Annotated in this window: 55 protein-coding genes (2 of these 55 only partly in view); 17 read left to right on the forward strand and 38 right to left on the reverse strand. The window is 64.4% G+C overall.

Annotated features, from left to right (window positions below):
- From NLM15_RS29800 to thiD, 4 genes are all read right to left on the reverse strand, one after another.
- Positions 1-66 carry the 5' end (the start) of a threonine/serine dehydratase gene (locus NLM15_RS29800; protein WP_254121347.1) on the reverse strand. The gene continues 918 nt to the left of window position 1, outside the view, so 66 of the gene's 984 nt are visible here — the first part of the coding sequence; it begins with the start codon at positions 64-66; its stop codon lies beyond the left edge, outside the window.
- A gap of 62 nt (positions 67-128) precedes the next feature.
- Complete coding sequence (locus NLM15_RS29805) at positions 129-1172, reverse strand: glycosyltransferase family 1 protein (RefSeq protein ID WP_254121348.1); 1044 nt, start codon at positions 1170-1172, stop codon at positions 129-131.
- Between the two features lie 13 nt (positions 1173-1185).
- Complete coding sequence (locus NLM15_RS29810; RefSeq protein WP_254121349.1) at positions 1186-1998, reverse strand: UDP-2,3-diacylglucosamine diphosphatase; 813 nt, start codon at positions 1996-1998, stop codon at positions 1186-1188.
- Positions 1999-2228: 230 nt separating this feature from the next.
- Positions 2229-3029: a bifunctional hydroxymethylpyrimidine kinase/phosphomethylpyrimidine kinase gene (thiD, locus tag NLM15_RS29815; RefSeq protein WP_254121350.1), complete on the reverse strand. Its 801-nt coding sequence runs from the start codon at positions 3027-3029 to the stop codon at positions 2229-2231.
- 129 nt (positions 3030-3158) lie between these two features.
- On the opposite strand from thiD, the gene NLM15_RS29820 reads away from it, so the two are divergent.
- Positions 3159-3404, forward strand: coding sequence for an Lrp/AsnC family transcriptional regulator (locus NLM15_RS29820; protein ID WP_014493934.1), 246 nt, complete (start codon positions 3159-3161; stop codon positions 3402-3404).
- Between the two features lie 48 nt (positions 3405-3452).
- Here NLM15_RS29820 and NLM15_RS29825 read toward each other — a convergent pair whose 3' ends face one another.
- Positions 3453-4382 (reverse strand): cytochrome c, encoded by a 930-nt coding sequence (locus NLM15_RS29825; RefSeq protein WP_254121351.1) that lies wholly within the window; start codon positions 4380-4382, stop codon positions 3453-3455.
- A gap of 153 nt (positions 4383-4535) precedes the next feature.
- Here NLM15_RS29825 and NLM15_RS29830 point away from each other — a divergent pair, with 153 nt between their 5' ends.
- Positions 4536-4952 carry a CHRD domain-containing protein gene (locus tag NLM15_RS29830; protein ID WP_254121352.1) on the forward strand — a complete coding sequence of 139 codons (417 nt, stop codon included), beginning with the start codon at positions 4536-4538 and terminating at the stop codon, positions 4950-4952.
- Positions 4953-5043: 91 nt separating this feature from the next.
- On the opposite strand, the gene NLM15_RS29835 is transcribed toward NLM15_RS29830, so the two are convergent.
- Positions 5044-5541, reverse strand: coding sequence for a tetratricopeptide repeat protein (locus NLM15_RS29835; RefSeq protein WP_254121353.1), 498 nt, complete (start codon positions 5539-5541; stop codon positions 5044-5046).
- A 107-nt stretch (positions 5542-5648) separates the two neighbouring features.
- Complete coding sequence (locus tag NLM15_RS29840; protein WP_254121354.1) at positions 5649-6611, reverse strand: winged helix-turn-helix domain-containing protein; 963 nt, start codon at positions 6609-6611, stop codon at positions 5649-5651.
- 166 nt (positions 6612-6777) lie between these two features.
- Between NLM15_RS29840 and NLM15_RS29845 the strand changes: the two genes are divergently transcribed.
- Positions 6778-7089, forward strand: a complete 312-nt coding sequence (locus tag NLM15_RS29845; RefSeq protein WP_254121355.1) for a DUF1127 domain-containing protein — start codon at positions 6778-6780, stop codon at positions 7087-7089.
- An 88-nt stretch (positions 7090-7177) separates the two neighbouring features.
- On the opposite strand, the gene NLM15_RS29850 is transcribed toward NLM15_RS29845, so the two are convergent.
- The 10 genes from NLM15_RS29850 to NLM15_RS29895 all read right to left on the reverse strand — a co-directional run bounded on the left by NLM15_RS29850 (position 7178) and on the right by NLM15_RS29895 (position 19708).
- Positions 7178-8461, reverse strand: coding sequence for a cystathionine gamma-synthase family protein (locus tag NLM15_RS29850; RefSeq protein ID WP_254121356.1), 1284 nt, complete (start codon positions 8459-8461; stop codon positions 7178-7180).
- Between the two features lie 396 nt (positions 8462-8857).
- Complete coding sequence (locus tag NLM15_RS29855; RefSeq protein WP_254121357.1) at positions 8858-9304, reverse strand: cytochrome c; 447 nt, start codon at positions 9302-9304, stop codon at positions 8858-8860.
- A 181-nt stretch (positions 9305-9485) separates the two neighbouring features.
- Entirely contained in the window at positions 9486-11795 is a 2310-nt protein-coding gene (locus NLM15_RS29860) for a xanthine dehydrogenase family protein molybdopterin-binding subunit (RefSeq protein WP_254121358.1), read from the reverse strand.
- A gap of 259 nt (positions 11796-12054) precedes the next feature.
- Entirely contained in the window at positions 12055-12441 is a 387-nt protein-coding gene (locus NLM15_RS29865) for a DUF1127 domain-containing protein (protein WP_254121359.1), read from the reverse strand.
- Between the two features lie 268 nt (positions 12442-12709).
- Positions 12710-13099, reverse strand: coding sequence for a hypothetical protein (locus NLM15_RS29870; RefSeq protein WP_254121360.1), 390 nt, complete (start codon positions 13097-13099; stop codon positions 12710-12712).
- 3 nt (positions 13100-13102) lie between these two features.
- Positions 13103-14629, reverse strand: a complete 1527-nt coding sequence (gene murJ, locus NLM15_RS29875; RefSeq protein WP_254121361.1) for a murein biosynthesis integral membrane protein MurJ — start codon at positions 14627-14629, stop codon at positions 13103-13105.
- A gap of 279 nt (positions 14630-14908) precedes the next feature.
- Positions 14909-16060 carry a DegT/DnrJ/EryC1/StrS aminotransferase family protein gene (locus tag NLM15_RS29880; protein ID WP_254121362.1) on the reverse strand — a complete coding sequence of 384 codons (1152 nt, stop codon included), beginning with the start codon at positions 16058-16060 and terminating at the stop codon, positions 14909-14911.
- Positions 16061-16111: 51 nt separating this feature from the next.
- Positions 16112-17116, reverse strand: coding sequence for a Gfo/Idh/MocA family protein (locus NLM15_RS29885; protein ID WP_254121363.1), 1005 nt, complete (start codon positions 17114-17116; stop codon positions 16112-16114).
- Positions 17117-17298: 182 nt separating this feature from the next.
- A complete protein-coding gene (locus NLM15_RS29890; RefSeq protein WP_254121364.1) occupies positions 17299-18711 on the reverse strand; it encodes a mannose-1-phosphate guanylyltransferase/mannose-6-phosphate isomerase in 1413 nt (470 codons plus the stop codon).
- 7 nt (positions 18712-18718) lie between these two features.
- Positions 18719-19708 (reverse strand): SDR family NAD(P)-dependent oxidoreductase, encoded by a 990-nt coding sequence (locus tag NLM15_RS29895; protein ID WP_254121365.1) that lies wholly within the window; start codon positions 19706-19708, stop codon positions 18719-18721.
- A 178-nt stretch (positions 19709-19886) separates the two neighbouring features.
- Here NLM15_RS29895 and NLM15_RS29900 point away from each other — a divergent pair, with 178 nt between their 5' ends.
- Positions 19887-20846, forward strand: coding sequence for a lysylphosphatidylglycerol synthase transmembrane domain-containing protein (locus NLM15_RS29900; protein WP_254121366.1), 960 nt, complete (start codon positions 19887-19889; stop codon positions 20844-20846).
- Entirely contained in the window at positions 20843-21862 is a 1020-nt protein-coding gene (locus NLM15_RS29905) for a glycosyltransferase family 4 protein (RefSeq protein WP_254121367.1), read from the forward strand. Before NLM15_RS29900 ends, NLM15_RS29905 begins: the two co-directional genes overlap by 4 nt.
- Here NLM15_RS29905 and NLM15_RS29910 read toward each other — a convergent pair.
- From NLM15_RS29910 to rfaD, 6 genes are all read right to left on the reverse strand, one after another.
- Positions 21850-22797, reverse strand: coding sequence for an NAD-dependent epimerase/dehydratase family protein (locus tag NLM15_RS29910; RefSeq protein WP_254121368.1), 948 nt, complete (start codon positions 22795-22797; stop codon positions 21850-21852). The genes NLM15_RS29905 and NLM15_RS29910 overlap by 13 nt on opposite strands.
- Positions 22794-24014, reverse strand: a complete 1221-nt coding sequence (locus tag NLM15_RS29915; RefSeq protein ID WP_254121369.1) for a glycosyltransferase family 4 protein — start codon at positions 24012-24014, stop codon at positions 22794-22796. Before NLM15_RS29915 ends, NLM15_RS29910 begins: the two co-directional genes overlap by 4 nt.
- Before the next feature lie 2 nt (positions 24015-24016).
- Positions 24017-25930, reverse strand: a complete 1914-nt coding sequence (locus NLM15_RS29920; protein WP_254124490.1) for an SDR family NAD(P)-dependent oxidoreductase — start codon at positions 25928-25930, stop codon at positions 24017-24019.
- Between the two features lie 99 nt (positions 25931-26029).
- The gene (locus NLM15_RS29925) at positions 26030-27313 is read right to left on the reverse strand and encodes an O-antigen ligase (protein WP_254121370.1); all 1284 of its coding nucleotides are present in this window, start codon (positions 27311-27313) and stop codon (positions 26030-26032) included.
- On the reverse strand, positions 27310-28794 hold the full coding sequence (gene rfaE1, locus NLM15_RS29930; RefSeq protein WP_254121371.1) for a D-glycero-beta-D-manno-heptose-7-phosphate kinase: 1485 nt from the start codon (positions 28792-28794) through the stop codon (positions 27310-27312). The genes NLM15_RS29925 and rfaE1 overlap by 4 nt, the downstream gene beginning before the upstream one ends.
- Before the next feature lie 12 nt (positions 28795-28806).
- Complete coding sequence (gene rfaD, locus NLM15_RS29935) at positions 28807-29787, reverse strand: ADP-glyceromanno-heptose 6-epimerase (protein WP_254121372.1); 981 nt, start codon at positions 29785-29787, stop codon at positions 28807-28809.
- 159 nt (positions 29788-29946) lie between these two features.
- Between rfaD and waaF the strand changes: the two genes are divergently transcribed.
- From waaF to NLM15_RS29950, 3 genes are all read left to right on the forward strand, one after another.
- A complete protein-coding gene (waaF, locus tag NLM15_RS29940) occupies positions 29947-31014 on the forward strand; it encodes a lipopolysaccharide heptosyltransferase II (RefSeq protein ID WP_254121373.1) in 1068 nt (355 codons plus the stop codon).
- A gap of 297 nt (positions 31015-31311) precedes the next feature.
- On the forward strand, positions 31312-31611 hold the full coding sequence (locus tag NLM15_RS29945) for a hypothetical protein (RefSeq protein ID WP_254121374.1): 300 nt from the start codon (positions 31312-31314) through the stop codon (positions 31609-31611).
- Positions 31612-31999: 388 nt separating this feature from the next.
- Positions 32000-32398 (forward strand): hypothetical protein, encoded by a 399-nt coding sequence (locus NLM15_RS29950; RefSeq protein WP_254121375.1) that lies wholly within the window; start codon positions 32000-32002, stop codon positions 32396-32398.
- Between the two features lie 191 nt (positions 32399-32589).
- On the opposite strand, the gene NLM15_RS29955 is transcribed toward NLM15_RS29950, so the two are convergent.
- The gene (locus NLM15_RS29955) at positions 32590-33627 is read right to left on the reverse strand and encodes a glycosyltransferase family 4 protein (protein WP_254121376.1); all 1038 of its coding nucleotides are present in this window, start codon (positions 33625-33627) and stop codon (positions 32590-32592) included.
- A gap of 126 nt (positions 33628-33753) precedes the next feature.
- Between NLM15_RS29955 and galE the strand changes: the two genes are divergently transcribed.
- The 3 genes from galE to NLM15_RS29970 all read left to right on the forward strand — a co-directional run bounded on the left by galE (position 33754) and on the right by NLM15_RS29970 (position 37424).
- Positions 33754-34767 (forward strand): UDP-glucose 4-epimerase GalE, encoded by a 1014-nt coding sequence (galE, locus tag NLM15_RS29960; RefSeq protein ID WP_254121377.1) that lies wholly within the window; start codon positions 33754-33756, stop codon positions 34765-34767.
- 118 nt (positions 34768-34885) lie between these two features.
- Positions 34886-36688, forward strand: a complete 1803-nt coding sequence (locus tag NLM15_RS29965; protein WP_254121378.1) for an ABC transporter ATP-binding protein — start codon at positions 34886-34888, stop codon at positions 36686-36688.
- Between the two features lie 34 nt (positions 36689-36722).
- Positions 36723-37424, forward strand: coding sequence for a fumarylacetoacetate hydrolase family protein (locus NLM15_RS29970; RefSeq protein ID WP_254121379.1), 702 nt, complete (start codon positions 36723-36725; stop codon positions 37422-37424).
- 85 nt (positions 37425-37509) lie between these two features.
- On the opposite strand, the gene NLM15_RS29975 is transcribed toward NLM15_RS29970, so the two are convergent.
- On the reverse strand, positions 37510-37968 hold the full coding sequence (locus NLM15_RS29975) for a nuclear transport factor 2 family protein (protein ID WP_254121380.1): 459 nt from the start codon (positions 37966-37968) through the stop codon (positions 37510-37512).
- Positions 37969-38098: 130 nt separating this feature from the next.
- On the opposite strand from NLM15_RS29975, the gene NLM15_RS29980 reads away from it, so the two are divergent.
- Both NLM15_RS29980 and NLM15_RS29985 read left to right on the forward strand, forming a co-directional pair.
- On the forward strand, positions 38099-38641 hold the full coding sequence (locus NLM15_RS29980) for a Spy/CpxP family protein refolding chaperone (protein ID WP_254121381.1): 543 nt from the start codon (positions 38099-38101) through the stop codon (positions 38639-38641).
- Between the two features lie 3 nt (positions 38642-38644).
- The gene (locus tag NLM15_RS29985; protein ID WP_254121382.1) at positions 38645-39370 is read left to right on the forward strand and encodes a sulfite exporter TauE/SafE family protein; all 726 of its coding nucleotides are present in this window, start codon (positions 38645-38647) and stop codon (positions 39368-39370) included.
- Positions 39371-39417: 47 nt separating this feature from the next.
- Here the strand turns inward: NLM15_RS29985 and NLM15_RS29990 are convergent, their stop codons facing one another.
- From NLM15_RS29990 to NLM15_RS30000, 3 genes are all read right to left on the reverse strand, one after another.
- A complete protein-coding gene (locus NLM15_RS29990) occupies positions 39418-40347 on the reverse strand; it encodes an aspartyl/asparaginyl beta-hydroxylase domain-containing protein (RefSeq protein WP_254121383.1) in 930 nt (309 codons plus the stop codon).
- A 140-nt stretch (positions 40348-40487) separates the two neighbouring features.
- Positions 40488-40643, reverse strand: a complete 156-nt coding sequence (locus tag NLM15_RS29995) for a hypothetical protein (protein ID WP_198034869.1) — start codon at positions 40641-40643, stop codon at positions 40488-40490.
- A 153-nt stretch (positions 40644-40796) separates the two neighbouring features.
- Complete coding sequence (locus NLM15_RS30000) at positions 40797-41720, reverse strand: LysR family transcriptional regulator (RefSeq protein WP_254121384.1); 924 nt, start codon at positions 41718-41720, stop codon at positions 40797-40799.
- A 206-nt stretch (positions 41721-41926) separates the two neighbouring features.
- Here NLM15_RS30000 and NLM15_RS30005 point away from each other — a divergent pair, with 206 nt between their 5' ends.
- From NLM15_RS30005 to NLM15_RS30015, 3 genes are read left to right on the forward strand one after another with little or no spacing between them, the layout of a single operon-like run.
- Positions 41927-42637, forward strand: coding sequence for an SDR family NAD(P)-dependent oxidoreductase (locus NLM15_RS30005; RefSeq protein ID WP_254121385.1), 711 nt, complete (start codon positions 41927-41929; stop codon positions 42635-42637).
- A 15-nt stretch (positions 42638-42652) separates the two neighbouring features.
- A complete protein-coding gene (locus NLM15_RS30010) occupies positions 42653-42889 on the forward strand; it encodes a 4-oxalocrotonate tautomerase family protein (RefSeq protein ID WP_254121386.1) in 237 nt (78 codons plus the stop codon).
- 30 nt (positions 42890-42919) lie between these two features.
- On the forward strand, positions 42920-44152 hold the full coding sequence (locus NLM15_RS30015; RefSeq protein ID WP_254121387.1) for an MFS transporter: 1233 nt from the start codon (positions 42920-42922) through the stop codon (positions 44150-44152).
- 21 nt (positions 44153-44173) lie between these two features.
- Here the strand turns inward: NLM15_RS30015 and NLM15_RS30020 are convergent, their stop codons facing one another.
- The 5 genes from NLM15_RS30020 to NLM15_RS30040 all read right to left on the reverse strand — a co-directional run bounded on the left by NLM15_RS30020 (position 44174) and on the right by NLM15_RS30040 (position 50437).
- Complete coding sequence (locus tag NLM15_RS30020) at positions 44174-45640, reverse strand: NAD(P)/FAD-dependent oxidoreductase (RefSeq protein WP_254121388.1); 1467 nt, start codon at positions 45638-45640, stop codon at positions 44174-44176.
- 50 nt (positions 45641-45690) lie between these two features.
- Positions 45691-46110 carry a nuclear transport factor 2 family protein gene (locus tag NLM15_RS30025; protein ID WP_254121389.1) on the reverse strand — a complete coding sequence of 140 codons (420 nt, stop codon included), beginning with the start codon at positions 46108-46110 and terminating at the stop codon, positions 45691-45693.
- A 164-nt stretch (positions 46111-46274) separates the two neighbouring features.
- Positions 46275-47696, reverse strand: a complete 1422-nt coding sequence (ahcY, locus tag NLM15_RS30030) for an adenosylhomocysteinase (protein ID WP_254121390.1) — start codon at positions 47694-47696, stop codon at positions 46275-46277.
- Between the two features lie 126 nt (positions 47697-47822).
- A complete protein-coding gene (gene metK / locus NLM15_RS30035; RefSeq protein ID WP_014493886.1) occupies positions 47823-49019 on the reverse strand; it encodes a methionine adenosyltransferase in 1197 nt (398 codons plus the stop codon).
- Between the two features lie 62 nt (positions 49020-49081).
- Positions 49082-50437: a hypothetical protein gene (locus NLM15_RS30040; protein WP_254124492.1), complete on the reverse strand. Its 1356-nt coding sequence runs from the start codon at positions 50435-50437 to the stop codon at positions 49082-49084.
- A gap of 159 nt (positions 50438-50596) precedes the next feature.
- On the opposite strand from NLM15_RS30040, the gene NLM15_RS30045 reads away from it, so the two are divergent.
- Complete coding sequence (locus NLM15_RS30045) at positions 50597-52303, forward strand: caspase family protein (protein ID WP_254121391.1); 1707 nt, start codon at positions 50597-50599, stop codon at positions 52301-52303.
- A gap of 115 nt (positions 52304-52418) precedes the next feature.
- Here NLM15_RS30045 and NLM15_RS30050 read toward each other — a convergent pair whose 3' ends face one another.
- The 5 genes in view from NLM15_RS30050 to NLM15_RS30070 are tightly spaced (at most 19 nt apart) and all read right to left on the reverse strand, a layout consistent with a single transcriptional unit that may run on beyond the window.
- Positions 52419-53537 (reverse strand): cobalamin-independent methionine synthase II family protein, encoded by a 1119-nt coding sequence (locus NLM15_RS30050; protein WP_254121392.1) that lies wholly within the window; start codon positions 53535-53537, stop codon positions 52419-52421.
- Between the two features lie 19 nt (positions 53538-53556).
- Complete coding sequence (locus NLM15_RS30055; RefSeq protein ID WP_254121393.1) at positions 53557-54273, reverse strand: ABC transporter ATP-binding protein; 717 nt, start codon at positions 54271-54273, stop codon at positions 53557-53559.
- Positions 54266-55021 carry an ABC transporter ATP-binding protein gene (locus NLM15_RS30060; protein ID WP_254121394.1) on the reverse strand — a complete coding sequence of 252 codons (756 nt, stop codon included), beginning with the start codon at positions 55019-55021 and terminating at the stop codon, positions 54266-54268. Before NLM15_RS30060 ends, NLM15_RS30055 begins: the two co-directional genes overlap by 8 nt.
- Positions 55018-56046 (reverse strand): branched-chain amino acid ABC transporter permease, encoded by a 1029-nt coding sequence (locus NLM15_RS30065; protein ID WP_254121395.1) that lies wholly within the window; start codon positions 56044-56046, stop codon positions 55018-55020. Before NLM15_RS30065 ends, NLM15_RS30060 begins: the two co-directional genes overlap by 4 nt.
- An 8-nt stretch (positions 56047-56054) precedes the next feature.
- Positions 56055-56162 carry the 3' portion of a branched-chain amino acid ABC transporter permease gene (locus tag NLM15_RS30070; protein ID WP_018643262.1) on the reverse strand. The gene runs 762 nt beyond the window's last position, so 108 of the gene's 870 nt are visible here — the last part of the coding sequence; its start codon lies beyond the right edge, outside the window — the gene reads right to left on this strand; it ends in the stop codon at positions 56055-56057.

Here is a 56162-nt window from a genome sequence, read left to right on the forward strand (position 1 = left end):
GGGCGCGATCACGCGCGCTGCGGCATCGATATCGGCAGGGCCGATCGGGAGGAGCTGTTCGGTCATGGCCGAAGTTTATCGCGGCAGCCTCGGCGCGGGCAAGACACCTCCGCGAGAGGATTTCCCCTTTACGCGACGAAGCGTGGCTGTTCCGCCCCATTCCGGCCCGGCAGCACTGCGCCGACGGCCTCAATGCTGTCCACAAATACCCGGGCCGAGGCCTCCCAGGTGTAGCTGGCGGCGAATTCGACGCAGTCCTGCCGGGAGACGCCGAGCGCCGCAAAGCAGGCATTGCGCAGATCGTGATCGAGCGCGCCGACCGGCGCATCGCCGATCACGTCACGGGGTCCCTTCACCGGGAAGGCCGCCACCGGCAGGCCGCTGGCGAGCGCTTCCAGCAGGACCAGGCCGAACGTGTCGGTCTTGCTGGGGAATACGAACACGTCGGCAGCTGCATAGATCTCCGCCAGCGCCTCGCCGTGCTTCTCGCCGAGGAAGATCGCATCGGGATAGGCCTGTTCGAGCCCGGCGCGCGCCGGGCCGTCGCCGACGATCACCTTGGTACCGGGCAGATCGAGGTCGAGGAACGCCTCGAGATTCTTCTCCACCGCGACGCGGCCGACCGAAAGGAATACCGGCGCCGGCAGGCAGAGGTCGATGGCGCGAGGATGGAACAGCTCGGTGTCGACGCCGCGCGGCCACAGCACGACATTGTCAAAGCCGCGCTCGCCAAGCTCGCGGGCCAGCGCAGGCGTCGCCGCCATCACGGCGCGGCTGGGGCTGTGGAAACGGCGCAGCGCCCGCCAGATCAGGGAGCCCGGAACCGGCACACGGGCGCGGACATATTCGGGAAAGCGGGTGTGGAAGCTGGTCGTGAACGGCAGCTTGCGCTGGCGGCAGTAGCGGCGGACCATCAGGCCGATCGGCCCTTCCGTCGCGATGTGGATGCTGTCCGGGCGCGCCTCCTCGATCAGCCTCGCGATTCGCGCCGGACGCGGCATGGCGAGCCGCACGTCGCGATAGCTCGGCATCGCAAAGGTGCGGAACGATTGTGGCGTCAGGAACGTGAACTCGACACCGAGCCCCTTGGCGGCGTCAGCGAGCTTGGTCAGCGTCCGAACCACACCGTTGACTTGCGGGTGCCAGGCGTCGGTCGCGACCAGGATGCGCATCAAGCTGCCCTTGTTATGCAGCCTTGGCTGCGACCTGCGGGACCTGCGCCGGCTTCTGCGCGTGATCCGCCCAGGTGATGATCTCGAAATGACCGTCGTCGTGCTCGACCAGCGCCGTACAGCTCTCGACCCAGTCGCCGCAATTCATGTAGCGGATGCCGCCCTCGTCGCGGATCACGGCGTAGTGGATGTGGCCGCAGATCACGCCGTCGGCGTCGTGGCGCCGCGCCTCGGCGGCGAGCGCCTGCTCGAACGCGCCGATATAGTTGACCGCATTCTTGACCTTCTGCTTGGCCCATTGCGACAGCGACCAATAGGGTACGCCGAACATGCGCCGGAAGAAGTTGACGAAGCGATTCATCTGGATCGCGAAATCGTAGGCCTTGTCGCCGAGATGGGCGAGCCAGCGCGCGTTCTGCACCACGAGGTCGAAGATGTCGCCGTGGATGACGAGGTAGCGCTTGCCGTCCACGCCGGTGTGGACGGTGTTCTCGACGACGTCGATGCCGCCGAAATGCGTGCCGTAGTAGTTGCGCAGGAACTCGTCGTGATTGCCGGGGATGTAGATGACCTTGGCGCCCTTGCGCGCCTTGCGCAGCAGCTTCTGGACGAGGTCGTTATGCGATTGCGGCCAGTGCCAGCTCGATTTCAGCGCCCAGCCATCCACGATGTCGCCGACGAGATAGATCGTGTCGGCGTCGTGGTAGCGCAGGAAGTCGAGCAGAAGGTCGGCTTGAGAACCGCGGGCTCCGAGATGAACGTCGGAGATGAACAACGTGCGAAAGCGCCGTTCCGGGCTCTCGTCACTCGCATCGTAACTTCCCATGCGCCAGCCTGTAACAAATGTCCCGTGACAGGGGGATGACAGATTGAACCTTTGAGGCACCCTTAGATACGAATCAGACCTTGCCTCGCCCTCCCCGCGAATATCAGTCGCATGCGACAATCAGGCGACATGGCGCCGCAGCGGCCTCCGCAAGAAGGACGGAACTGGATGGCTGAATGGGTTAACGGCGGCGCTCCCGCGCACCGCTGACGGCGCGTTCGTGGCCGGCGTCAGTAAAACTTGTGGAAATGGTGGACTGGCCCGTGGCCGTGACCGACGCTGAAACGGTCGGCGGCCGCGATGGCCGCGCTGATCCAGGCCTTGGCGTTGCGCACGGCGCGCTCGAGATCCTCGCCCCTGGCAAGCCCCGCGGCGACGGCCGAGGACAGCGAGCACCCCGTGCCATGGGTGTTGCGGGTAGCGACGCGCGGCGCAGCGAGCGCGATCGCTTTTCCCGAATCCACGAGATAGTCGGTGCTCTCGGCGCCCTCGCCGTGCCCGCCCTTGATGAGCACCGCGCCGCAGCCGAGCGCCAGCAGGCGTCGTCCCTGAGCTTCGATCTCGGCCTCGCTCGCCGCGACGGGCTCGTCGAGAAGAGCGGCGGCCTCAGGCAGATTGGGCGTGATCACCGACGCCAGCGGCATCAGTTTTGTGCGCAGCGCCTCGACGGCCTCGGCCGCGAGCAGGCGATCGCCGGAGGTTGCGACCATCACGGGATCGAGCACGATATGCCGCGGCTTCCAGCGCGACAGAGCGGCTGCGATCGCATCGATGCTGGCGACCTGGGCCACCATGCCGATCTTCACCGCGCCGACCTCGAGATCGGAGAACACCGCGTCGATCTGCGCGGTGACGAACTCGGCGGGCACCGCGTGGATGCCGGTGACGCCGCGCGTGTTCTGCGCGGTCAGCGCCGTGATAGCGGACGCGCCATAAACGCCGAGCGCGGCAAAGGTCTTGAGGTCGGCCTGGATGCCGGCGCCGCCGCTCGAATCGGAGCCGGCGATGGTAAGCGCCACGGGCGTCGTCATGGGGTGATTTTCCGCTTCCTGGGGACCATGGCCCGTCCTAGCGCGCACCCCGCCGGCTCGCAAGTTCGCTTGCTAATTCCGGCCGGTTTTGGCCTATTAGCCGCCAGATACGCCTTCGGAGTGACTGCAATGGTTCCTTTTTTCGTCCAGATCAAATGCAAGCTCGGCCAGTCCTATACGGTCGCCAATGCGCTTGCCGAAGCCGAGATCGCCTCCGAAATCTACTCCACGGCTGGCCATTACGATTTGCTGGTGAAGTTCTACGTCGACAAGGACACCGACATCGGCCACTTCATCAACGAAAAGGTGCAGGTGCTGCCGGGCATCCAGGACACCCTCACCATCATCACCTTCAAGGCCTTTGGCGCGAGCTGACCGCCCGCAATTGACGCGCCTCGCAGGTATGCGAGGCGGATCGCCAAATCAGGTGCCGCTTTCCTTGCGCTTCGGCCGTGCCGGCCCGTCCACCGGCGGCAGCGACTTGATGTACTCGGCCATCGCCGCGAGATCCTCGTCCGGCAAATGCGAGGTGTTCTTGATCACGCGCGTCATCGCGCCGCCGACGCTGTCGCCATCGGGCAATTCGCCGGTCTTCAGGAAATAGGCGATGTCCTTCGCGCTCCACTCGCCGAGACGCTTCTGCGTGATGTTGGGCACCCAACCCTCGCCTTCCGGATTGGGCCCGCCGGCAAAGCGCTGGCCCGAGATGATGCCGCCAAGCGCATTGCGCGGGCTGTGGCATTCGGCGCAATGGCCAAAGCTGTTGACGAGATAGGCGCCGCGATTCCATTGCGGCGACTTCGTGCCGTCGGCGACGAACGGCTTTCCATCCAGAAACAGGAATTTCCAGATGCCGATGTTGCGCCGGATGTCGAACGGAAAGCGCACGTCGTGGTCACGCACCTTGCCTGCGACGGGCGGCAGCGTTTTCAGATAGGCGAAGAGGTCGAGCACGTCCTCGCGCCTGGCGTGCTGATAGGACGTGTAGGGAAAGGCCGGAAAGTAATGCTCTCCGTCCGGCGAGACCCCATGCATGACCGCGTTGACGAAATCGGCGTCGGTCCATTTGCCGATGCCGTAGGTCGGATCGGAGGAGATGTTCGGCGCGTAGAACGTTCCGAACGGGGACTTGATCGCGACGCCGCCGCCGAGCCTGGTACGGTCGGGTTGGTCGGGAGTGGCATGGCACGAGGCGCAGCCGCCGGCATTGAAGATCACTTCGCCATTGGCGAGGTTCGGGACGTGAGCAGGCGCGGTGCCGGCGGCCGCCACCACCGGTGCACTGAGCCACCAATAGGCGCCGGCAGCGATGACCGCGGCAAGCAGCGCGACGAGAATTGTTCGTTGCAACATGCAGATCCATTCATTGCTTGCCGCGAACTTATGACCGATGTCCACGCAGCTCCAGCCACGAAGAATTTAGCCCGCCCCGGCCGGAAACGGGAATAAACTGAAACGGCCACTGTTGGAAGTTTGGCAGGCCAGCGAGGCCTCAGGGAGAATGTCATGAAGAAGACCGTCATCGCCATGGTCGCGCTCGGCGCCGCCGCTTTTGCAGCCCCCGCCGGTGCCGAAAAGCTGAAAGCAACGCTCGACGGCAAGTCCGAGGTGCCCGCAACCACGACCAACGGCACCGGAACCGCCGATCTGGACTATGATGCCGCCAGCAAGAAGCTGTCCTGGAAGCTCAGCTATTCCGGTCTGTCCGGCCCGGCAACCGCCGCCCATTTCCACGGGCCCGCCGAGGCCGGCAAGAACGCCGGCGTCGCGGTCGCGATCCCGAATGCGACGTCCAGCCCGGTCGAGGGCTCGGCGACGCTGACCGACGCACAGGCCGCCGATCTGCTCGCGGGCAAGCTCTACGTCAACATCCACACCGCGGCCCATCCGGGCGGCGAGATCCGCGGCCAGGTGACGAAGTAGGCTCCAAGGCTGAGGCGGACGCGAAGGCTGGGCGCTGGAGGGAGCGTCCGGCCTTTTCGATTCCGCACGCCGCCAGGTGGCCCGCACACGCTCATTCCGGCATGCCGGCAACCCGGAGCGCTTGCGTCAGCTTTTCGGCATCTTCCCGTCGGGTGTATCGCCACGTGTACGCATTGATACGCTTGTTGGGACATAGCTTCATCGTGTCGGCGCAAGTCCGCCGCGCTTCCTCGACGTGGCCTGATGCGGCGTGACATGCCGCCAGAATGAATTGCGCAGGCGGAAAGATCGGTATCAGCCTGATGGCGGCTTCCGCGCAAGCCAAGGCGTCTTCGTTGCGGTCAGCAAGAAAATGACCAAAAGCCAAGCCCGTCTGGGCGTTGGCGCTCCCGTGCGGATGAAGCGGGTTCAAACGCAATGCAATGCTGAATTGCTCGATTGCGGCGTCACCACGACCAAGCCAAAGTTGGCTCCAACCGTTCCAATGTCTTGCGATAACGAGATTGGGATCCAGCTTTATCGCGCGCACGAGAAGGGCATCGCCTTCCTCGACCTCGCCTGCCATCTGGGAGAGCGCGTGTCCGGCCATCGCAAGCACCGACGGATCATTCGGGTCTAGCTCGACCGCTCGCCTCGCCAGCCGCTGGGCTTCACTGCATTCGCGGGCCGCATCAGTGACCCAGTCGAAAACGTTCCTCAGGATGTAGCAACGGGCGCCGAGCGCGTATGGGCCGCGAATTCGGGATCGATCTCGCGTGCGGTCTTTGCGAGCTCGATAGCCTCGATGCTTGCCTCCTCGGTAAATTTGAAGAAGGCGGCGAACGCCCTGAGATAATAATCGTAGGCCTGCAGGTTGTCGGTGGGTTTGCGCTGGGCGCGCTCGATTTCGGCGCGCTCCAGTCGCGGGGAGATTGCGCCGATGACGCTGCTCGTCAGCCGATCCTGCAGGTCGAAAATATCTTCGATCTCACTGTCAAACCGGTCCGTCCAGAGATGCAGGCCGGTCGCCGCGTCGATCAACTGACCGGCTATTCGGACTCGATTGCCGGCCTTGCGCACACTGCCTTCGAGCACGTAGCGAACGCCCAGCTCCTGACCGATCTGTTTGACGTCGATCGCCCTGCCCTTGTAGGCCAGAGTCGAATGTCTCGCGATGACGAAAAGAGACTTCGAACGCGATAGGCCCAAAATGATGTCCTCAACCATGCCATCGGCAAAATAGTCCTGCTCCGGATCGGAGCACAGGTTGGCGAATGGAAGGACCGCGATCGAGGGTTTGTCGGGAAGCGAGAGCGCAGGTTTCGGCGTCTCGGCCCCGCCGTCGGCGACTGCTCCGCCGTCGGCGGTAAGCGTTTCACGGACCTGACCGACGAAGCGGAAGCCTCTGCGGGGCAGAGTTCTTATCAGCCGCTGCTCTTCGCCGGAATCCCCGATCGCGCAGCGCGCACTGTTGAGGCGGGTCGTCAGCGCGGCGTCGGACACGCAGCGCCCCTGCCAAATGGCATCGATAAGTTCGTCCTTGCCTACGACGCGCTCCCGGTTGCGGATCAGGTAATCGAGGAGATCGAACGCCTGTGGCGCAACGGAGATCCGATCCGCTCCGCGATGCAGCTCTCGCCGACCGGCGTCGAATGCATACTCCTCAAAGAGATAGCGCAAGGTGCGAATCCCTTGGGTAGGTCCCCCCGGCGACCGGGTGGAAGTTCGGCCTGTTGGACATGCAAGAATAAGCCGCCGGTAGGGAAAATGTAAGCTGCCGGTCAAGCGCGCCCGTCGGTCTTGGGGCACCTTTGTAAGGTGGAAAGCACCTTCCGGAGGCACCGAAATGACCATGATCCACGGTACAATGTGGCTGGAACGGAGGTCGACATCAACACGACACGTCCCCAGCCTGATCCGTCAATACTGGGATGCCTTTCAGGCACGTCGCGAGCGCCGGCGATTGCGCGCCACGTTGTCAGGTTTGAATGACCGGGAGCTGATGGACATCGGCACCACCCGCGGCGAGATCGACTACGTTGCCTCGAACCCCGATGTCGATCCGCGAGACATCGTGAACTATTCGCGAGGGGCGCAAGTGCGGAGCCAAACGAGATCCATCACCGATCAATCGGTCCCCGCCGGACCAACCGTTTAGCGCTGTGGCTCGTCGCGCCAAAGACGGCACGTCAGAGCCAGGTACAGGGCATTGATGGGCGCGCTTCGGCAGTTTCCGGCCTGCCCCCTCAAGCCGCGTTCAGCGCCTGCGCGAGGTCCGCGATCAGGTCCGACGGGTTTTCGATGCCGATCGACAACCGGATCGTGGAATCGAGGACGCCGATTTTCCGGCGGATGTCGGCGGGAACGCCGGAATGGGTCATGGTTGCAGGCAGGCTCGCGAGCGATTCCGTTCCACCGAGACTCACCGCCAGCTTGAGGATTTGCAGCGCGTTGAGGAATTTCACGGCCGCTTCCTTGCCGCCGGCGATGTCGAACGAGAACGTGGATCCCGCCCCGAGGCATTGCCGCGCGAACACAAGTCCGGCCGGCGACGCCTCCTCGTGATGACCGAGATAGTGAACCTTGGCCACCTTGGGGTGATCGCGCAAATAGTCCGCCACGAGGCGCGCGTTCGCATCGGCCTTTTCCATGCGCAGGCTCAGCGTCTCGAGCGACCGGTTGATCATCCAGCAGGAATGCGGATCGAGCTGGGTGCCGATGGCGCCCCTCAGCGCCTTGATGCCTTTCATCAGCGCCTTCGAGCCGAGCGCGGCGCCCGCGATCAGGTCGGAATGACCGCCGACATATTTGGTGAGCGAGTACAGGGAAATATCCGCGCCATGCTCGATCGGCCGCTGAAACACCGGTCCCAGCAGCGTATTGTCGCAGGCGATGATCGGAACGTGTCCCTGAGTCTTCCCGATGGCCTCGGCGACACGGCGGATCATCGCGATATCGACCAGGCCGTTGGTCGGGTTGGCCGGGGTTTCGATCAGAATCATCGAAACCCGCCCCTTGCCCACGGCCTCCTCCGAGGCCTGCCTGACCAGGGCTTCATCGACGCCGTCGGCAAAGCCGACCGCGCCGATCGACAGACGCGCAAGCGTGTTCGTCAGCAGGGTTTCCGTCCCGCCATAGAGCGGCTGGGAGTGCAGAATGACATCGCCGGGGCGGACGAAGGCCAGGATCGTGGTTGCGATGGCCGCCATGCCGGACGAGAACAGCGCACAGCTCTCGGTGCGCTCGTAGATCGCGAGCCTGTCCTCGACGATTTCGCTGTTGGGGTGATTGAAGCGCGAATAGACCAGGCCCGCGCCCATCCCCTCCGGCGGTTCGCGACGGCCGGCGACGAAATCGAAAAAGTCCTGCCCGTCGTCCGCGGTCTTGAACACGAAGGTCGAGGTCAGGAACACCGGAGGCTTGATGGCGCCTTCCGATAGTTGCGGATCATAGCCATAGGTCAGCATCAGCGTCTCGGGATGCAGCATGTGGTTGCCGATGTGCGTCTTCGACGGGAACGGTTTTGCCATGGCCTGTCTCGCTGTTTTGATTCAGTGCTCGCGGCGCTGGAGCTTTCGCGATGATGGAGCAATCAGAATCGGATGCGTTCCGATAGCTCACATCAACGTCGCCGCAGTTGGCGTAAAGATAGCTGCTCCAGCAGCGATCCGTCAGGGCTTGCGAACAGAATTTCCTGCGGGCCGACTCATTGCTGGTCACGAGGTCCGTAGCCCGGATGAGCGAAGCGACATCCGGGATAGGTTTCGCAACTCGTACAGGTGTCCCGGATTTCGCTTCGCTCATCCGGGCTACGAGACTGGACGCCGAGGCAACAAAAAAGGCGGCCGCTTTCGCAGGCCGCCTTTTCGTTTCTATCGGTCCTGTAGCCCGGATGGCGCGCAAGCGTAATCCGGGCTACGAATCCCTCAGCTGTTCTTCACACGGAAGGTCTCGTGGCAGCCGCCGCATTCCTTGCCGACGGCGGGGAAATTCGCCTTGAGCGAATCGATGTCCTTGATCTTGCCCTTGGCCTCGCCGACGACCTTGGCGAAGCTTGCGATCTTGGCGTCGAAGCCGGCCTTGTCTTCCCAGACCTTCGGCGAGGCGCTGTAGTCGCCCTCGGGCTTCATGCCCTTGGCGCTGGCCGGAAACAGGTTCGGCAGCTTCTTGGCGGTATCCTCGAACTGCGCCAGCGCGCTGTCCACCGTGGCCTGGTCGTAGGGCTTCTCGCCCTTGACTATCGCCGCCACCGCGCCGGCGTTCTTGCCGTTGCCCTTCATGAGGGTCTGAACTTCCTTGACGGAGGCCTGCTCCGCCCAGACGGCGCCCATGCCGAGCAGCAGCACGCTCCCGACAACCAAAACTCGCTTCATTCGCAAAATCCCTTTCCCATGATGCAGGATCGTGCTGACCCCTCAATGGGCCAACACCGCTTGGCAGGTTTCATTCCATCCAGGGCGCGACGCTAAATTGTCGCGCTTTGGACGATTTGGTTGGCCGGGCAAACGCGTTCCGCGTTTGCCCCCGCAAAACGCGTTCCGCGTTTGCTAGGGATCACAGGCTGTGACGGCGATGGTGCTCGTTGATGGCGATCCACACCCGCTCCGGTGTGGCCGGCATGTCGATGTGGTCGATCTTGTATTCGCGCCAGAGCCCGTCGACGATGGCGTTGACGACCGCCGGACAGGAGCCGATCGCGCCGGCCTCGCCCGCCCCCTTCACGCCCAGCGGATTGGTCTTGCAGGGAACGTTGGCGGTCTCGAACACGAAGGCCGGACCGTCTGCCGCGCGCGGCAGCGCATAGTCCATGAAGGTCGCCGTGATGAGCTGGCCGTCGCCCGCGCCATAGACCACCTGCTCCATCAGCGCCTGGCCGATGCCCTGCATGGCGCCACCATGCACCTGGCCCGCCAGAAGCAGCGGATTGAGCGTCTTGCCGAAATCGTCGACGATCACGTAGTTCACGATCTTGATGATGCCGGTCGCCGGGTCGATCTCGACTTCCGCCAGATGCGTGCCGTTGGGATAAGTGCCGTCGGCGCTGGCGAAGGTCGCGCTGCCGTTCAGCTTCGACGGATCGGCGCCGGGCCGCTTGGCGAGGTCGGCGAATGAGATCGAGCGGTCGGTGCCGGCGATCCGGATCACACCGTCGGTGATCTCGAGGTCGCCCGCGCTCGCTTCCAGCGCCTGGGCTGCAAACTCCCTCAGCTTCTTGCCCAGCTCGCCCGTAGCACGCTCGACGCAGACGCCGCCCGTGGGAATCGAGGCCGAGCCACCGGTGCCGAGGCCCGTCGCGATCTCGCCGGTGTCGCCCTGGCGGATATGAACACGCTCTGGCGGCAGGCCGAACTGTTCGGCGACGATCTGAGCATATGCCGTCTGGTGACCCTGCCCGCTCGATTGCGTGCCGATCAGGACGGTGACGTCGCCACTGGGATCGAGGCGGACGTTGGCCGTCTCCTCACCCATCACGCCGCAGATCTCGACATAGCTCGCAAGGCCGATGCCGCGGATCAGGCCGTTCTTCTTGGCCGCCTTGGCGCGCTTTCCAAATTCCTTCCACTCGCCGATCTCCATCGCGCGCTTCAGATGCGCGGCGAAGTCGCCGGAATCGTAGACCTTGCCCGTGGCCGTCTTGTACGGCAGAGCCTTCGGCTGAATGAAGTTCTTGCGGCGGATGGCATCCGGCGTCATGTCGAGTTTTCGCGCGCAGGCGTCCACGAGGCGCTCGATGACATAGGCGGCCTCAGGCCGCCCGGCACCGCGATAGGCGTCAACCGGCACGCTGTGGGTGAAGATGGTGCGCACTCGGCAGTGGAAGGCCTGGATGTCGTAGAGACCCGGCAGCATGCCGGCGCCGCCATGCGGAATGTAGGGCCCGAAGGTCGACAGATAGGCGCCCATGTCGCCCATCAGGTCGCAATCCATCGCGAGGAATTTGCCGTCTTCAGTCAGCGCCATCTTGGCGGTGGTGACGTTGTCGCGGCCCTGCGCATCGCCCATGAAATGCTCGGTGCGATCGGCGGCCCATTTCACCGCCTTCTTCAGTTTTCGCGCGGCGACTGCCATCAAGGCGTATTCGCGGTACGGAAACAGCTTCGTGCCAAAGCCGCCGCCGACGTCGGGGCAGATCACCCGCATCTTGTCGGTCGGGATGTTCAGCACGTTCTGGCAGAGGATGTCGCGCAGCCGGTGGCTGCCCTGGCTGCCGATCGTCAGAGTCAAATGATCGTTCTTGGCGTCGTATTCGCAGACCGCGGCGCGCGTCTCCATGAAGCTCGCGACCACGCGCGGATTGACGATGGAGATTTCGGCCACCGCATGCGCCTTCGCAAAGGCGGCTTCGGTCGCAGCCTTGTCGCCGATCGAGACGTCGAACAGCACGTTGCCGGCCTTGTCGGGCCAGACCTGCGGCGCGCCCTTCTTGATGGCGTTGACGACGCCGGTCACAGCCGGCAGCGGACTCCACTTGACGTCGATCGCCTCGATCGCGTCGCGGGCCTGGTCGATGGTCTCGGCGACCACGAAGGCGATGGAATCGCCGACATGGCGCACCTCGTCCTTGGCGAGGATCGGGTAAGGCGGGCCGGTGAACGGATCGGTCTCGAGATTGAACAGGCAGGGCAGATTGCCGAGATCGCCAACATCGTCGGCGGTCAGGATCAGCGTAACGCCGGGCAGCGTGCGGGCACGGCTGGCATCGATGGTGTATTTGGCATGCGCATGTGGCGAACGCAGCATCAGGCAGCGCAAAGCGGCCTGCGGCGCGTAATCGTCGGTATAGCGGCCCTTGCCGCGGATGAGCGCGTCATCCTCCTTGCGCAGCACGCTTTGGCCAACGCCGAACTTGATGGGAGCCGCCATGTTCTTGTCCCGTCCTATGGTTGTTTTGCCGGCATATTGCCGTGGAAAAAGTGGCAAGGCAAACGGCTTTAGGCGGGCCTGCCCCGCGAAAGATCGCCCCATGCTTCGCCCGTCAAAAGGAGGAGCGCGGAAAGGCGCGGCCTGGTCATTTCCCTGTGAAGATCGATGATTCTGCACCGCAGCGCACGCCTGAGAACAAGCGGCCGCATGGACCGCCGCTTGTTCTCAGAGCGTATGTCAGCCTCTCGCGGCCGGTCATCTACATCCCACCCCGATGCAAGAGATATCTCGTGTGATCTCTCAGCGTATCGATCGCTCTCTGAGGCGTGAGGTAGTCGATATCACCGCGCGTCAGGCCGATATCCGCCAGTTCCCTGTCACTCAGGTACTGCAGCGTGAGTCGTGGGCCTTGGCGCCGCTCCTGAAACGCACGCCAATATCGCTTGAGCAGACCGAGGACGCTTCGCGTCGATGCAGCCGTTGGTCCGGCGGCATCCTTATGATCCAGCGCTGCGGCGGACGCCTTGAGGCGCGCTGCCAAAGCCTGGTCGATCGCATCCTTCGCCTGCGCGATCGAGAGGTTGAGGCCGCGCCTTGCGGCATCGTCCTCAATCCCGGGTGAGATGTTCGTCAGTTGGGGTGGCATCGCATGCTCCTGCTGTTGTGCCGGCAGGGAGCGTGGCCAAATGAAAAGGCCCCGTCCGATGCCGGCGGGGCCTGGTGGAAAAGATGTCGTCGTCGAAATGCTAGCGCACGACTCCTTCCACGGCCCAGCCGAAGCGGGTCATGTTCGAGAAGTTGACGTTGCGCGAGCATTTAAACATAGCAGCATCCATATCACGGTGGTCGCGCAAAATCAAGAGATGTAGGGAAGTCGACTGCATCCTGAAGGCGAGCCAAGTCCAATCTGGATGTCAGCCAATCCGGAAACTTGAAGCATCGTTTTCGTTGTCGATGGTGATCGTGCGGTCGTTCTCAAAATAGAACGTCACACTGCCGCCGGCCGGGATGGTTTCCATCCTGTATTCTCCGAGACGATGGCCAACAACGCCAGCGATGGCGCCCACGTCAACGTGAGGATACTCCGAGCCCTCACTCTCGATCGTCCAGGGGTTGGGTGCGTCCGGAATTGGCCGCCAAAAGATGACCCCACAGTCGATGACGAGTTTGTGCCAAACACCGTCAAAACAAAGATAAACGACATTGGCATTGGCTAAGAGTTGGCCTTTGGAGACGAAGCCCTCACAAATGAATGCCTCGCACATGAGTCCGGCCAATTTGGGTGGTTGACCAATGAGCTCCATGGTCTAGCCGCGCACCAGCGAAACCAGCCAGCGCCGGCCGAACAGCACGAGGATCGCGAGCGCGTAGACGATCGTGCCCCCGACGGCCAACAGGACCAGCGTCAATTCGTCGTGGAAGCGCATCGAGGCAAGATAGGTGCCGCCGAAGCGCGCGATCAGCCAGAAGGCGGCGGCGAGGATGATCCCGATCAGCAGGAATTTCGCGAGCGACATCAGCCAGGCGCGGTCGAGCACGAGAAAGCCTCGCCGCACGGCGAAGAACAACACCAGCAAGAGATTGGTCCAGACACCGACGGCGGTGGCCAGCGCGAGGCCAATCTGGGCGAGCGACCCCATCAAGGCGACTTTGAGGGCAACGTTGACCGCGATGCCGGTCAGCGACGCCCGCACCGGCGTCGCGGTATCCTTGCGGGCATAGAAAGTCGCCACCGCGCTTCGGATCAGGACGAACGGGATCAGGCCGATGGCATAGGCCGCGAGCGTGGCGCCGGCGGCGGTGGCATCGGCCTTCGAGAACGCGCCGTGTGCGAACAGCGCACGCATGATCGCGTCGGGCACGGTGAGGAAGGCCGCGACGAACGGCAGAGAGAATAGCAGCGTGAAATCGAATGCGCGGCGCTGTGCCTTCATGGCGCCGTCATGGTCGTTGGCGGTGATCCGCCGCGACATTTCCGGCAACAGCACGGTGCCGATGGCGATGCCGATCACGCCGATCGGCAGCTGATTGAGGCGGTCGGCGTAATAGAGCGCCGAGAGCGCGCCCGCAGGCAGGAAGGTCGCGATGATGGTGTCCGCGAACAGCGCGACCTGCGTCCCCATCGAGCCCAGCGTCGCCGGCCCGAGCGCCCTGAAAAATGCGCGGACGTCTTCGTCGAGCCTCAGCGGCGCAAAGCGCGGCAGGCCGCCATGACGCGCGAGGTCGCCCGCAAGCAGGAAATATTGCAGGAAGCCCGAAATCAGCACGCCCCAGGCCGCCGCGTGGCCCGCGGTCGGAAACCAGGCGGCGAGCGCCAGCGTCATCATCATCGCGACGTTGAGGAAGATCGACGCAGCCGCGGCGCTGGCAAAGCGCTGCATCACGTTGAGCATGCCGCCATAGAGCGTCACCAGCGTGATCAGCAGCAGATAAGGAAAGGTGATCCGGGTCAGCTCGATCGCGAGCTTGCGCTGCTCGGCATCCTCACTAAAGCCCGGCGCAAGAATGCTCATGGCCTGCGGCATGAACAGCCAGGCGACGATCAGCAGCACCACCTGCGAGGCCAGCAGCAGCGTGAAGATGCGGTCGGCGAACAGTTTTGCCGCCCCCTCCCCGCGCTCGCCATGGACGTGGGCATAGGCCGGCACCCAGGCGGCGTTGAAGGCCCCCTCGGCGAAGATCGCGCGGAAATGATTGGGCAGCCGCAGCGCCACGAAAAAGGCGTCGGCCACGGGACCGGCGCCCAGGATCGCCGCGAGCATGATGTCGCGGGCAAATCCCGTCAGCCGCGAGAGCAGCGTGTAACCACCGACCGTGAAGATGCGTCCGAGCATGCGTCTGTTTTAGAGACGAATCGGTCGATCGATAAGACTTCGCCGTCTGATGTGATCAAAAAAGACGGTTGAAGTCGGATGGCGCCCTGCGATGCGCGTTGTTGCGCCCTCTCCCCTTGTGGGAGAGGGCAGCGCCGCAAGTTGACACGAACTCATTAGGGTGAGGGGTCTCTCTCGGCACTTTCCACGCGGAGAGAGACCCCTCACCCGTCTCGCCGCTTTGCGGCGAGCCACCCTCTCCCACAAGGGGAGAGGGCAAGAACAGCAAAAACGGCGAAATCAGGCCGCAAGCGCGCCGTGGACGGCGGCGATGATTCGCTCCTGATCGGCTTCGGTCAGGTAGGCGTGCATCGGCAGGCTGATGACGTCCTGCGACAGGCTCTCGCAGCCCGGCAACCCGCCCTCGGCGACCGGATACTGCTTGTAGGCGGTCTGCTGATGCATCGACTTGCCGTAATAGATCGCGGTCGGCACGCCCTGGGCTTTTAGCGCGGCAGCGAAACCGTCGCGATCGGTACCCTCAGGGAGACGGATGGTGTACTGCGCCCAGACCGAGGTGTTGCCGGGGCTAAGGCGCGGCACGGTGACGACATTGGACAGGCCGCGCGCATAACGCTCGGCAACCTTATTGCGGGCAGCGATCTCGTCGTCAAAGATCTTCAGCTTCTCGATCAGGATCGCGGCCTGCATGGTGTCGATCCGGCCGGTCAGGCCGAGGCGGACGTTGTCGTATTTGTCGACACCCTGCCCGTGCACGCGGATGCTGCGCAGCGTTGCCGCGAGCTCATCGTCATCGGTGAAGATCGCGCCGCCGTCACCAAAACAGCCGAGCGGCTTTGCGGGGAAGAAGCTGGTCGCAGTGGCGAGCCCGAAGGTGCCGAGCTTACGGCCCTTGTAGCTCGCGCCAAAGCCCTGGGCTGCGTCATCGAGCACGAACAGGCCTTCGGCCTTCGCGATCTCGGCGATGGCATCGTGATCGGCGGGCTGGCCGAACAGGTCAACCGGAATCACTGCAACGGGCTTCAGGCCGGCCTTGCGAGCGGTCGCGATGCCGCGCTTGAGCGACTCCGGGCTCATGTTGAAGGTGGTCTCATCCACGTCCACATAGACCGGCGTCGCGCCGGTCCGCGCCACCGGCGAAGCGGTCGCGATGAAGGTGAAGGACGGACAGAACACGGCATCGCCGGGCCCGACATTCTTCGCCATCATCACCATCAGGATCGCGTCGGTGCCGCTGGCGCAGCCGATCACATGCTTGGCGCCGCTATAGGCCGCAAGCTGCTTCTCGAGCTCGGCGACTTCAGGGCCGTTGACGAACTGGCAATGGTCGAGCACGCGCTTGACGGCGGCATCGAGCGCGTCGCCGAGCCGGCGGCGCTGTGAGGCGACGTCGATGAAGGGAATGGGTTCGGAACGCAGATGCTGGTTCATGGCGCCTTGCTGATTTTCTTGCGAAGTTTGAGAAGTCGACATGGAAAGGGTTCAGCCGGCGACGCGGCGCGGGCCTGTGCGGGCGGGTGCCTTGGCCGCGGGCCGCGACGGCGTTTCCAGGCACTGCGTCGCGATCTCGAGGCTGGCGACGCCTTCGTCGCCGGTGACCGCCGGCGTCTCGCCATCGCGCACGGCTTTGAGGAACGCGATCAGCTCGGCGCGGAGCGGCTCGTCGTGGCCGACCGGCAGATGCCGCATCGAATAGCTGCCGTCCGGCTGGAAGCCGAAGCATTCGGTGACCTGGCGCGTGAGCAGATCACCCATCACGTATTTGCCGCGGGTCGCGACCGTGACGCTGCGCGCCTTGAACGGCGTCAGCCAGTTGGTGTTGATGTGCGCGAGCACGCCGTTGGCGGTGCGGAACTGGAGCAGCGCGATGTCCTCGCGCTCGGCGACCGCGCTCGACAGCTGCGGTTGCACCTCGACGATGTCGGATTCGGTGAACCAGCGGATCAGGTCGATGTCGTGCACGGCGAGGTCGATGACGACGCCGACATTGGACATGCGCGGCGGGAACGGGCCGACGCGGGTGATCGCGATGGAGAGAATATCCTCGCCCGCGATCGCCTGCTTGACGGCGGCGACCGCCGGATTGAAGCGCTCGACGTGGCCGATCATCAGCGTCACGCCGGCCTTCTGCGCGGCCGCGACGATCTCGCGGCCCTCTTCGACCGTGGAGGCGATCGGCTTCTCGACCAGCACGTGGATGTTCCTGGCGATGCAGGCGAGCGCGACCTCGTGATGCAGATGGGTCGGCGCCGCGATGGTGACGGCATCGACGCCTTCGGCGAAGAGCTGTTCGAGCGTCTCGAAGCCCCGGCAGCTGGCAAGCTCGGTGGTGCGCGTGCGGTGCGTCGGCGAAGGATCGACGATGCCGACCAGGCTGACGCCGGGAAGCCCGCTGAGCACGCGCGCATGGTTGCTGCCCATCACGCCCGCGCCAATGACGCCGACGCGCAAGCCGGCCTTTGCCGGTGCAGAGCCTTTGGAACTCATCTGAGTAAACCCCGATTCAACACAAATCCCCGGGCCGCTTCTAGCACGGGCGCCACATTTGTGGCGAATGCCGGCCTAGCGATCCGGACACGATTTGATTCAAAAAATTACACGTTACCCGGGCCTTAGGCCGAAAAGAGACCGCCTTCTCGGCCCGGGTCACGTGATTCGGAGTTTGCTGGTTACGACCTTTGATAGTCGTCTTCAATCCGGATGATGTCGTCTTCCCCGAGATAGCTTCCGGTCTGGACCTCGATGAGTTCCAGCATGATTTTACCGGGGTTCTCCATCCGGTGCACCGCGCCCATCGGGATGTAGATCGACTCGTTCTCGTGCACCGTCTTCACGGTCTCGTTGACGGTGACCCGGGCGGCGCCGCGCACGACAATCCAGTGCTCGGCGCGATGATGATGCTTCTGCAGCGACAGCCGCCCGCCCGGCTTCACCACGATGCGCTTGACCTGGTGACGCTCGCCATTGTCGACGGACTGATAGCTGCCCCAGGGCCGGTGCACCTTGAGATGCTCCTCGGTGACCTTGGGCGCGACCGTCTTGAGCTTGGTCACGAGTCGCTTCAGGCCGTTGGCGTCCTTCTGGCGCGAGACCAGCACCGCATCCGCGGTGGCGACCACGACGAGATCGTCGACGCCTTCGAGCGCGACCAGCGCCTGGTCGGTGGTGACGTTGCAGTTGCGCGAGTCCTCGAACACGGCAGTGCCGTGCGACGCGTTGCCTTGCGCGTCCTTGTCCGACAATTCCCACACCGCGTGCCAGGAGCCGACGTCGGACCAGCCGCAGGACACCGGCACGACCGCAGCGCGCGAGGTCTTCTCCATCACCGCATAGTCGATCGAGATCGCCTTCGCCGCGCCGAACGCCTCGGGCTCCAGCGTCACGAAGCCGAGATCGCGGCCCGCATTGGCGACGGCGTTGGAGATCGCTTCCACGCTTGCCGCGTCGACCTTGCGATATTCGTCGAGCAGGACGGTGGCCGGGAACATGAAGTTGCCGCTGTTCCAGAGATAGCCCGAGCTGACGTAGTCGGCCGCCTTCACGGCATCGGGCTTTTCGACGAAGCGCGCGACGGCATGCACCTCGCCGGAGATCACCTCGCCCGGGCTGATATAGCCGTATTCGGTCGCCGGCCGCTCCGGCTTCACGCCGAAGGTGACGATGCGCCCGGCGCTCGCGGCGGTGAGGCCTTCGCGGCATGCCGCGACGAAAGCCGCATTGTCCTGCACCACGTGGTCGGCGGCGAGCGCGAGCACGATCGCTTCACCGGAGCGGTTCTGCGCGAACACCGCGCCCGCGGCGATCGCCGGGCCGGAATCGCGCCGCATCGGCTCGAGGATCACGTCGGCCTCGATGCCGATCTCGGCGAGCTGCTCCAGCACCATGAAGCGATAGGACGCATTGGTGATGACGATCGGACGATCGAACAGCGAGGCATCGGACACGCGCAGCAGCGTGTCCTGGAAGGTCGAGCGCGTGCCGAACAACGGCAGGAACTGCTTGGGGCGCACCTCGCGCGAGGCCGGCCACAGCCGCGTGCCGGCACCGCCGCACATGATCAGGGGGATAATGCGTTTGTCCATCGTCATTTCAAACCTTGAAGTAGTCCCGATACCAGGTGACAAAATTACGAACCCCGTGCGCGATCGGCGTTGACGGTGCAAAGCCGGTATCGCGCATCAGGTCCTCGACATCCGCGAACGTTTCCAAAACGTCTCCCGGCTGCATCGGCAGCAATTCTTTGATTGCCGTCCGACCCAGCTCCTGCTCCAGAAGTCCGACGACATGCATCAGCTCTTCCGGATGGTGGTTGCCGACATTGTAGACCTTAGACGGCGCATTTGCGGCAGCCGGGTCATCCGCGGGCACCCGATCGATGAGCTTGGACACTACACGGGTGACGTCGTCAATATAGGTGAAGTCGCGGCGCATTTTGCCATGGTTAAAGAGCCGGATCGGCTTGTCCGCCATGATGGCGTTCACGAACAGAAACATAGCCATGTCCGGCCGTCCCCACGGACCGTAGATGGTGAAGAAGCGCAGGCCCGTGACCGGCAGCCGGTAGAGATGGCTGTAGGACTGCGCCATCATCTCGTTCGCCTTCTTGGTCGCGGCATAGAAGCTCACGGGATGGTCGGTGCGGTCCTGCACGGCAAATGGCAGTTTAGTGTTGGCGCCATAAACGGAGGATGACGAGGCGTAGACGAGATGACGACAACCGTTGTTGCGGCAGCCCTCGAGCACGTTGAGGAAGCCCGATAGATTGGAATCGGCGTAAGTTTGCGGCCGCTCGATCGAGTAGCGCACGCCGGCCTGGGCCGCGAGATGCACGACTTTGGCAAATCGGTGTCGCGCAAACAGTGCCGCGATGGTGTCGCGGTCGGCGAGATCGGCCTCGACGAAGGAAAAGCGGGAATCGTTCCGCAGCAGCGCCAGGCGTGCCTGTTTCAGCGCCGGATCGTAATAGCTGTTGAGATTGTCGAGCCCGACCACGGGCCGGCCTTCAGCCAGAAGCTGCCGGGCGACGTGAAAGCCGATGAACCCGGCGGCACCGGTGACCAAAATCGCCTGATCCGTCATCCTGTTCCCAAGGGATCTCTCGCCCGCAGCGCCTCTTTAGCCGCGCCAGCGAGGGGGTCGCAATAGCCCGAGAGACAGCTATTGCAAGATCGGCGCCAAGACCATACCAAAGCGGCCGAATTCGGCGCCCTGCGTCGGGTTGCCTCAAATCTTCGCAAACCCTGTTCATGCGGGCGAGATGCGCCGAATCCTGCTTTCGACGGCCAAAATCCTGATTTCCGGAGCGCTGCTCTATCTGGCGCTGCGCAAGGTCGATCTGACCGAGCTGTTTTCGCGCTTCACCGCGACCAGCCTGTTCTGGATCGGCGCGGCGATCGCGGTGACGTTCCTGCAAATCTTCGTCGGCGTGCTGCGCTGGCGCGAGGTCAGCGCCGCATGCGGCGCGCCGCTCGAGCTCGCCCGCGCCATGCGCTACAACGTGATCGGCGCGTTCTTCAACCAGACGCTGCCGTCGGCGATCGGCGGCGATGCGGTCCGGCTGTGGCTGGTGGCGCGCGCCGGCGCCGGATGGCGCGCGGCCACCTATTCCATCTTCGTCGATCGCGCGATCGGCCTCGTCGCACTCGCCATCGTCGTCGTCGCAAGCCTGCCCTGGAGCTACGATCTGATCACCGATCCGCACGGGCGCTCTGCGCTGCTGCTCGTCGACCTCGCCGCACTTGCGGGTGGCATCGGTTTCCTGATCTTCGGCGCGCTGAAGTGGCCTTGGCTGAAGACCTGGTGGGCTACGCATCACATCCACGCCTGCGCCGTGATCGCCAACCGCGTGATCTTCAGCCCGACGCGCGGGCCGATCATCGCGGTCCTGTCGCTGCTCGTTCACGTGCTCGCCGTCGTCATCGCCTGGTGCGTGGTGCAGTCGATCGCCGCACCGGTCAGCTTCGGCCAGACCTTCCTGCTCATCCCGCCGATCATGCTGATCACCCTGATGCCGATCTCGATCGCCGGCTGGGGCGTGCGCGAGGCGACCATGGGGCTGGCCTTCGGCTTCGCCGGGCTATCGTCCAACGAAGGCGTCAACATTTCGCTGCTGTTCGGCGCGGTGTTGTTCATCGTCGGCGCGATCGGTGGCCTGGTCTGGATCCTGAGCGCGGAAAAGGCCGCGCAGGGGTCGGCGCAGCTCGGGGTACCGGAGTGAGCCCGGTCACTGATGCCGTTGCCGCCGCGCCTTCGCTGCTTGCCCTCGCGATTGCCGCACTGATATCGGCCCTCATCACCTGGGCTAGCCGTCCCCTGCTCCAGCGCTACGCGCTGGCGCGGCCGAATGCGCGCTCCTCGCACCGCATTCCGACGCCGCAAGGCGCGGGCATCGCGGTGATCGCCGCGACGCTCGTCGTCACGTCGGCGTGGGCGGTCTGGGCGAACGTTCCGATCCCGCCCGCGCTCGTCGTTGCGACGATCGTGATCGCGCTGGTCGGGTTCGCCGACGATATCGTGTCGCTTCCGGTGCTGGCGCGGCTGGTGCTGCAAGCAGCCTGCGTCGGCGCGGTCGTGTTCACCGCGCCCGAGACCGCGCGGATCGTGCCGGCGCTGCCGCTCGCGCTGGAGCGCGGCCTCATCCTGCTCGCCGGTGTTTGGTTCGTGAACCTCGTCAACTTCATGGACGGGCTCGACCTGATGACGGTGGCGGAAGTGGTGCCGGTGACCGCGGCGCTGCTTCTGCTCGGATGGCTCGGTGACCTCTCATGGCCCAGCGTGCTGATCGCCACGGCGCTGTGCGGTGCCATGCTCGGCTTTGCGCCGTTCAACAAGCCTGTCGCAAGAGTATTTTTGGGCGACGTCGGCAGCCTGCCGATCGGCCTTTTGCTCGGATGGTGCCTGCTGGAGCTCGCCTGGCACGGGCAACCCGCCGCGGCGCTGCTGCTGCCAGCCTATTATCTCGCGGATTCCACCATCACCCTGTTTCGCCGCATCGCGCGCCGCGAGCAGTTCTGGTCGGCGCATCGCTCGCACTTCTATCAGCGTGCGACCGACAATGGTTTTGCGGTCCCGCGGGTGATCGGCGAGGTCTTCGCGCTCAACCTCGCGCTGGCCGTGCTTGCCATCGCCACCGTTCGCGCCGGCTCGATGGCGGTCACATTGCCCGCGCTTGTCGCAGGCGCCGTCGCGATCGCTTTCGTACTTCGGCGGTTCTCCCGCCCTCAATTCTCCTGAGCGGACAGTGCGAGCCGCAGGCCCTCGTCGAGGGTGACTTGCGGCTGCCAGCCGGTTGCGATCGCCTTGGAGAGGTTGAGCTCGAGCGAGCCGATCAGGCTGTCATGCGTGTCCTGCCGGCCCATCACGCTGAGCAGCGTTGAGAGCAGGTCCGGCGGCATGCCGAACATCCGCGTGTTCTTGCCGGCGGCCTTCGCCAGCCGCTCGATGAATTCGGGCGTCGAGACCTGCTCCCTGTCGGCGACCAGGAAGATCTCGAAATTGCTCGCAGGATCCGGGTGCGCGAGCCGGCGCAGGATGAACGACGACAGGTTCTGCACGGCCAGGAACGCGCGATGATTGCGGATCGCCGCAAAGGGCAGCGGCAGTCCCAGATTCACCGCGCGTGTCAGCAGCGCGAAATTGCCCTTGGCACCCGCGCCATAGACCAGCGGCGGCCGGATCACCGAAATCTTCATGGCGCTGTCGCGCGCCAGCGTCTTCAGGCCGGCCTCGGCCGCGGCCTTGGACATGCCGTAGAGGCCACGCGGCGTGAGGATGTCGTCCTCGCTGAACGGCGCACGGCCTTCATTGCTGCGGCCGTGCACGAGAACGGTGCTGACGAAGATGAACTGGCGCACGCCCGCGCTCGCCGCGGAGCGCGCCAGGTGCAGCGTGCCGGCGATGTTGACGTTGCGGTAGAGCTGGACCGCGTGCTCCTCGTGCTTGTGATGCACGCGCGCGGCGAGGTGAACCACCGCGTCGACGCCGTCGAGCGTGGCTTGCCAATCGGTTTCGGGACCGATCGATTCGATCACGACCTCGTCGTCGATCCCTTCCGGGCTGCGCACCGCCCGCCGGACCGACCATCCCTCGCGCGCCAGCGCGGGCGCGACGTGGCGGCCGACGAAGCCGCTGGCTCCCGTGATCAGCACGACTGGTTTCCGCTCGCTCATCGTTGCTCCGCCAGAACAGGATTGCGCAACAATTCGTCGATCAGGCCGGCATAGGCGTTCATCGCAATCGTCCGGTCGAATCTCGCTGCCGCCTTCACCGCGCGCTCGGCCATGGCGGCATCCTCGGAACGGGACGCCGCGCGGATCGCGTCGGCGAGCTGATCGGCGCGGCCCGGCGACACCACCCAGCCGAGCCCATTCTCCACCACGGTCAAAGCGGCCTCGGCCTCCGGCTCGGAGATCAGCGCGACCGGACGGCCGACTGCCAGCAGGTTGTAGAACCGGCTCGGCACCGACACCCCTGCAACGTCTTTCCGGTACGGAATGATCCAGAGATTGGCGGCCGCCAGGAACGCCTCGAGTTCGGCATCCTCGACCCGCGGCACGAAGGTGACATTGGCAAGGTTCGCCTCGGTCTGCAACTGCTTCAGACGCTCGAAGCCGATGCCCCAGCCCGAGAACAGGAAGTGAATGCCCGGCTCGTCCTTCAGGAGGCGCGCCGCCTCGAAAACGATCTCCGGATCATGGGTGAAGCCGAGATTGCCCGAGAGGCCGACGATGAAACGCGCGGAAATTGCCTTGCGGAACGGATTATCCAATGTGATCGGACGCGCCCCGGGCACGAGCGTCGCCCAGTTCGGAATGAAGCGGATCTTGTTCCGCGTCATCCCGGAATAGCTCAGCAGCGGCCGCTCGGCATCGCGGCCGATGGTGATGACGGCATTGAGCGCGCGGAACATCAGGCTGTTGGCGGCGCGCATCGCCCGCGTCACGATCGAACCGGGCTTCAGGAGACCCGCCATCACCAGCACGTCGGGGAAGAGGTCGTGCATGATCAGCGCCGAGCGCGCGCCCTTGACCTTCGCTGCTGCGGCAACGGCATAAGGAAGCATGAACGGCGCGGTGACGGTGAGCACGACGTCCCCTCGCCGCAGCGCCCGGGTCAACACGAAGAACGTCCGCGCCGCGAACAGCAGCTCGGACAAGCCGCGCCGGACCAATGCGGCCTTTCCCGCCATCTTGTTCTTGACGACAACGACGTGCGGCTTGCCCGGGCCGACCTGCGAATCCGGCAATGCGCCCGATGAGCCCGACAGCACCACGACGTCGTGATCCCCGGCGATGCGGCAGGCGATTTCGGCCATGATCGCCGCCGTCGTGCTCGGATCAGGCGGATAATGCTGGCTCGCGACGACGATCTTGCCTTGAGACTGCATGGTCAGGCCGCGGTCGATCCGAATTCCGGAACCGCATCCTTCAGGATGGTCTTGATCGTGGCCCTATCGTCCCGCGCGATCGCCTGCTCCAGCGCCGCGATCCATTTGCGCAGCGTCTGCATCGGCGGCTCGTTCGGCTGCGCGGCCATGATTCCGGCGACACCGATCTCGCGGGTCGGCTCCTCGGAGGCGAACAGGATCTCGTTCAGGCGCTCGCCCGGCCGCATGCCGGTGAACACGATCTCGATATCATAGCCGGGCTGGAGGCCCGAGAGGCGGATCATGCGCTCGGCGAGATCGACGATCTTCACGGGCTGGCCCATGTTGAGCACGTAGACCGAGACATCGGGACGCTGCGTTCCGAGCGCATGCGTTGCCGCCGTGATGACGAGATCGCAGGCCTCGCGGATGGTCATGAAGTAGCGGACCATGTCGGGATGCGTCACCGTCACGGGGCCGCCGGCCTCGATCTGGGCCTTGAACTTCGGCACCACCGAGCCGTTCGACGCCAGCACGTTGCCGAACCGTACGGAGATCAGCCGCATCGGCGGCCTCGCACCGCCGCTCCCCGCGACAAGATCGTGGTCGAGCGCCTGGCAGTACATCTCGGCGAAGCGCTTGGTGAGGCCGAGCATCGACACCGGCTCGATCGCCTTGTCGGTCGAGATCATCACCATGGCTTCGGCGCCGGCGCTGTGCGCCGCGTCGGCAACGTTGATCGAGCCGAAGATGTTGGTCTTGACGCCCTCGCTCCAGTCGCGCTCCAGGATCGGCACGTGCTTGAGCGCGGCGGCGTGGAACACGATCTGCGGCTTGAACTCCGCCATCAGGCGCATGATCCGCTCGCGGTCGCGGATGTCGGCGATCCGCCCTTCGATCTCGGCAGCCGTGCCGTGCGCGGCGAGCGCTTCCGTGACCGCGTAGAGCGCCGGCTCGGAATTTTCCACGATCAAGAGGCGCGCGGCGCCGAAGGCGACGACGCGCTCGCAGATCTCGGAGCCGATCGAGCCGCCGCCGCCGGTGACGATCACCGCCTTGCCCTTGATCAGGGCTTCGAGGCGCGCATAGTCGATTGTCTCGCTCGGCCGCAGCAGGAGGTCCTCGACCGCGACCGCCGTGAGTCGCGGCGTATCGCCGCTCTCCAGCGAGGGCATGCGGTTGACGATCACACCCAGCTTGCGCGCCCGCATCAGGATCGATTCCGGATGCGCTTCGGGCTCGAACGCCGACGGCGTCATGACCACGCGCGCAATCGCCTTGTTGCGCTTGGCGAAATCGGCGAAGACGTCCTCGATATCGTCGATACTGCCCAGCACCGGCACGTTGCGGATGAGCTGACCGAGATCGGACCTCGACGGCGACAGGACGCCGACCGGCCAGACGCGTTTGATCGCCCCGCTCTCGATGCCGCGGAGCAGCACCTCCGTATCCGCGGCACGGCCGATCAGCAGGGTCGGCGCGGCATCCTCGGTGCGGGCATGGCGCCGCACCCGCGTATAGCGGAAATAGCGATAGGCCATGCGCGAGGCGCTGAGAGCGGCGATCTCGAGGAACCAATAGAGGACGATGGTCACCTTGCCGAGGAAGAAGGCGCCGCGAACGTTGGGAGCGACGAAGATGTAGTCGAGCGCGAGCAGTGCAACCGTCAGCACGGTCGCGACCCGAATGATGTTCAGCGCGTCAGGCAGCGATATGAAGCGCCATTTCGTCGTAGTCAGGTTGGAGAGGAAGAACACGACCACGCTGAAGGCGAGGAAGTAGGGCAGGATCCGGAACAGCAGCGGCAGGCGGTCGAAGAAGCCGTCGCCGCCCTCGAAACGCAGGTAGAAAGCCGCGAACAGCGCCGCCGTCGTCGCCAGCAGGTCGTGGAGCGCGATCAGGAAATTGCGCAAGGTGAGATGCGAAAGACGCGTCATCCGCCGGCCGATGAAAATCCAGTTAGGTGCAACCTGACCGCGCTGATAGCCCATCTGGCACAGACATGCCAGCATAAGACTTGCCAGCCGCGCGGCCGTTCAGGAACCGGCTTCCCCCACCTTCGCCCCGGCCTGTTGTGCCCGGATCACCATGCCGCCGGCGACGCCGACGCCGATGACGTACATCCAGCCCTCGTGGAAGTCGAACAGATGGGAGTTGAACAGCGAGGTGAAGACGTTCTGCACCACGACCAGAAGGCCGACCCAATAGGCCAGCCCGTCGCCGCGGAACAGCAGTAGATGCAGGATCCAGATCGCGTAGAGAACGGCGATGCCGAGAACGCCCCATTGCACCGCGACGTTGAGCGTCTGGTTATGCGGGTTGCCAATCACCTCGGCGGAGGCCTGGTAGCCGCTTCCCGTCTTCGCCTGCTCGAACAGCCCGCGCGTCGAGCCGGTGCCGTGGCCCTTGATCGGCGCCTCCGCGAAGAAGCCGAGCGATTTCCGCCAGAATTCGAGCCGCAGGCCCATCGAGGTCGGCTCGCCCTTTTCCACATAGCGCGTGTAGTCGCTGACAAACGTGTCGGCAGTCTTGCGCAAGTGCGGCGATGCCTGCCAGGCGAGGGCCGCGCCGGCGAGCAGCGCGACAGAGATGATCGCGATGCTGCGCCATCTCAAATGCAGCAGCGCGAACACGCCGAACATGATCGGAACAGTGACGAGCGCGGTGCGCGATACCACCACGAAGGCCATGTTGACGAAGAAGCTCAGCGCCAGCGCCGTCAGGAGTCCGGCAAGCCAGTATCGCTTCTCACGCAGCAGCATCACGATCGGATAAGCGAGCGCGACCGCGCACAGCGTGAATTCCTGGCTTTGGTTGATGTAGTTCTTGACGAAGATGCCGCGCTCGAGGTGGTCGGACTTCAGCGTCAGGCCGGGATAGAAAGCGACCAGCCACGACATCACCGACAGCAGCGCGCAGGACACCAGGAAGGCGATGAAGATCCATTGGCCGCGCGGCGAGCGCTCGAAATGATAGAGGAAGACCGGCAGCACGAGCAGCTTGACGGTCGGACTGAGCGCATAGATGCGCGCGCCCCAGGCCGCATCCGACCACAGCGTGCCCACCAGCGCGAGCAGGACCAGCGCGATCGGCGCCGCTGCGATCGGGCGCTTCAGCGATTGCAGGAATGCGCGGACGTCGAGAAACGGCACGATGCAGACCAGGAACGCGGCGTTGAAGATCGCAGCGAGCGAGGTCGACCAGGGCAGCGACGCTACGGTCAGGATCGCGAACAGGTCGGCCGTCTCGCACCAGGCAGCCGGGCTGCGCAGGCGCCGCCCCAGCATCTGGAAGGTCGTCTCCCGGACAAGCGTCGTCACTTGCCCCCTCCCCGCGCGCGATGAACCAGCGCGGTCGTGCTGAAACCCTGGAGGATGTCGACCAGCACGACCGTTCCGCCGGCGGCTTCGACGACTTCATGGCCGACCACCTGCTCGCGGGTGTAGTCGCCGCCCTTGACCAGCGCGCTCGGCTTGATCCGTGTGATCAGGTCGATCGGCGTGTCCTCCTCGAAGATGACGACGAGATCGACGGCTTCGAGCGCCGCGAGCACTTCCGCACGCGCCCGCTCGTCCTGAACCGGGCGATCGGCGCCCTTCAGCCGCCGCACCGAGGCATCGCTGTTGAGGCCCACGATCAGGCGGTCGCAGGCGGCGCGCGCCGCAGTCAGCACCTTGACGTGGCCGGGATGCAGGATGTCGAAGCAACCGTTGGTGAAGCCGACGCGCAGGCCCTGCCTCTTCCACTCGGCGAGCTGCGCCTCGAGCGTATCAGGCTCGAGCAAGATCTTCTCCTCCGCAGCGAGATAGGCCTGCGGCAGGATCTTTCGGCGCAGCTCGGCCGCGCTCACGCTGGCCGTGCCCTGCTTGCCGACGGCGACGGCAGCGGCGGCATTGGCCATGCGCAGGGCTGTGTCCCAGTCCGCGCCTGCGGCGAGCGAGACCGCGAGGGCCGCTGCGACCGTGTCACCCGCGCCGGAGACGTCGCGCACCTTCACGGGGACGGCCGGAACATGAACGGCCTCGCCGTTGCGCGGCACCAGCGTCATGCCGTGCTCGCCTTGCGTGACCAGGATCGCCTCGCAATCGGCGAGCCGCATCACGTCCTCACTGGCGTCGACGATGCTCTGCGGCGTGTCGGCGCGGCTCCGTGTCGCCTCTGAAAACTCCTTGCGATTGGGCGTGAGCAGCGTGGCGCCGCGATAGATCGCCCAGTTCAGGCTCTTGGGATCGACGATCACGGGCTTGCCGAGCTTTCGCGCGGCGTCGATCGCGTGGCGGATCACGCGCGCGGTCAGCACGCCCTTGGCATAGTCGGACAGCAGCACGATGTCGGCGCGCGCGATCTGCGGCAGGATTGCTTCGATCAGCCCGGTCTCGATGTCGTCGGAGGCAGGCGCCGCATGCTCCCAATCGGCGCGCAGCATATGCGTGGAAAAATGCTCGGAGACGAAGCGGACCTTGCGCGTAGTCGGCCGCGACGGATCGCACACCAGCACGCTTTCGATGCCGTCGTGCTCAGCGAGCGCGGCCTTGAGCCGTGCACCGGCATCGTCCTCGCCGACGAGGCCGACGAAGATGCAGCGCGCGCCGAGCGAGGCGATATTGCGCGCGACGTTGCCGGCGCCGCCGATATGGATCTCGCTGCGCTGCGCGGCAATCACCGGCGCCGGCGCTTCCGGAGAGATTCGCGACACCTCGCCATAGACGAATTCGTCCAGCATGATGTCGCCGACGCACAGGACCGTGCGGCCTGAGATGGCTTGCGCGAGGGCGTCGAAATCGAGAATGGGCGTCGGCATGGTCCTGGAGCCTCAGCGGAAACGGTCGGGCCGGTCGAGATAATCCCCGACATAGGCCTTCACCGCATCCTCGAGCGTCGTGAAGCCGCCGTTATAGCCGGCGCGCTGCAGGCGATCGACCTCGCTCTGGGTGAAGTATTGATAGCTGCCACGGATCTGCTCGGGCATGTCGACATATTCGATGTTCGGCTTGCTGCCGAGCGCGGCATAGGCAGCTAGCATCAGGTCCTTGAAGCTGCGCGCCTTGCCGGTTCCGACGTTGAAGAGACCGGACACCGATGGCGTCGCCAGCAGCCACATGACGACGCGCACGACGTCGTCGACATAGATGAAATCGCGGCGCTGATCGCCGTCGGCGATGCCCTCGCGATGCGATTTGAAGAGCTGCACGACACGGCCCGCTTTGACGTCGTCGAACCGGCGCGCCAGCACGCTCATCATCGAGCCCTTGTGGTACTCGTTCGGGCCGAACACGTTGAAGAATTTCAGCCCGGCCCATTGCGGCGGCAGCCGATCGCCCTTCGCTGCGCGTTCGGCAACGGCGAGATCGAACAGGTGCTTGCTCCAGCCGTAGAGATTCATCGGCCGCAATTTCTTCAGCGCGGAGACCGAGGCGTCGTCGTCAAAGCCTGCCTCGCCGTCGCCATAGGTCGCCGCGGACGAGGCGTAGATGAACGGCACGACGCCCGCCGTGCACCAGTCCAGAAGACGCATCGACATGCGGAAGTTGGTCTCGAATACGAGGTCGCCGTCGGTCGCGGTGGTCGCGGAAATCGCCCCGAGATGGATCACCGCGTCGAGCTTGCGGCCTTTCAGCCAATCGAGCAGCTCGGCCGGCGGAACGATATCCACAAGCTGGCGCTTGGCGAGGTTGCGCCATTTGCCGTCATTGCCGAGCAGGTCGCAGACGACGACGTCGCTGCGGCCGGCGTCATTCAACGCGGCGACGACATTCGATCCGATAAAACCGGCCCCGCCGGTCACCAGCAACATTCCACCTACCCTGCCCGATGTTTTATGGCCCGGTCCTGCCCTAGCGCATGATCCACCAAAGTGTAAGCGGTTTTGGGTCAGCTCCGTCCCGGCTTTACCTGCCGGCCCGGAGCGGGTAACCGAACCGCCACATCACGCTCCCTCCGGTCCTATTAACGAATGAACCAAGATTCGCAATTTAGCCGAGATGCAGATCGGAGCGACACCCGCCCGATCCTGATCATCCCCTATATGTGGATTGGCGATTTCGTCCGGAATCATACCGTTGTCCGGGTCCTGAACGAGCGCTGGCCGAATCGGCCGGTCGATCTCCTCACCACCTCCCTATGCGCCCCGCTGGTCGATTACATGCCCGGCGTGCGTCAGGGGATCGTCTGGGACCTGCCGCGCAGCCGGCTGGCCGTGGGGCGCCAGTTCGGCCTGGCGAAGCTGCTGCGTGAGCGGAACTATGGCACCGCCCTGGTGCTGCCCCGGACCTGGAAGGCCGCCATCGCGCCCGCGCTGGCCGGCATCCCTGAAAGGGTCGGCTTCGTCGGCGAGTTCCGGTTCGGCCTGCTCAACCGCTGGCGCTGGGGCGAGAAGAAGCTGCCCCGCTTCATCGACAAGAACGCCGCCCTCGCCCAGCCCGACGGCGCGCCTTTGCCGCCAGAATGGCCGGTCCCGCAATTGCGGGTCCCGGCTGACGACATCGCCCGCTGGCGGCAGGCCAACGGGCTGAGCGCCCGTGCCGCCGTGGCGCTGGCCCCCGGCTCGGTCGGCGTCTCAAAGCGCTGGACCTACTATCCGGAGGCTGCCCGCTTGCTGGCCGAACGTGGGCTGGAGGTCTGGGTGGTCGGCGGCCCCGCGGAAAAAGGCCTCGCCCAGGAGATCGTCGCGGCCGGCGGCCCGGGCGTGCGGGACCTCACCGGCAACGATTTGCGCAACGGCGTGCTGGCAATGGCCGCGGCAGGCGTCGCCATCTCCAACGATTCCGGCCTGATGCACATCGCAGCCGCCCTGGGCACGCCCACCATGGGCATCTTCGGCCCGACCAGCCCCTACCTCTGGGCGCCGTTGAACGGCCTTGCTGCAACCGTGGTCCAGGACAAGAGCGTGCTGTCCTGTCAGCCCTGCCAGAGCACGATCTGCAAGATGAACGACCACCGCTGCATGCGGGATATCGCGGCGAGCGAGGTGGTGGGAATTGCGCAGCGGGTGCTCGGGGATCACGCTCAAGCGACAACCTAAAGCGCGATGACGATCCATCCTGATCTCATCGCGCTTTAGTCGGGACCGCTCGACACCCGAAAGGCGACCATTGAGCCTGCCGGTCCGACACCCGGTCAACAGTCGTGAACACACCCAAGCGTAAAGACATTCAAGCGCACGGCGCAGAAAAGGGCAGCGCGGGTGCCACTTGCCAAGGGTGAACCAGGATCACGTCGGCCGAGACGAATCCTCATCGAGACGCGAACAGAGGTTTAGCTCCTCAACGTCGCTCGATACATGCCTCTTGAACAGTTTACACAACGATGGAGGTAACCCATGCCGATCGTTCAATTCACCCGATTCAAGACCGACAAACCCGAGGAAATGGTCAAGATCGTCAGACAGGCAAAGAAGATCTTTGAGAAGCATGGCGCCGAATTTCTCCGGCTCTCCCGCTTCCATACTGGCGCGTGGGCAGGAGAGTTGCTGGTTGCGACGCGCTACGCCAATTGGGAAGTTTACGGCAAAGTGCAGGAAGCCGTGGCAAATGACCCGGAGTTCGCGCAAGTGCAGGCTGATGGAATGAAGATTGCCGAACTTCAGGGCCGCAACATCGCCGTCAGCATCGATCTCTGAAGCATGATCCGGAAAGCGCGAAGCGGTTTTCCGGGAAGATCATGCTCCAACGATAACCTGAGGCGCGACGACGGTTCATCCTGATCTCATCGCGCCTCAGTCGGGCGCCGCTCCCCCAACCGTGGCAAGCGCGGAGGCCGCGGGACATGTTCGGTGGCCTGTCTGAATTCTGACAAGCCGGGCGACCCATCGCGTTACGCTGCGCCCTGCCGCAAGCAGACGGGCGTTCTGCAGGTCCTTTGACCTAGATCAACAACAGTTTCGCCAGTTCGTCGCACCCAAATGCGACGCAAGACCGGTACGAAGGACCACATCTTAGTGCTTACTGCGCCTTCTCGGCGTCGAAGAGGCTGATTCAGCGACATTGCCCCTTTAGTCGGAGAGTTTCATGAGGACCTTCAATCCCTTGGTGACGGCATTACTTCTCGTGACGCAATCGGCCTCGATACAGGCTGCGGATTTGAACGGAGCCTGGTCAATCGACGCCTCGGCCTGTGGCCAAATGTTCACCAAAGAGAACAACAGGCTTGCCTTCAAGAAAGATGCCGATCTCCACGCGGGCGGCCTGATCGTCCAGGGAAAGCAAATCACCGGCACATTTGAAAAATGCACCGTCAAATCATTGCGCGACGACGGGCCGAACATGCGACTGATCGCGTCGTGCTCGGACGGCGTCGCGATTTCAGACGTGACATTCGATCTGACATTCTCCGGCGAGAATAACATCACGCTCAGCTCCAAGGAGCCGGTGCCAGTGCAAATGCCGTATGTGCGCTGCCCAATGTGAAGTCGACCACGACGGCGTCGAGGCTGTGCCGATGATGACATCATGCCGGTGCTTTGCCCGACGAGTCAAATCTTCTTCGTAAAATCAGAATAAATCGTCGACGGCCGCAAGTCATTGATTCTGCTGGCCCCGGCTACTGTGCATGGGGTTGTTTTCGCGGTTTTTTGCCTTGCTGCCCTGGAAACGGCGTTTCAGAGCAGCGGACGATACACCTCGCCGATCCGCGCCGCTTCGGCATCGAGGCTGAACTTCTCGAGCACGCGCGACCGGCCGCGCTCACCCATCACTGTTGCAGCAGCCACGTCGCGCATCAACGGCTCGAGCGCCAGGGTGAGCGCGCCGGCATCACCTGTCGGGATCAGCACGCCGGTGACGCCATCCTCGACGACGAGCTCGGCAGCCCCGGCACGCGCAGCGACCAGCGCGCTGCCGGCGGCCATGGCCTCGATCAGCGTCAGGCCAAAGCCCTCGTTGCGCGAGGTGAAGGCGTAGATCGTCAGCCGCTGATACCAGCGCTGCACCGCTTCGATCGGCAGCTCGCCGGTGATGACGATGCGCGCTTGCAGGCCGGCCGCCTCGATGCGCTTCTTCAGGTCGCTCGCAAAAACAGTTTGCTCGGGCGTCACCTGACCGACGATGACGGCAGTGAAATCCGGATAGTGCGGCAGCAGACGGCACATCGCGTCGACGAACACATCCGTGCCCTTCTGCGCGCGCACGCGGCCAAAGCAGCCGATCGCGTAGCGGCCCGGCAGCGCGGCTTCCGCGAACGCAGCGGCGCGATCGAGCGGCGGCGCATAGACATCGGTGTCGACGCCGTGCGGGATCACCGTCGATTTCACCTTGAGGAACGAGGCCGAGATATCTGATGTCGCGATGATCGCGTCCATGCGCCGGATCAGCCAGCGCGTGATCCAGCTGTGATGCCGCTGCGCTGCCGACGTGAACACGAGTTTCAATGGCCAGCCGAGCGCACGCAACGCGACGCCCGCGATCATCTCGTTGTTGCGCCGGGCGTGCCAGATCAGCGGCGCCTTGCGGCCCCATAATTTCAGGAAATCCGCAGTGCTCAGCCGCACAATTCCCTCCGGTGCATCGGAGCCGAGCCAGCCGGCGCGAAACAGCCTTGCCAGCCGCGGCGCCACCATCCGGTTGGTCGCGGTCACCCCGGAATAGCGCCTGTGCAGATTTGGCACGATCACATCGAGGTCGCCGGGGGATTTCGTCACGTCACACTCCGTTGAGCAGGCCCCCTATACGCAACATTAAGCATAGTGACCAGTTCAGCCGCGCCGAAACCCCCTCTTCACCGCGCAAACGTTAACTTGGCGCGTTGATCGGAGACGGGTGAGATCATGACTGTGCTAGTCACCGGCGGTGCCGGCTATATCGGAAGTCACACGGTCCTGGCGCTGGCGGAAGCCGGCGAGGACGTCGTCGTGATCGACGATCTCTCGACCGGTTTCTCCGCCTATCTGCCCGAAGGCGTACCGCTGTTCATTGGCGATGCCGGCGACGAGAATTTGCTCGAAGGCGTGATCGCCCAGCACAACATCGAGAGCATCATCCATTTCGCCGGCTCGGTCGTCGTGCCGGATTCGATGCGCGACCCGCTCGGCTACTACCGCAACAACTTCATGACCGCGCGCAATCTGCTCAACGTCGCGGTCAAGCGCGGCATCGGCCGCTTCATCTTCTCCTCGACCGCCGCCGTCTACGGCAATCCGGACCAGGTGCCGGTGCCCGAGCACGCGCCGACGCGGCCGCTGTCGCCCTACGGCTCGTCGAAGCTGATGAGCGAGATCATGCTGCACGACGTCGCCGCCGCCTACGGCATGCAATACGTGACCTTGCGCTATTTCAACGTTGCGGGTGCCGACCCGCAGGCCCGCATTGGGCTAGCCACCGTCGGCGCCACGCACCTGCTCAAGATCGCGGTGGAAGCCGCGACCGGCCAGCGCGCCAAGATCGACGTGTTCGGCACCGACTATCCGACCCAGGACGGCAGCTGCATCCGCGACTTCATCCACGTCACGGACCTCTCGCAGGCGCATCGCTCGGCACTGGCTTACCTCCGCAATGGCGGCGCCTCGACGACGCTGAATTGCGGCTATGGCCGCGGCTATTCGGTGCTGGAAACCATCGACGCGGTGCGCCGGGTTTCGGGACGCAGCTTCGCCGTGCAATACGCCCCGCGCCGGCCTGGCGACATCATGACCATGGTCGCCGACACCAGCCGCATCCGCGGCCTGCTCGACTGGAAGCCGCAATACGACGACCTCGAGACCATCGCGGCCCACGCGCTGGCCTGGGAGGACAAGCTGTTCCGCGAGCGCCATGGCGAGCTCCGCCACGCCGCCTCGGCCTAGATTCCATCCCGGCGCAAGCCCTTAATTGGGCTTGAAAAGCCCGGCTTTAGCGGGCACAGAGGCCCTTCGATCCCTGACGCGCGAGCAGGCTTTTCCTTGCTCCGTCAATGGACACCGGATGGCCCAGTTTCCAAAGAAAATCACCGACGATCCCTATGCGGCAGCGGTCCTGATTCGCCGCCTGGTCACGGAACAGGGGATGATCTACTGGCGGCGCTACCTCGTCGCCTTCGCGCTGATGGCGCTTGCCGCCGGATCGACCGCGGGCGCGACCTACGTGCTCGGCCAGGTCATCAACCAGGCCTATGTCGACAAGAACATCCCGGGCATCGCGATGTTCTCGGGCATCACGGTGATCCTGCTCTTCATCAAGGGCGTGGCGACCTACGGCCACATGGTGATCCTGACCAAGATCTCCAACGCCATCCTCGCCACCAACCAGCGCCAGCTCTTCGCCAAGCTGATGCGCGAAAGCGTCGGCTTCTTCTCCGAGCGGCATTCGTCTGAATTCCTGGCGCGGCTGACAGCCGGCGCCAAATCCATCACCGACGTCCTCAACATGCTGGTCAACGCCGTCGGGCGCGACCTCATGATGCTGCTCGCCATGATCGGCGTGATGGTGTGGCAGGATCCGGTGATGTCGTTCATCGGCCTCGTCGTGGTGCCGCCGGCGATGCTGGTGCTGCGCAAGCTGGTCAAGCGCATCAAGGGCCTCGCCTACAACCAGTTCACAGGCACCGCCGACATCATGGAGACGATGCAGGAATCGCTGCAAGGCATCCGCACCGTCAAGGCGTTCACGCTCGAAGAGACCATGCAGAGGCGTATCGACGAGAACATCGCGATCGTCGAGCGCAACGCCAACAAGATGGCCCGCGTGGCCAACCGCTCCAATCCGCTGATGGAGATGCTCGGCGGCTTCGCCGTCGCCGGCTGCCTTCTCTACGGCGGCTACAGCGTGGTCGCGCTCAACGCCACGCCCGGCGCGTTCTTCTCCTTCATGACCGCCTTCCTGATGGCCACCGAGCCGGCCAAGCGGCTGGCGCGGCTCAACATCGACCTCAACAGCCAGCTCGTCGGCGCCCGCATGCTGCTCGAAGTCGTCGACAGCCCGGCGAGCGAGCATTCCGACGACGACAAGCCGTCGCTCAAGCTCTCTGACGCGCGCATTGAGCTGCGCGACGTCAGCTTCTCCTACCGCGCCAGCGAGACCGTGCTCAACCGCATGAGCTTCGTCGCCGAGCCCGGCAAGGTCACCGCGCTGGTCGGTCCCTCCGGCGGCGGGAAGTCCACCGTGCTGGGGCTGCTGCTGCGCTTCTACGAGGTGACGCAAGGCGACATCGTGATCGACGGCCAGTCGATCGGCGCGGTCTCGCGCAAATCGCTCCGCGCCCAGACCGCCTATGTCGGCCAGGACGTCTATCTGTTCCGCGACACCATCCGCAGCAACATCGCCTTCGGCAAGCCCGGCGCGACCGAAGAGCAGATCATCGATGCTGCGAAAGCGGCCTGCGCGCATGATTTCATCATGAGCTTCCCGCTCGGCTACGACACGCCGGTCGGCGAGCACGGCACGCAGCTCTCGGGCGGCCAGCGCCAGCGCATCGCGGTCGCGCGCGCGCTGATCAAGAACGCGCCGATCATCCTCCTGGACGAGGCCACCGCCGCGCTCGATTCGGAATCCGAGCGCCAGGTGCAGGAGGCGATCGAGCATCTCTGCCAGAACCGCACCACCATCGTGATCGCGCACCGCCTGCACACCATCATGCACGCCGACGCGATCCTGGTGGTCGAGGGCGGCGAAATCGTCGAGCAGGGCCGGCACGACGAGCTGCTCCGCCGCGGCGGCCGTTACGCCTCGTTCTTCCGCCTGCAACATCACGATGCCGGCGCTCTGGCGCCGATCAGCGCAACCGCATAGAGTTCCTTCACCTCAAGAGCAGCGAGACCGCTTCATGAACGCCGCCTCCTACGTCATTCCGCTTCCGCCCCAGGCTTCGCTTCCCGTCGTCGGTGAGGCCGGCCGTTACCCGGTGCGCCGCATCTGGTGCGTCGGCCGCAACTATCTCGAGCACATCCGCGAGATGGGCAATGACGAGCGCGCGCCCCCGTTCTTCTTCGCCAAGCATGCCGACATGCTGGTGCCCGACGGCGCCACCATTCCCTATCCGCCGCTGACCAAGGATTTGCACCACGAGGTCGAGCTGATCGTCGCGATGAAGAGCGGCGGGCTGAACATCCCCGCCGACAAGGCGCTCGACCATGTCTACGGCTATGCCGTCGGCATCGACCTCACCCGCCGCGACCTCCAGATCGCCTCGCGCAAGAAGGAACGTCCGTGGGAGATCGGCAAGTCGTTCGACGGCTCCGCGCCCGCTTCCGCGCTGCAGCCTGCCTCGAAGATCGGCCATCCCTCCAAGGGCAAGATCTGGCTCACGGTCAACGGCAAGGAAGCCCAGACCGGCGACCTCGAGCAGATGATCTGGAACGTGCCGGAGACGATCTGGCAGCTCTCGCAGCAGGTGAAGCTCGCCGCCGGCGACATCATCATGACGGGCACGCCGGCCGGCGTGTCGCAGCTCCAGCCCGGCGACAAGCTCGAATGCGGCGTCGACGGCGTCGGCTCGCTGAAGGTCTCGATCGGCCAGCCTGAGTAAGCCGCAAAGCATCTCGATATCGAAAGGCCCCGGACCTGTCCGGGGCCTTTTGCATGTCGAGCGCACGATCGCGGACGTTTTCGATCTACCAGGCCTTCACCGGCCGACTGGCGTGGCTTGCCTGCGGCACGCCGCGATTGAGCGACATGTGGGAATGCACACACAGCCAGCCGTCGCCGACTCTTGAAAACACCATCGTGGCCCGTCCGGGACGCGGAAACGCGCTGCCATCGGGATGATAGCCGGTGCTCGTCCACGGCGCGATCACGGTTGCCATCGTGCCGTCGGGAGACGCCAGAATGGATGTCTGCTCGATGACAAATCGAAAGTCGCTCGTCTTCGGCCAGACGTTGTCCCATTGCGATGAGACCCATTGATCGAGGCCGGGGATGACATCGTTATGCGTGCCGAAGGCGAGCACATCCGGATGGAAGAGCGGCCGCGCCGAAGCATAGTCGACCTCGCGGACGTAGCCTGAGAAGGTCTCCAGCCACTTACGGAAGAATTGCACGATCTCGGTATTCGCAACTGGCAACGGGGCCATTGCCTGCTCCATGTTTGGCCGCTCGATCAAGGCAATCTTGTTGCCATGGGGCGAACCGTCCAGCAAGATATCTGGAGAGCACCGGTGGAGATTGATCAACGAGCCGGGCTGATCTCATGGAGGCAGACTTATGAGACGCATTCTGCTGCTTGCGGCCGCGCTTGTCGTAACCTGCAACACTGCGAACGCGCAGTCCAGCCAGCCGTATGCTGGCCTTGAGCAGCGCCCCATCAAGGCACTCTCGCGCCAGCAGATCAACGATCTCCAGACCGGTCGCGGCATGGGCCTGGCGCTTGCCGCTGAACTCAATGGATATCCCGGTCCGAGCCATGTGCTTGAGCTCGGTGATCGCCTTGACTTGACAGTGGATCAACGCGTTCAGGTTCAGCGTCTCTTTGACGACATGAAGCAAGAGGCGGTCCCGCTGGGCAACAAGCTTGTCGAGCAAGAGAGGGAGTTGGACCACCTTTTCTCTGCCCGCGTCGTGACGTCGGAATCGCTCAAGACGGCCATCGTTGCCATTTCCGAAACCCAGGCAAAGCTGCGTGAAAGCCACCTCAAATATCATCTGTCGACCGCCGCCTTGCTCGACCAGCGTCAAATGCAGCGATACGCGGAGTTACGAGGTTACCAGCGCGCCGACGATCCAGAAGGACACAAGCACCATCACTAGAAAATGCTGACCGCAGGCTTCGCTATTGTCTCGCTTCTCTACGCAACAGTAGGTCATGCTGGAGGAACGGCATTTCTTGCCTTGATGGCCTTTGCCTCGTTTCCGCCAAACGAGATGCGGCCAACGGCTCTGTTACTGAATATCGTCGCGGCGACCTATTCCACGTGGCTCTTCGATCGCGGCAGCCATATCGACTGGGTAAAACTCAAGCCGCTGCTGATTGCGTCCCTGCCAACCACCCTGCTTGGCGCATCCATTGTGCTGGCCGAAGACATCTACCACGCGGTGACGGGGCTCGTGCTCCTCGTCGCCGCTGTCGTCTTGATAGTTGGGCGGAGCAGTCGCGATGCGCCGGATCGCGTTACTCCGCCCTGGGCCGCGATATCTATGGGCGCCGGTGTCGGCTTCATCTCCGGTCTCACTGGCGTTGGTGGCGGTGTTTTCCTCGCGCCCATTCTGGTCGGGATGCGCTGGGCATCACCCAGGCAGACCGCGGCGCTTTCCGCGCCATTCATCTTGGGTAACTCTGCAGTTGGATTGATTGGCACGCTCTACGTGGGACAAGTACCGTCGAGCCAGACTTGGCTATATGCCCTGGGTGCACTCGCCGGCGCGATGGTCGGCACCACGATTGGTTTGCGATGGTTCTCGCAAGCGGCAACGCGTTACATTCTTGCCGCCGTCCTCGGCTCTGCCGGCGTTCAACTCGTAGCGTTCGCGGCCAGATGAAATCTGGGGATCGCAGGGCGGATTAACGACTTGTCCGCCCTACACATTCACTTCAACGCCGACAGCACGATGAGGCCGAGCACCAGCGCCGTCAGCGAGTATTTCAGCGTGTAGTACACGTTGCGGTTCCACTCCTTGACCTTGCGGCTGCCGAGATGGATCTCATAGAGCTTGCCGAATACCTTGTTGAGCACGCCGACATCCTCGCCTTCGACGTTCTGGGTCGCCGAAGCCTTGACGACGTGGTGGCTGACCCAGCGGTTGATCGCGGTCATGAAGCCATACTTCATCGGGCGCTCGACGTCGCAGAACAGGATGATGCGGTTGACGTCGGTGGCATTCTCCGCGCTGTGGATGAAGGTCTCGTCGAACATGAAGGCCTCGCCGTCGCGCCAGACGCATTCGACGCCGTCGACGAGGATCCGGCACTTGTTCGAATTCGGCGTGACCAGGCCGAGGTGATAACGCAGCGAGCCCGCGAAGGGATCGCGGTGCGCGCCGAGCTTGCCGCCGGGCGGCAGCATCGCGAACATCGCGCCATGCACGCTCGGGATCGACTTGAGCAGCTCCACCGTCTTCGGGCACAGCGTGTTCGCCGAAGGCAGGAAGTCGTCGTACCATTTCAGGTAAAAGCGCTTCCAGCCGCTCTTGAAGAACGAGTAGAAGCCCCAGTCGTTGTTCTTGGCAGCGGCGCGGATGAAGCCCTCGTCGAACAGGCGCACCGCCTCGTCACGGATAATTTCCCAGTTCTCGCTCAGCGGCTTCAGCTCCGGAAACTGCTCGACCGAGATCACCGGCCTGTTCGGCACGGCCGAGCCCGCATACATCAGCACGTTGTAGGGCGCGAGATAGGTCGAGTGATCGCCGAGCTGGCGCGCGAAGCGCAGCCGCTGCTTGCCGCGGAAGTGAACGTAAATCGTCGAGGCCGCAAGCACATACAAAATGACGAGTTGCGGCGCAAAAAGCTGTTTCAACATTTCCCCGTTCCCCCGGTGACCCAGCCGGGGCGTCATTTATCCCGCCCCGGCCGAAGCGGCAAGATATTCACGGGTGGGTTGCAATCACACTGGGGAGAGCGCGGGGGGCGGAACCGGCGCGGGAAGCCGGCCAAGCCGGTTCACCCCCGCGACAGCGCCTGGAGGCCCTTGAAAGTGAGGCGCTTGGGGTCGGTGACGCCGGCAAGATAGAGCCGGCGGATGAAGGCGATGACGGCGTCGCGGTCGCAATCGGTCAGCGCGACGACGGCGTCGACTGCAATTCTCTGGGCTTCCATTGGGCTCACCTCGGCCTTGCGAGTAACCCCGGCCGAGACAGGCTAGGACTCCGCGGTTAATCCGGCGTTAACCGTTTGGGCAGCATGGCCGATTCACCCCGGTGCTCGAATACGCAAAACAACGCATTGGCAGTCGCGACGCAGCAGCGATGCTCAGCGCGCACCGATGCTCTTCTTCAGCAGTGCAAAGTGCTTCTTCAGCCGCGGCACGGCAAAGTCGGTGAACGCCCGCACCTTGGGCACCGAGAGCCGGCCCTGCGGGCAAATCAAATGCGCGGGCATCTCCGGATCCTCGTCGCCGGCCAGCACGATCTCGAGCTCCCCGCGCGCGACCTGTTCGGCCACCTGGTACGAATACATCCGCACCACCCCGCGCCCGGCAACCGCGGATGCCACCGCCGCATAGGTGCTGTTGACAACGAGGCGCGGCGTGAACTGCACCGTCCGCGCTGCCGATGCGCCGGCCTGCGGCGCAAAGGTCCAGGAATTGGGAAGGTGCGCCATCGCCACGATCTGGTGCTTGGCGAGATCGCCGGGCTCGGCGATGCGCGGGTGCTGCTTCAGATAGCGCGGCGCAGCCACCACGACGCGGCTGATCTCGCCGACCCGCATCGCGACCATCGCCGAATCCGCGAGAGGGCCGATGCGAAGCGCGATGTCGACGCCCTCCTCGATCAGATTGACCGAGCGGTCGAACAGCAGGAGCTTTGCCGACACGGTCGGATAGGCATCGAGAAATGCATCGAGGATCGGCCGCAGCACCATCTCGCCCGACACCACGGGGGCAGTCACCGTCAGCAGCCCGCGGGGGGCCATGCGGGGTCCGGCCACGATGTCGTCGGCCTCCTCCAACTCGGTGAGCACGCGGCGGCAGATCGCGACATAGCGCTCACCTTCTTCGCTCAGCTTGATCGATCGCGTCGTCCGGTGCAGCAGCTCGGCGCCGATCCGCTCCTCGAGGAAGGCGATGGCGCGGCTGACCGCCGCCGGCGAACGGCCGAGCCTGCGCCCTGCGGCAGCCAAGCTGCCCTCGTCCACCGCAAGGACGAACACCTTCATCGCATCCAGACGATCCATGCGCGTCCCGTCGCCCCATGAAATTGTGGTGGCAAGCTAGGCGTTTGCCACCGCCGCGACAACCGCCGCCAGAGGCCGATCCGGCATTCGTTCGCGCCGCGAAAGAGTGTCTACCGGACGGCGCGTATTCGCGGCCAGGGGCCCGCGGCGTATCTCATCACGCAAGCCAGCCATCGGCCGGCACAAGCCAACAACAGGAGCCCATCATGGGTATCGAGCAGAAAGTCGCCATCGTCACCGGTGCTTCGCAGGGCATCGGCGCCGCCCTGGTCCGGGGTTTTCGCGATCGCAACTACCGCGTCGTCGCAACGGCGCGCTCCATCAAGCCATCGGGCGACGACGATGTCCTCGCCATTCCCGGCGACATCGCCGACCGCAGCACGGCGGAGCGCGTGGTCTCGCAAGCCGTCGCTCGCTTCGGCCGCGTCGACACGCTGGTCAACAATGCCGGCATCTTCGTCGCCAAGCCGTTCACCCAGTACACGGCCGAGGACTATGCCGCGGTGATGGGCACCAACGTCGCGGGCTTCTTCCACATCACGCAGCTCGCCATCGCCGAGATGGAGAAGCAGGGTTCGGGTCACGTCGTCCAGATCACGACCACCCTGGCCGATCAGGCCAATTCGAACGTGCCGTCGGTGCTGGCCTCGCTGAGCAAGGGCGGGCTGAACGCCGCGACCAAGTCGCTTGCGATCGAATATGCGAGGCGCGGCATCCGCGTGAACGCGGTCTCGCCGGGCATCATCAAGTCGCCGATGCACGTGGTCGCTACGCACGCCCAGTACGGTGCGCTGCACCCGGTCGGCCACATGGGCGAGATGTCCGACATCGTCGATGCCGTGCTCTATCTCGAGGGCGCCTCCTTCGTCACCGGCGAGATCCTGCATGTCGATGGCGGCCAGAGCGCCGGTCACTGAGCGCGGAGACGCACGATGCCCATTGTCACCATTCAAGTGACCCGCGAAGGAACGGCGCCGGGAGCGGCGTCGCTCACCGCGGAGGAGAAGGCCGCGCTGATCAGGGGATCGAGCCAGCTGCTGTTCGACGTTCTCGGCAAGCCGCTCGATTCCACTTTCGTCGTGATCGAGGAAGTCGACACCGACAATTGGGGCTGGGGCGGCCTGCCCGTGCAGGAATTCCGGCGCCGCCGCGCCGCAAAGACAGGCTGATCCGCGCGCAATCGCGCGCAGGAGGATGAGATGACCAACGCAAATACGAAGCAACATATGGAGACCCGGCTGCACCCGCAGCCGGAATCGACGTCGCGAACCACCTGGCGATACGCCGTGGCAGGATTGTCCGCATCACTGGTCGGACTTGGCCTCGCCCGCTTTTCCTACACGCCACTGATCCCGGCGCTGATCGCCGCAAAATGGTTCAGCGCATCCGACGTCGTCTACCTCGGCGCCGCCAACCTCGCCGGTTACCTCGCCGGTGCGCTCGCGGCACGCGCCTTGGCCACCCGCATCGGCGCGGTTCACGCGTTGCGCGCGATGATGCTGCTCGCCACCCTCTCCTTTTTCGCGAGCTCTACTCCGGTGTCATTCACCTGGTTCTTCGCCTGGCGCTTTCTGTCGGGCCTCACCGGCGGAATCATCATGGTGCTGGCGGCCTCCGTCATCCTGCCGCACGTCTCAGCCGCGAGGCGCGGCATCGTCGGCGGCGTGATCTTTGCCGGCGTCGGCCTCGGGGTCGCCGCATCGGGCACGCTGGTGCCGCTGCTGCTGCAACAGGGCTTGCAGCAGAGCTGGTACGGCCTCGGCGTGCTCTCCGCCGTGCTCACGCTCACGAGCTGGTGGAACTGGCCCGCGGACACCAAGGATGACGCCGCTCATGCGCCGGATCACGCGAAGCATCGCCGTGCTTCGCCCGCCGTCCGCGCCCTGCTGGTCCAGTACGGCCTCAACGCGGTGGCCCTGGTTCCGCATATGGTCTTCATCGTCGATTTCGTCGCGCGCGGTCTCGGCCAGGGCATTGCCGCCGGATCGCGCTACTGGGTGCTGTACGGCCTCGGCGCGATCTTGGGCCCGCTCGTGACCGGCCATCTCGGCGACAGATCAGGTTTCGGCCCCGCGTTGCGCGCGGCGTTCCTGATCGAGGCGGCCGCGGTGCTGTTGCCCACTGTCAGCACGGCACCGCTCTCGCTGATCGTATCGAGTGTCGTGGTCGGCGGCTTCACGCCCGGCATCGTGCCTTTGGTGCTCGGACGCATTCACGAGCTCGTGCCGCATTCGACCGAGCAGCAGCGCGCCACATGGAGCCACGCCACGACCAGCTTCGCGCTGTTCCAGGCGGCCGCGGCTTACGGCTTCTCCTGGATCTACGCGCAGACCGGCGGCGATTATCTGGTCCTGTTCGGACTTGGTGGCGGCGCCGTGGTGCTCGCGCTTGCGATCGATCTTGGCCTCGCGCTCACCACGCGCAAGGCATAGAAGCGGGCGGCGGCGGCGCGGTCAGGAATACCGCATTACGCCGTCGTCGATCCGGCCGAAGCGCAAGGAGACGATGTCGAGCGCGTAGTTCTGGTACAGCCGCCACGGCTGCTTCGAGCCCTGCTTCGGCATCTTGGCGACCGAGCGCTGGACATAGCCCGAGGTGAAATCGAGCGACGGCTGCGCGGTGATTTCAGGATCGTCATTGTGCGGCATGCACTGGCGGAAATTGTGCCGGTCCATGTAGTTGATCAGACGGCAGACATATTCGCAGGTGAGATCGCATTTCAGCGTCCACGACGCGTTGGTGTAGCCGAAGGCCGACGCCATGTTCGGCACGTCCGCATACATCATGCCTTTGTAGGTCAGCGCATTGGCAAAGTCGACGGCGCGGCCATCGACGCTGACGTCGAGACCGCCGACGACCTGGAGCACAAGGCCGGTCGCCGTCACGATGATGTCGGCCACAAGCTCGCTGCCGTCCTTCAGACGGATGCCGTCGCGGGTGAAGGTGTCGATCTCGCTGGTGACGACGGAGGCGCGCTGCTCGCGGATCGCCTTGAACAGATCGCCGTCAGGCACGAGGCACAGCCGCTGGTCCCAGGGATTGTAGCGTGGCGTGAAATGGGTCGCGACGTCGTAGTCGGGGCCGAGCGCCATCTGCACGCCCTTGAGCACCAGCTCCTTCACCTTCGCAGGACGGCGGCGGCTGAGCTGGAAGAAGAACATCCCCCACATTACGTTGCGCCAGCGAATGACATGATAAGCAAGCCGCGTCGGCAGATTGCGGCGCAGCTTGTTGGCAACGGGATCCTGCGCGGGACGTGACACCACGTAGGTCGGCGAACGCTGGAGCATGGTGACCTGCGCCGTCTTCTTGGCAAGCTCCGGCACCAGCGTCACCGCGGTTGCGCCCGAGCCGATCACGACGACGCGTTTTCCCGCATAGTCGATGTCCTCGGTCCATTTCTGCGGATGCACGATGCGGCCGGCGAAATCCGCAACGCCCGAAAATTCCGGCGTATAGCCCGCCTCGTATTTGTAATAGCCCGAGCACATGAACAGGAAATTGCAGGTGAAACGCACGACCTCAGTCGCGCCCTCACCCGAGATGCGTTCGGCCTCGATGGTCCAGCGTGCATCCGGCGTCGACCACGCCGCGCGCTTGACGCGATGGCGGAAGCGGATGTGTTTTTCGATGCCGTTCTCGGTGGCGGTCTCGCGCACATAGTTCAGGATCTGCGGCCCGTCCGCGATCGCCTTCGGATCAGTCCACGGCTTGAACGAATAGCCGAGCGTGAACATGTCGCTGTCGGAGCGAATACCGGGATAGCGAAACAGGTCCCAGGTACCGCCGATGCAGTCGCGGCCCTCGAGGATGACGTAGCTCTTGCCGGGGCACTTGTTCTGAAGGTGATAGCCCGCGCCGATGCCGGACAGGCCGGCACCGACGATCAGCACGTCGAAATGTTCTTTGGTTTCGGCCATGGCGTTTCTCCCCGCCACAGGATGGGCGACGCCGTGCCGAATTGCAACCGTCAGGCGGTGGCCGCGCCGTAGACAAGGGCGGTGTCGAAATACTCGTAGAATTCGACTGCCTTGCCGTCCTTGAAGCGCCAGAAATCGACCTTCGGGGTCTCAGCGACCTTCCCGGTCCTCTTATTGGTCCAGGCAGTTGAGCCGCGCGCGAAAACAGCGTCGCCCTGCGCGACGTATTCATTGATGGTGTAGTGCAGCATGCTCCAGTCAGCCAGCAGACCCTCGAAATAGCCACGCAGCTGGACGCGGTCGTCATAGCACTTGGCAAAGGGCACCGCCGGAGCCCCCTGCGGAAGCGAGTCGAATTTGATCTGCGGGCCGATGACGCTGTCGAACCAATAGTCGACGCTGCCGCCCTTGCTGTCGTTCCACCGACGATAGGCTTCCTTGAGCAACTGAACGTTGGCTTCGCTGGACATCGCATTCCCTCCATATGCATTTGACAATGAACGTGGGAAACGCGGCCACCCGCTTCAGAAGTGGCGGGCTTGTTCTGGCTCTACCTCCGAGCGTACCACGGAGGGAGCCAACAAAAAAAGCCCCGGATCGCTCCGGGGCCTTTGTGTCGCAACTGGAGGCGATCTCAGTACCGGTAATGGTCCGACTTGTACGGACCTTCCTGCTTCACGCCGATGTAGTCGGCCTGGTCCTTGCGGAGTTCGGTGAGCTTGACGCCGATCTTGGCGAGGTGCAGGCGCGCGACCTTCTCGTCGAGCGACTTCGGCAGCACGTAGACTTCCTTCTTGTACTTGCCGTCCTTGTTGTTGGCGAAAAGCTCGATCTGCGCCAGCGTCTGGTTGGTGAAGGACGCCGACATCACGAAGGACGGATGGCCCATCGCGTTGCCGAGGTTCACGAGGCGGCCCTCCGACAGCATGATGATGCGATGCTTGTCGGGGAATTCGATCTCGTCGACCTGCGGCTTGATGTTGGTCCACTTCAGGTTACGCAGACCCGCGATCTGGATCTCGTTGTCGAAGTGGCCGATGTTGCAGACGATGGCGCGATCCTTCATCGCGCGCATGTGCTCGATCGTGATGATGTCCTTGTTGCCGGTCGCGGTGACGAAGATGTCGGCGCGCGGGGCGGCGTCTTCCATGGTCACGACCTCGTAGCCTTCCATCGCGGCCTGGAGCGCGCAGATCGGATCGACTTCCGACACCATCACGCGGCAGCCGGCCTGGCGCAGCGAGGCGGCCGAGCCCTTGCCGACGTCGCCGAAGCCCGCGACCATCGCGACCTTGCCCGACATCATCACGTCGGTGCCGCGGCGGATACCGTCGACCAGCGATTCACGGCAGCCATAGAGGTTGTCGAACTTCGACTTGGTGACGCTGTCGTTGACGTTGATCGCCGGCCACAGCAGCGTGCCGGCCTTCTGCATGTCATAGAGACGATGCACGCCCGTGGTGGTCTCTTCGGAGACGCCCTTGATGCTCTTGGCGATCTCGGCGAAGTAGCCCTTCGGCTTCTCCTTGAGCTGCTTCTTCAGGAGCGCGAAGAAGACTTCCTCTTCCTCGGAGCCGGGCTTGTCGAGGAAAGCGGCGTCGCCGTTCTCGGCGCGCAGACCGAGATGGACGTACATGGTGGCGTCGCCGCCGTCATCGAGGATCATGTTCGGGTGACCGCCGCCGTGCCAGTCGAACAGCTTGGCGGTGTAGTCCCAGTATTCGGTCAGGCTCTCGCCCTTGACCGCGAACACCGGAATGCCGGCGGCGGCGATCGCGGCCGCAGCGTGATCCTGCGTCGAATAGATGTTGCAGGAAACCCAGCGAATGTCGGCGCCGAGAGCTGCCAGCGTCTCGATCAGCACGCCGGTCTGAATCGTCATGTGCAGCGAGCCTGCGATGCGCGCGCCCTTCAGCGGCTGCTTCGGGCCAAACTCTTCGCGGGTGGCCATCAGGCCGGGCATCTCGGTCTCGGCGAGCGAGAGCTCCTTGCGGCCGAAATCGGCGAGCGAAATGTCCTTGACGATGTAGTCGGTGAAGCCGGGCTTCGCATTCATAGCGGAGGTCCTGTTGTTGAATTGGTCATTCCGGGCGCCTCGACGAGGCGAACCCGGAATCTCGACATGATGGATCAGGGATCCCGGGGTCGCCGCTCTCGCGGCGCCCCGAAATGATTTTGGCAGTTAGACCGCGCGCTTGAGCGCTTCGACGAGATCGGTCTTCTCCCAGGAGAAGCCGCCCTCGTTGTCAGGGGTGCGGCCGAAATGGCCGTAGGCCGAGGTCCGCGCGTAGATCGGGCGGTTGAGGTCGAGATGGCTGCGGATGCCGCGCGGGGTGAGATCCATCGCCTTGGCGGCGGCCTTCTCGAGCTGGTCCTCCGACACCTTACCGGTGCCGTGGGTGTCGATGTAGATCGACAGCGGACGCGCCACGCCGATGGCGTAGGCGAGCTGGAGAGTGCAGCGATCGGCGAGACCGGCCGCGACGATGTTCTTGGCGACGTAGCGCGCCGCGTAAGCCGCGGAACGATCGACCTTGGTCGGATCCTTGCCGGAGAACGCACCGCCGCCATGCGGGGCCGCGCCGCCGTAGGTGTCGACGATGATCTTGCGGCCGGTCAGGCCGGAATCGCCGTCGGGACCGCCGATGTAGAACTTGCCGGTCGGGTTGATGTGCCAGATGGTCTTCGGCGTGATCCAGTCCTTCGGCAGCGCCTCGCGCACATAGGGCTCGACGATGTCGCGGATCTGCTTGGACGAGATGTCCTCGACCAGATGCTGGTGCGACACCACGATCTCGCGCACGCCGACCGGCTTGCCGTTCTCGTACTGCACGGTGACCTGGCTCTTGGAGTCCGGACCCAGCACCTTCTCGCGGCCCGAGTGGCGCGCTTCGGAGATGAGGCGCAGGATCTTGTGGGCGTAGAAGATCGGCGCCGGCATCAGGTCGGGCGTCTCGTTGGTGGCGTAACCGAACATGATGCCCTGGTCGCCCGCGCCCTCTTCCTTGACCTCGCCCGGCTGCAGCGCGTCGACGCCCTGCGCGATGTCGGCCGACTGCGGGTGCAGCAGGATCTCGATGTCGGCCTTCTCCCAGTGGAAGCCGTCCTGCTCGTAACCGATGTCCTTGATCGCGGCGCGCACGACGCTCTCGATCTGCTCGTTGGTCACAGACTTCGGACCGCGGGTCTCGCCGGCGATCACGACCTTGTTGGTGGTCGCGAGCGTCTCGCAGGCGGCGCGGATCTGCCACGGATCGATACCGGCCTTGGGCCCTTCGCGGTAGAACAGATCGACGATCTCATCGGAGATCCGGTCGCAGACCTTGTCGGGATGGCCCTCGGACACGGATTCGCTGGTGAAGAGATAGGACGCGCGCATCAGTAACCCCTTGTTCCGCCGCTAAGCTGGCGGGCGTTTGCGATGTTTACCTTCGGATGATGTCAATCACGCCGTCGCGAGATGACGTAGGATTCGTCGAGAAACCAGAGCCCGTTGTACTTTCGCAGCACATCCCTGGCGGCATCCAGAGTGCGGCCGTTTTGAGTCATTTCCGTCAAACGATCGTCCTCGATCTGAGCGACATACACCGCCGCATTCCACGCTGCAAAGGCCGTCGAGGTTCCGATGGTACCTGTGACCTCGTTGGGCAGCGCTTCCATATCATACCTGAAGATCGAACGGTTATCCGCGTAAGCATTAAAATTTAGGTCCCGGCCCAACGACCCAAGTTCATACTTCACCGCGCGCAATAGCTCATGCCGGCTGACCGAGAAAGGATTTTCTCCCGGCCAGATCGCCTGGATCATTTCCATGCCCGGATCCTGGCCGTGGGAGTGGATTCCGATCAGCCGCCCGCCCGGCCGCAGCGCCCGCGCCAGGGGTGCGATGATCCGCTTGGCCCGGAAATTGACCGAGGACAGGGCGCGATAGGGCTGGGATGCAATGACGAGGTCGAAATTGGCCTCGGTCTGGCCCGGCCGCGGGATGGTCGAATCCAGCAGGAACCGGTGGTCCTCGCGATAGAGCACGAGGACGACGGGCCGCTCGTACAGCGGCATGGCCGTGCGTGGGCTGATCGCGGCCCGCCAGTTCTGCTCCAGGAACGGCCGCAGCTCGGCAATCTGCTGCTCGAATTCTCCCGACGAGGCGCCCCGTAGTGGAACCTCGTGCCAGACGGTCGCAGCCGCCGCCGCAGGCGACGCCGGCGTGAGCCAGGGCGCCTCCGAGTAAAACATGTTGGTGAAGACGAACACCGATGCCGGATGCTCGAAAATGCGGTCCGGCACCTTCTCCAGCGTCAGGCGCAGATCCTCGAGACTGAGCTCCTTGCCGGCCACATAGAACGGCATGTGCGGGTAGCGCTGGTGGGTCGCGCGCAGCACCCGCGCCAGCACCGTGCCGTCGCCGACGCCGGCGTCGAATATGCGCAGCGCCGGCGGGCGCGGATGAATGCTGGAGAGCTCGAGCGCCACGCGCTCGGCGACCACCCGCTTCTCACTGCAGGTGTGGACGAACAGCAGGTATTTCTGCCGGTTCTCGAAGAAGCGGAAATTGCCGCGCGGATCGCGCTTTTCCGGGGGCACCTGAAGCCCCCGCGGCGGCGGCAGGCCGCCGGTCGTCGATGCGGCCATATAGGCCTGGATCCGCTCCAGCGTGTCGACGGTGATGCGCTTTCCCTCGCGCAGCCGGTGCACCAGCTTCCCATCGTTCACCGCGCGCCGGCCGAACGTCGATTCCGCCATGTCCGCCTTGCGGCAGAACTCGGTGATTTGGCTCAGGATTTCGTCGTTTTTCATCGGTGGGAACGCGGTGGGCAGAAACGTTGGGCCAGCTCTCCTAGCAAAATCTGCCCACTGAGGGAATACCCCTGCTTTACGCCTCCCCGATGACGCGAGCGTGAACCCCGGCGCACTGCCGGGCAACAAACAAGCGCTTCTCCTCAAGGGACCACCGTCATGCGCCGCCCGCTCGTCGCGTTCTGCCTGCTCGCCGCAACCCTGTGGGCCACGCCCGCCTTCGCGCAGGCGCGCAGCCAGCTCGGGCCGCTCTGCACCACCGACACCACGCCGGCGGACCAGATGATCGACGCCTGCAACAAGATCGTCGCGCTGAAGGTGTTCAGAGGTGAGCAGCTCGCGATGATCTATTTCTGGCGCGCGGTCGGCTGGAACAAGAAGGGCGACTATTCGAAGGTCATCACGGATACCACCGAGGCGATCCGGCTCCAGCCGAGCCAGGCGGTCTACAATCTCCGGGGATCGGCCTATTACGACAAGGGCGACTATGACATCGCGATCGCCGATTTCGACGATGCGCTGAAGCTCGGCCCGCCCAGCGGCACCATCTTCCACAATCGCGGCAATGCCTGGCGCGGCAAGGGCGACTACGCCAAGGCGATCGCGGACTACGATGCCACGATCAAGCTCGAGCCGAAGTCAGCGTTCTCCTTTCAGAACCGCGGCATCGCGAAGGAAGCGCTCGGCGACCTCGACGGCGCGCTGGCGGACATCAACCAGGCGATCCGGCTCGACCCGGCGCTGCCGCAGCCGCTGATCAACCGCACCGCGATCTGGCGCGTCAGGGGCGATCTCGATCGCGCCATTGCCGACGGCAGCGAGGCGATCCGGCTTGCGAAAGAGAAGCGGCCCGTCAACATCATGACGCCGCCGAACAGCGTACTGATCTCCGGCTATATCCATCGCGCGCTGGCCTACGAGGCCAAGGGCGACTACGCCAATGCGCGCGACGACTACAAGGCGACGCTGGCGATCGTGGCTTCCGACGCCGGCAGCAAAGCCAATCAGGCAACCGCAAAAGTGCGGCTGTCGCTGGTGACGGATGCGCTCGCCCCCATCCCGCGCGACGCGCCGTCATCGGCGCCGCAACCAGCCGCACAGCAGATGGGCGCGGCGCCGGCGCCCTCGCCTGCCCCGGTCGTGCTCGGCAAGCGCCTGGCACTGGTGATCGGCAACGGCGCCTATGCGCACGTCAAGGCACTGCCCAATCCCGCCAACGATGCGCGCGCCGTCGCGAAGAGTTTGCGCGACATCGGCTTCACGGTGTCGGAGGGCGTCGATCTCGACCGCGCCGCGATGCAGAGGGTGACGCTCGACTTCCTGCGCGAGGCGGCGCGGGCGCAAGTCGCAGTGGTCTACTATGCCGGCCACGGCGTGCAGGTCGACGGCCGCAACTATCTCATTCCCATCGACGTCGAGCTGAAGGCTGGCAGCAGCATGACAGAGGCGATGATCGACATGGACACGATCATGGCCGGCCTCGACGACCAGGTCCGCACCAACATTCTGATCTTCGATGCCTGCCGCAACAACCCGATGGCGCAACAGGTGGCGTCCACCGGCAGCAGTCGTGCCATCGAAGGCGCCTCGGGCCTCGCAGCTCCAACGAGCCTCGGCGCCGGTGCAACGTTAGGCGCGGGCACGCTGATCGCGTTCGCCACCGCGCCGGGCCAGGTCGCACTCGACGGCGAAGGCGCCAACTCGCCGTTCTCTGCCGCCCTCTCCCGCCATCTCGGAACGCCGGGGTTGGAGGTGCAGCAGATGCTGACGCGGGTGCGGGCGGAGGTGGTCTCGAGCACGAAAAACAAGCAGGTGCCGTGGTCGAACTCGTCGCTGCTCGGCGAGGTGTATCTGGCGGCGAAGTGAGGGGGCGCGATAGCGCTGTCATCCCGGGATGGTGCGCAAGCACCAGACCCGGGATCTCGAGATCCCGGGTTCGATGCTTCGCATCGCCCCGGAATGACAGCGAGCCTGCGAAGCCTTACTGGCCCCACACTTCCTTCGCGATCTCCACCGCAAGGCTGAGCTTCGCCCACTGCTCTTCCTCGGAGAGGATGTTGCCTTCCTCGGTCGAGGCAAAGCCGCACTGCGGGGACAGCGCGAGCTGCTCCAGCGGCGCGAATTTGGCGGCCTCTTCGAGACGACGCTTGATGTCGTCCTTCTTCTCGAGCTCGCCGAACTTCGAGGTGATGACGCCGACCACGACGACCTTGTTGCCCTTGGGCAGGAAGCGCAGCGGCTCGAAGCCGCCGGCGCGGTCGCTGTCGTATTCGAGGAAGTAGCCGTCGTAATTGGTGCCGGCGAGCATGGTCTCGGCCACCGGCTCGTAGCCGCCCGAAGAAATCCAGGTCGAGCGGAAATTGCCGCGGCAGACATGCGTCGTCACCACCATGTCGGCGGGCTTCTCCGCCAGCGCGTAGTTGATGACGCGGGCGTAGATCTGCTGGAGACCGTCGGGATTGTCGCCGCGCTCGCGCGCCTTCTGAAGCTCTTCCTGCGAGCAAAGATAGGCCCAGACCGTGTCGTCGAACTGGAGATAGCGGCAGCCGGCGTCATAGAACGCCTTCACCGCCTTGCGGTAGGTCTTGCCGAGATCCTCGTAGAACGCGTCCAGATCGGGATAGACGTCCTTGGAGATCGCCTTGCGGCCGCCGCGGAAGTGCAGCACCGCGGGCGACGGGATCGTCATCTTGGCGGTGACGTGGGCCTGGTCCGCACACTTCTTCAAGAAGCGGAAGTGATCCAGCATCGGATGGTCGTCGGGGAAATCGAGCTTGCCGATCACGCGGACCGCGTCATGCCGCGTCTCGACACCTGCGAACTGGATGCCCGTGTCCGGGTGAAACATTTCGCAGCCCGTGAGCTTGGCCAGGAAGTCGAAATGCCACCAGGAGCGGCGGAATTCGCCGTCGGTCGCGAGCTTCAGGCCGACCGAGGCCTGCTTGTGCACGACCTTCTCGATCTCCATGTCCTCGATCTTGCGCAGATCGTCGGCCGAGATCTCACCCTTCTCGAGCTTTGCGCGGGCTTCCTTGATCTTGGCGGGGCGCAGAAGGCTGCCGACCTCGTCGGCGCGGAAGGGGGCTTTGGTTCGCTGCATTTTCGACTCCCAAGATATTTTAGTGGGCCGCCGCCCCTGCGACACCGAGGTGGCGCTCCAGGACCGAGGGGTCGGCCTTCAGCGCGGCGCTCGGGGCGTCGTGGACGATCGTTCCGCGCTCCAATATCACAACGCGGTCGGCGAGCCCCAGAATCTTTTGCGCATTCTGCTCGACGATGATCGAGCAGATGCCGCCGGCCCGGGTGATGGCCCCGATCGCCTTCAGAAGCTCCTCGACGATGATGGGGGCAAGGCCCTCGGTCGGCTCGTCCAGCAGCAGGACCTTCGGGTTGAGGGTCAGCGCACGGCCGATCGCCAGCATCTGCTGCTCGCCGCCGGAGAGCTGGTTGCCGAAATTGGTCCGCCGTTCCTTCAGCCGCGGGAACATCTCGTAGACCTTCTCGACGGTCCACGGGCCGGGCTGCGCCACCGCGGTCATGTTCTCTTCGACCGTGAGCGAGCGGAAGATGTTGCGCTCCTGCGGCACCCAGCCGATGCCAGCGCGCGCCCGCTGGTCGGGCCGAAGCGAAGTGACATCCGTGCCGGCGAGCGCGACCGAGCCGGAGAAGCGGCGGGTGACCCCGACGATGGAGTTGATCAGCGTGGTCTTGCCGGTGCCGTTGCGACCCAACAGCGCCAGCACCTGCCCCTCGGCGAGGCGCAGCGACATGTTGGGCAGCACCACCGCCTCACCATAGCCGGCGCGAAGGGCGTCGATTGCGAGCAGGTCAGACATTGACCGCCTCCTCGCCGAGATAGACGGCCTTGACCTGCGGGTCGCGTGCCACCTGGTCGGGCGGGCCTTCGGTCAGCAACGCGCCCGAGACCAATACCGAGATGCGGTCGGCGAAGGAGAAGACGAGATCCATGTCGTGCTCGATCAGGAGCACCGTGACGTCGCGCGGCAGGCTACCTACGACGGCGAGAATGTCGTGGCGTTCGCTCTCGGGCACGCCGGCGGCGGGCTCGTCGAGCAGCAGCACGCGCGGCTTGGCGGCGATCGCGACCGCGATCTCGAGCAGGCGTTGCTTGCCGTAGGGCAGCGTCACGGTCTGTTCGTTCATGACGTCGAGCAGATGGAAGCGGGTCAGCAGGTCCGCAATCTCGCCGTTGACGTCGCTGCGCGTGCCCATTCGCCGCCACCAGTCGCCGCCGTGGCCGAGGCGCTCGGAGACCGCAAGGCCGATGGTCTCGAGCGGGGTCAGGTCGGGATAGAGCTGATTGATCTGGAAGGTACGCGACAGGCCGCGCAGCACACGCTTGTGCACGGGCAGATCCGTGATGTCCTGGCCTTCGAGCAGGATGCGGCCGGAATTCGGCTTCAGCACGCCGGTGAGCTGGTTGATCACCGTGGTCTTGCCGGCGCCGTTCGGGCCGATCAGCGCGTGGCGAGCGCCCTGCTCGATCTTGAGCGACAGGTCGCGCGTGACGCGCAGGCCGCCGAAGGTTTTTTCGAGATTCTGGGTTTCGAGCGCGATGGTCATGCGTCGCTCTCCGGCACGGCGACGACGGCCTTGCGTCCGGCAACCTGTTTGATCACGAGGTTCGGCACGTACAGCACCCAGCGGTGCAGGCGCTGGCGGCCGACCAGCACGATCACGACCAGCACGAGGCCGATCCAGAACTGCCAGTATTGCGGAGTGATCGTCGAAAAGACTTCCTGGAGCATGCGGAAGATCACTGCGCCGACCAGCCCGCCATAGAGATAGCCGGTGCCGCCGATGACGAGCACCAGCATCAGATCGGCCGAACGCTCGAAGGCGAACACGTCGAGAGAAGCGATCGCCGTGGTCTGGGTGAACAGCGCGCCCGCGATGCCGGCATAGAACGCCGCAAGCGTGTAGATCGCGATCAGGCGGCGGTTGACGGGGATGCCGATCGCGGCCGCGCGCAACGGATTGTTCTTGATCGCGCGCAGCGACAACCCGAACGGCGAGTGCACGACGCGGCGGGCAAACAGGAACAACAGGAACAGCACGGCCAGCGAGTAGAAGAATCCGGTCTTGCCGAACATGTCGAACGGGATCTCGCCGAAGATCGGCTGCATCTCGATGCCCTGAAGGCCGTCGGTGCCGCCGGTGATGTTGGAAAAACGTTCGGCAAGCGCCTCAAGCAGCAGCGCGATGCCAAGCGTGACCATCAGCCGGGTCAGGTCGACGCCGCGGATCACCAGGAAGCTGGTGGCAAAACCCAGCACCATCGCGGCAAGCCCTGCGACGATCAGCGCGAGCACGGGCTCGTTGATAATCCCATGCAGTGCAAGAAGCCCCGCGGCATAGGCGCCGACGCCGAAGAAGGCGGCATGCCCGAGTGAGACGATGCCGGCATAGCCGAGGATGAGATCGAGCGACATCGCAAACAGCGCCAGCCGCAGGATGTCGGTCATGATCAGATAGCGTGTGGGAAATACAAAGCCGCAGGCCAGCACGATGAGCCAGAAGGCGACTTCGCCGTAATGCCAGCGCGCCTGGCGCTGGGCGTGATAACCGACGTCGGAGGAAGCGCTCATCGGCGAACTCAACGCGCGGCCGTGCGGCCGAACAGGCCGTTCGGGCGCCAGATCAGGATCACGATCATCATGGTGTAGATCACGAAGGGCCCCATCTTCGGCACGTAATATTTGCC

The sequence above is a fragment of the Bradyrhizobium sp. CCGB20 genome, assembly GCF_024199855.1.
Classification (GTDB): Bacteria; Pseudomonadota; Alphaproteobacteria; order Rhizobiales; family Xanthobacteraceae; genus Bradyrhizobium.

Coding starts and splice junctions, on each gene's coding strand:
- NLM15_RS29820 (WP_014493934.1), top strand. CDS start 3,159: ATGGTTCCTTTTTTCGTCCAGATCAAATGCAAGCTCGGCCAGTCCTAT.
- NLM15_RS29970 (WP_254121379.1), top strand. CDS start 36,723: ATGAACGCCGCCTCCTACGTCATTCCGCTTCCGCCCCAGGCTTCGCTT.
- NLM15_RS29855 (WP_254121357.1), bottom strand. CDS start 9,304: ATGAAGCGAGTTTTGGTTGTCGGGAGCGTGCTGCTGCTCGGCATGGGC.
- rfaE1 (WP_254121371.1), bottom strand. CDS start 28,794: ATGCCGACGCCCATTCTCGATTTCGACGCCCTCGCGCAAGCCATCTCA.
- NLM15_RS30040 (WP_254124492.1), bottom strand. CDS start 50,437: ATGAAAAACGACGAAATCCTGAGCCAAATCACCGAGTTCTGCCGCAAG.
- NLM15_RS29965 (WP_254121378.1), top strand. CDS start 34,886: ATGGCCCAGTTTCCAAAGAAAATCACCGACGATCCCTATGCGGCAGCG.
- metK (WP_014493886.1), bottom strand. CDS start 49,019: ATGCGCGCGTCCTATCTCTTCACCAGCGAATCCGTGTCCGAGGGCCAT.
- NLM15_RS29995 (WP_198034869.1), bottom strand. CDS start 40,643: ATGGAAGCCCAGAGAATTGCAGTCGACGCCGTCGTCGCGCTGACCGAT.
- NLM15_RS29945 (WP_254121374.1), top strand. CDS start 31,312: ATGCCGATCGTTCAATTCACCCGATTCAAGACCGACAAACCCGAGGAA.
- NLM15_RS29825 (WP_254121351.1), bottom strand. CDS start 4,382: ATGTTGCAACGAACAATTCTCGTCGCGCTGCTTGCCGCGGTCATCGCT.
- NLM15_RS29895 (WP_254121365.1), bottom strand. CDS start 19,708: ATGACGGATCAGGCGATTTTGGTCACCGGTGCCGCCGGGTTCATCGGC.
- waaF (WP_254121373.1), top strand. CDS start 29,947: ATGAACCAAGATTCGCAATTTAGCCGAGATGCAGATCGGAGCGACACC.
- NLM15_RS29850 (WP_254121356.1), bottom strand. CDS start 8,461: ATGGCAAAACCGTTCCCGTCGAAGACGCACATCGGCAACCACATGCTG.
- NLM15_RS29985 (WP_254121382.1), top strand. CDS start 38,645: ATGCTGACCGCAGGCTTCGCTATTGTCTCGCTTCTCTACGCAACAGTA.
- NLM15_RS30000 (WP_254121384.1), bottom strand. CDS start 41,720: ATGGATCGTCTGGATGCGATGAAGGTGTTCGTCCTTGCGGTGGACGAG.
- NLM15_RS29860 (WP_254121358.1), bottom strand. CDS start 11,795: ATGGCGGCTCCCATCAAGTTCGGCGTTGGCCAAAGCGTGCTGCGCAAG.
- ahcY (WP_254121390.1), bottom strand. CDS start 47,696: ATGAATGCGAAGCCCGGCTTCACCGACTACATCGTCAAGGACATTTCG.
- NLM15_RS30055 (WP_254121393.1), bottom strand. CDS start 54,273: ATGTCTGACCTGCTCGCAATCGACGCCCTTCGCGCCGGCTATGGTGAG.
- NLM15_RS30060 (WP_254121394.1), bottom strand. CDS start 55,021: ATGACCATCGCGCTCGAAACCCAGAATCTCGAAAAAACCTTCGGCGGC.
- NLM15_RS30050 (WP_254121392.1), bottom strand. CDS start 53,537: ATGCAGCGAACCAAAGCCCCCTTCCGCGCCGACGAGGTCGGCAGCCTT.
- NLM15_RS29845 (WP_254121355.1), top strand. CDS start 6,778: ATGACCATGATCCACGGTACAATGTGGCTGGAACGGAGGTCGACATCA.
- NLM15_RS29910 (WP_254121368.1), bottom strand. CDS start 22,797: ATGAGCGAGCGGAAACCAGTCGTGCTGATCACGGGAGCCAGCGGCTTC.
- NLM15_RS29870 (WP_254121360.1), bottom strand. CDS start 13,099: ATGGAGCTCATTGGTCAACCACCCAAATTGGCCGGACTCATGTGCGAG.
- NLM15_RS29865 (WP_254121359.1), bottom strand. CDS start 12,441: ATGCCACCCCAACTGACGAACATCTCACCCGGGATTGAGGACGATGCC.
- NLM15_RS29900 (WP_254121366.1), top strand. CDS start 19,887: ATGCGCCGAATCCTGCTTTCGACGGCCAAAATCCTGATTTCCGGAGCG.
- galE (WP_254121377.1), top strand. CDS start 33,754: ATGACTGTGCTAGTCACCGGCGGTGCCGGCTATATCGGAAGTCACACG.
- NLM15_RS29980 (WP_254121381.1), top strand. CDS start 38,099: ATGAGACGCATTCTGCTGCTTGCGGCCGCGCTTGTCGTAACCTGCAAC.
- NLM15_RS29990 (WP_254121383.1), bottom strand. CDS start 40,347: ATGTTGAAACAGCTTTTTGCGCCGCAACTCGTCATTTTGTATGTGCTT.
- NLM15_RS29830 (WP_254121352.1), top strand. CDS start 4,536: ATGAAGAAGACCGTCATCGCCATGGTCGCGCTCGGCGCCGCCGCTTTT.
- NLM15_RS29890 (WP_254121364.1), bottom strand. CDS start 18,711: ATGGACAAACGCATTATCCCCCTGATCATGTGCGGCGGTGCCGGCACG.
- NLM15_RS30005 (WP_254121385.1), top strand. CDS start 41,927: ATGGGTATCGAGCAGAAAGTCGCCATCGTCACCGGTGCTTCGCAGGGC.
- rfaD (WP_254121372.1), bottom strand. CDS start 29,787: ATGTTGCTGGTGACCGGCGGGGCCGGTTTTATCGGATCGAATGTCGTC.
- NLM15_RS29885 (WP_254121363.1), bottom strand. CDS start 17,116: ATGAGTTCCAAAGGCTCTGCACCGGCAAAGGCCGGCTTGCGCGTCGGC.
- NLM15_RS30045 (WP_254121391.1), top strand. CDS start 50,597: ATGCGCCGCCCGCTCGTCGCGTTCTGCCTGCTCGCCGCAACCCTGTGG.
- NLM15_RS30065 (WP_254121395.1), bottom strand. CDS start 56,046: ATGAGCGCTTCCTCCGACGTCGGTTATCACGCCCAGCGCCAGGCGCGC.
- NLM15_RS29920 (WP_254124490.1), bottom strand. CDS start 25,930: ATGACGCGTCTTTCGCATCTCACCTTGCGCAATTTCCTGATCGCGCTC.
- NLM15_RS30015 (WP_254121387.1), top strand. CDS start 42,920: ATGACCAACGCAAATACGAAGCAACATATGGAGACCCGGCTGCACCCG.
- NLM15_RS29835 (WP_254121353.1), bottom strand. CDS start 5,541: ATGGCCGGACACGCGCTCTCCCAGATGGCAGGCGAGGTCGAGGAAGGC.
- NLM15_RS29805 (WP_254121348.1), bottom strand. CDS start 1,172: ATGCGCATCCTGGTCGCGACCGACGCCTGGCACCCGCAAGTCAACGGT.
- NLM15_RS29915 (WP_254121369.1), bottom strand. CDS start 24,014: ATGCAGTCTCAAGGCAAGATCGTCGTCGCGAGCCAGCATTATCCGCCT.
- NLM15_RS29975 (WP_254121380.1), bottom strand. CDS start 37,968: ATGGCCCCGTTGCCAGTTGCGAATACCGAGATCGTGCAATTCTTCCGT.
- NLM15_RS30020 (WP_254121388.1), bottom strand. CDS start 45,640: ATGGCCGAAACCAAAGAACATTTCGACGTGCTGATCGTCGGTGCCGGC.
- murJ (WP_254121361.1), bottom strand. CDS start 14,629: ATGCTCGGACGCATCTTCACGGTCGGTGGTTACACGCTGCTCTCGCGG.
- NLM15_RS30025 (WP_254121389.1), bottom strand. CDS start 46,110: ATGTCCAGCGAAGCCAACGTTCAGTTGCTCAAGGAAGCCTATCGTCGG.
- NLM15_RS29810 (WP_254121349.1), bottom strand. CDS start 1,998: ATGGGAAGTTACGATGCGAGTGACGAGAGCCCGGAACGGCGCTTTCGC.
- NLM15_RS30010 (WP_254121386.1), top strand. CDS start 42,653: ATGCCCATTGTCACCATTCAAGTGACCCGCGAAGGAACGGCGCCGGGA.
- NLM15_RS29880 (WP_254121362.1), bottom strand. CDS start 16,060: ATGAACCAGCATCTGCGTTCCGAACCCATTCCCTTCATCGACGTCGCC.
- NLM15_RS29950 (WP_254121375.1), top strand. CDS start 32,000: ATGAGGACCTTCAATCCCTTGGTGACGGCATTACTTCTCGTGACGCAA.
- thiD (WP_254121350.1), bottom strand. CDS start 3,029: ATGACGACGCCCGTGGCGCTTACCATCGCCGGCTCCGATTCGAGCGGC.